The 54,863-nt window shown below is 67.4% G+C and carries 64 protein-coding genes and 1 pseudogene (1 of these 65 running past the window's edge); 33 read left to right on the top strand and 32 right to left on the bottom strand.

Going from position 1 to position 54,863, the window contains the following annotated elements; translation table 11 throughout:
• Positions 1-413, bottom strand: partial view of a hypothetical protein gene (locus ACW2Q0_RS21060; protein WP_457192598.1) — the 5' portion only. The gene continues 976 nt to the left of window position 1, outside the view; only the first 413 of its 1,389 coding nucleotides appear in the window; its start codon is at positions 411-413; its stop codon lies off the left edge, out of view.
• A gap of 157 nt (positions 414-570) precedes the next feature.
• Here ACW2Q0_RS21060 and ACW2Q0_RS21055 point away from each other — a divergent pair, with 157 nt between their 5' ends.
• On the top strand, positions 571-1,062 hold the full coding sequence (locus ACW2Q0_RS21055; RefSeq protein ID WP_457192597.1) for a hypothetical protein: 492 nt from the start codon (positions 571-573) through the stop codon (positions 1,060-1,062).
• Between the two features lie 2 nt (positions 1,063-1,064).
• On the top strand, positions 1,065-1,868 hold the full coding sequence (locus ACW2Q0_RS21050) for a CPBP family intramembrane glutamic endopeptidase (RefSeq protein ID WP_457192596.1): 804 nt from the start codon (positions 1,065-1,067) through the stop codon (positions 1,866-1,868).
• A gap of 152 nt (positions 1,869-2,020) precedes the next feature.
• Here the strand turns inward: ACW2Q0_RS21050 and ACW2Q0_RS21045 are convergent, their stop codons facing one another.
• The 5 genes from ACW2Q0_RS21045 to ACW2Q0_RS21025 form a co-directional block, all read right to left on the bottom strand.
• Positions 2,021-2,488, bottom strand: a complete 468-nt coding sequence (locus ACW2Q0_RS21045) for a hypothetical protein (RefSeq protein WP_457192595.1) — start codon at positions 2,486-2,488, stop codon at positions 2,021-2,023.
• Between the two features lie 177 nt (positions 2,489-2,665).
• A complete protein-coding gene (locus tag ACW2Q0_RS21040; RefSeq protein WP_457192594.1) occupies positions 2,666-3,169 on the bottom strand; it encodes a hypothetical protein in 504 nt (167 codons plus the stop codon).
• Between the two features lie 166 nt (positions 3,170-3,335).
• Positions 3,336-4,040: a hypothetical protein gene (locus ACW2Q0_RS21035; RefSeq protein ID WP_457192593.1), complete on the bottom strand. Its 705-nt coding sequence runs from the start codon at positions 4,038-4,040 to the stop codon at positions 3,336-3,338.
• Between the two features lie 42 nt (positions 4,041-4,082).
• The gene (locus ACW2Q0_RS21030) at positions 4,083-5,051 is read right to left on the bottom strand and encodes a hypothetical protein (RefSeq protein ID WP_457192592.1); all 969 of its coding nucleotides are present in this window, start codon (positions 5,049-5,051) and stop codon (positions 4,083-4,085) included.
• Between the two features lie 89 nt (positions 5,052-5,140).
• Positions 5,141-6,820 (bottom strand): DNA cytosine methyltransferase, encoded by a 1,680-nt coding sequence (locus ACW2Q0_RS21025; protein WP_457192591.1) that lies wholly within the window; start codon positions 6,818-6,820, stop codon positions 5,141-5,143.
• 451 nt (positions 6,821-7,271) lie between these two features.
• Between ACW2Q0_RS21025 and ACW2Q0_RS21020 the strand changes: the two genes are divergently transcribed.
• From ACW2Q0_RS21020 to ACW2Q0_RS20980, 9 genes are all read left to right on the top strand, one after another.
• Positions 7,272-7,727, top strand: a complete 456-nt coding sequence (locus ACW2Q0_RS21020) for a hypothetical protein (RefSeq protein WP_457192590.1) — start codon at positions 7,272-7,274, stop codon at positions 7,725-7,727.
• A complete protein-coding gene (locus tag ACW2Q0_RS21015) occupies positions 7,724-7,960 on the top strand; it encodes a hypothetical protein (RefSeq protein WP_457192589.1) in 237 nt (78 codons plus the stop codon). Before ACW2Q0_RS21020 ends, ACW2Q0_RS21015 begins: the two co-directional genes overlap by 4 nt.
• Positions 7,961-7,995: 35 nt before the next feature.
• Positions 7,996-8,523 (top strand): hypothetical protein, encoded by a 528-nt coding sequence (locus ACW2Q0_RS21010; protein ID WP_457192588.1) that lies wholly within the window; start codon positions 7,996-7,998, stop codon positions 8,521-8,523.
• Positions 8,520-8,768 carry a hypothetical protein gene (locus ACW2Q0_RS21005; RefSeq protein WP_457192587.1) on the top strand — a complete coding sequence of 83 codons (249 nt, stop codon included), beginning with the start codon at positions 8,520-8,522 and terminating at the stop codon, positions 8,766-8,768. Before ACW2Q0_RS21010 ends, ACW2Q0_RS21005 begins: the two co-directional genes overlap by 4 nt.
• A gap of 30 nt (positions 8,769-8,798) precedes the next feature.
• A complete protein-coding gene (locus tag ACW2Q0_RS21000) occupies positions 8,799-9,143 on the top strand; it encodes a hypothetical protein (protein WP_457192586.1) in 345 nt (114 codons plus the stop codon).
• Positions 9,140-9,580, top strand: a complete 441-nt coding sequence (locus tag ACW2Q0_RS20995; RefSeq protein ID WP_457192585.1) for a hypothetical protein — start codon at positions 9,140-9,142, stop codon at positions 9,578-9,580. Before ACW2Q0_RS21000 ends, ACW2Q0_RS20995 begins: the two co-directional genes overlap by 4 nt.
• Positions 9,577-9,855, top strand: a complete 279-nt coding sequence (locus ACW2Q0_RS20990; RefSeq protein ID WP_457192584.1) for a hypothetical protein — start codon at positions 9,577-9,579, stop codon at positions 9,853-9,855. The genes ACW2Q0_RS20995 and ACW2Q0_RS20990 overlap by 4 nt, the downstream gene beginning before the upstream one ends.
• Before the next feature lie 5 nt (positions 9,856-9,860).
• Positions 9,861-10,169, top strand: coding sequence for a hypothetical protein (locus ACW2Q0_RS20985; RefSeq protein ID WP_457192583.1), 309 nt, complete (start codon positions 9,861-9,863; stop codon positions 10,167-10,169).
• 269 nt (positions 10,170-10,438) lie between these two features.
• Positions 10,439-10,834, top strand: coding sequence for a helix-turn-helix domain-containing protein (locus ACW2Q0_RS20980; RefSeq protein ID WP_457192582.1), 396 nt, complete (start codon positions 10,439-10,441; stop codon positions 10,832-10,834).
• Between the two features lie 29 nt (positions 10,835-10,863).
• Here the strand turns inward: ACW2Q0_RS20980 and ACW2Q0_RS20975 are convergent, their stop codons facing one another.
• Positions 10,864-11,055: a DUF6011 domain-containing protein gene (locus ACW2Q0_RS20975; protein ID WP_457192581.1), complete on the bottom strand. Its 192-nt coding sequence runs from the start codon at positions 11,053-11,055 to the stop codon at positions 10,864-10,866.
• Between the two features lie 153 nt (positions 11,056-11,208).
• Here ACW2Q0_RS20975 and ACW2Q0_RS20970 point away from each other — a divergent pair, with 153 nt between their 5' ends.
• Both ACW2Q0_RS20970 and ACW2Q0_RS20965 read left to right on the top strand, forming a co-directional pair.
• Positions 11,209-11,394, top strand: coding sequence for a hypothetical protein (locus tag ACW2Q0_RS20970; RefSeq protein ID WP_457192580.1), 186 nt, complete (start codon positions 11,209-11,211; stop codon positions 11,392-11,394).
• Entirely contained in the window at positions 11,391-11,690 is a 300-nt protein-coding gene (locus ACW2Q0_RS20965; protein ID WP_457192579.1) for a hypothetical protein, read from the top strand. Before ACW2Q0_RS20970 ends, ACW2Q0_RS20965 begins: the two co-directional genes overlap by 4 nt.
• Before the next feature lie 31 nt (positions 11,691-11,721).
• Here ACW2Q0_RS20965 and ACW2Q0_RS20960 read toward each other — a convergent pair whose 3' ends face one another.
• Positions 11,722-12,213 (bottom strand): hypothetical protein, encoded by a 492-nt coding sequence (locus tag ACW2Q0_RS20960; RefSeq protein ID WP_457192578.1) that lies wholly within the window; start codon positions 12,211-12,213, stop codon positions 11,722-11,724.
• 176 nt (positions 12,214-12,389) lie between these two features.
• On the bottom strand, positions 12,390-12,677 hold the full coding sequence (locus tag ACW2Q0_RS20955; RefSeq protein ID WP_457192577.1) for a hypothetical protein: 288 nt from the start codon (positions 12,675-12,677) through the stop codon (positions 12,390-12,392).
• 281 nt (positions 12,678-12,958) lie between these two features.
• On the opposite strand from ACW2Q0_RS20955, the gene ACW2Q0_RS20950 reads away from it, so the two are divergent.
• Together ACW2Q0_RS20950 and ACW2Q0_RS20945 are read left to right on the top strand one after the other, a co-directional pair.
• Positions 12,959-13,315, top strand: a complete 357-nt coding sequence (locus ACW2Q0_RS20950) for a hypothetical protein (RefSeq protein WP_457192576.1) — start codon at positions 12,959-12,961, stop codon at positions 13,313-13,315.
• On the top strand, positions 13,312-13,668 hold the full coding sequence (locus ACW2Q0_RS20945) for a regulator (RefSeq protein ID WP_457192575.1): 357 nt from the start codon (positions 13,312-13,314) through the stop codon (positions 13,666-13,668). The genes ACW2Q0_RS20950 and ACW2Q0_RS20945 overlap by 4 nt, the downstream gene beginning before the upstream one ends.
• Before the next feature lie 47 nt (positions 13,669-13,715).
• On the opposite strand, the gene ACW2Q0_RS20940 is transcribed toward ACW2Q0_RS20945, so the two are convergent.
• Entirely contained in the window at positions 13,716-14,042 is a 327-nt protein-coding gene (locus ACW2Q0_RS20940) for a hypothetical protein (RefSeq protein WP_457192574.1), read from the bottom strand.
• 92 nt (positions 14,043-14,134) lie between these two features.
• On the opposite strand from ACW2Q0_RS20940, the gene ACW2Q0_RS20935 reads away from it, so the two are divergent.
• From ACW2Q0_RS20935 to ACW2Q0_RS20910, 6 genes and pseudogenes are all read left to right on the top strand, one after another.
• On the top strand, positions 14,135-15,343 hold the full coding sequence (locus tag ACW2Q0_RS20935) for a tyrosine-type recombinase/integrase (RefSeq protein WP_457192573.1): 1,209 nt from the start codon (positions 14,135-14,137) through the stop codon (positions 15,341-15,343).
• Positions 15,340-17,991 carry a tyrosine-type recombinase/integrase gene (locus ACW2Q0_RS20930; RefSeq protein ID WP_457192572.1) on the top strand — a complete coding sequence of 884 codons (2,652 nt, stop codon included), beginning with the start codon at positions 15,340-15,342 and terminating at the stop codon, positions 17,989-17,991. The genes ACW2Q0_RS20935 and ACW2Q0_RS20930 overlap by 4 nt, the downstream gene beginning before the upstream one ends.
• A gap of 14 nt (positions 17,992-18,005) precedes the next feature.
• Positions 18,006-18,575: a hypothetical protein gene (locus tag ACW2Q0_RS20925; protein ID WP_457192571.1), complete on the top strand. Its 570-nt coding sequence runs from the start codon at positions 18,006-18,008 to the stop codon at positions 18,573-18,575.
• A 632-nt stretch (positions 18,576-19,207) separates the two neighbouring features.
• Positions 19,208-19,528 (top strand): hypothetical protein, encoded by a 321-nt coding sequence (locus ACW2Q0_RS20920; RefSeq protein WP_457192680.1) that lies wholly within the window; start codon positions 19,208-19,210, stop codon positions 19,526-19,528.
• Between the two features lie 79 nt (positions 19,529-19,607).
• Entirely contained in the window at positions 19,608-19,778 is a 171-nt protein-coding gene (locus ACW2Q0_RS20915; protein ID WP_457192570.1) for a hypothetical protein, read from the top strand.
• A 27-nt stretch (positions 19,779-19,805) separates the two neighbouring features.
• A pseudogene (locus tag ACW2Q0_RS20910) lies at positions 19,806-19,970 on the top strand (IS1380 family transposase); the annotation flags it as partial.
• Positions 19,971-19,981: 11 nt separating this feature from the next.
• Here ACW2Q0_RS20910 and ACW2Q0_RS20905 read toward each other — a convergent pair.
• Entirely contained in the window at positions 19,982-20,371 is a 390-nt protein-coding gene (locus tag ACW2Q0_RS20905) for a RidA family protein (protein WP_457192569.1), read from the bottom strand.
• A 683-nt stretch (positions 20,372-21,054) separates the two neighbouring features.
• Here ACW2Q0_RS20905 and ACW2Q0_RS20900 point away from each other — a divergent pair.
• The 4 genes from ACW2Q0_RS20900 to ACW2Q0_RS20885 all read left to right on the top strand — a co-directional run bounded on the left by ACW2Q0_RS20900 (position 21,055) and on the right by ACW2Q0_RS20885 (position 25,614).
• Positions 21,055-21,786, top strand: coding sequence for an N-acetyltransferase family protein (locus tag ACW2Q0_RS20900; protein ID WP_457192568.1), 732 nt, complete (start codon positions 21,055-21,057; stop codon positions 21,784-21,786).
• 171 nt (positions 21,787-21,957) lie between these two features.
• Positions 21,958-22,776, top strand: a complete 819-nt coding sequence (locus ACW2Q0_RS20895; RefSeq protein ID WP_457192567.1) for a ThiF family adenylyltransferase — start codon at positions 21,958-21,960, stop codon at positions 22,774-22,776.
• 580 nt (positions 22,777-23,356) lie between these two features.
• Positions 23,357-24,142, top strand: coding sequence for an SDR family NAD(P)-dependent oxidoreductase (locus ACW2Q0_RS20890; RefSeq protein WP_457192566.1), 786 nt, complete (start codon positions 23,357-23,359; stop codon positions 24,140-24,142).
• Between the two features lie 389 nt (positions 24,143-24,531).
• Positions 24,532-25,614 carry a hypothetical protein gene (locus ACW2Q0_RS20885; RefSeq protein ID WP_457192565.1) on the top strand — a complete coding sequence of 361 codons (1,083 nt, stop codon included), beginning with the start codon at positions 24,532-24,534 and terminating at the stop codon, positions 25,612-25,614.
• Positions 25,615-25,621: 7 nt separating this feature from the next.
• Here ACW2Q0_RS20885 and ACW2Q0_RS20880 read toward each other — a convergent pair whose 3' ends face one another.
• A complete protein-coding gene (locus ACW2Q0_RS20880; protein WP_457192564.1) occupies positions 25,622-26,008 on the bottom strand; it encodes a hypothetical protein in 387 nt (128 codons plus the stop codon).
• A gap of 45 nt (positions 26,009-26,053) precedes the next feature.
• Here ACW2Q0_RS20880 and ACW2Q0_RS20875 point away from each other — a divergent pair, with 45 nt between their 5' ends.
• From ACW2Q0_RS20875 to ACW2Q0_RS20865, 3 genes are all read left to right on the top strand, one after another.
• Positions 26,054-26,971, top strand: a complete 918-nt coding sequence (locus ACW2Q0_RS20875) for a hypothetical protein (protein WP_457192563.1) — start codon at positions 26,054-26,056, stop codon at positions 26,969-26,971.
• A gap of 63 nt (positions 26,972-27,034) precedes the next feature.
• Positions 27,035-27,748, top strand: a complete 714-nt coding sequence (locus tag ACW2Q0_RS20870) for a nitrilase-related carbon-nitrogen hydrolase (RefSeq protein ID WP_457192562.1) — start codon at positions 27,035-27,037, stop codon at positions 27,746-27,748.
• 228 nt (positions 27,749-27,976) lie between these two features.
• Positions 27,977-28,504 (top strand): hypothetical protein, encoded by a 528-nt coding sequence (locus ACW2Q0_RS20865; RefSeq protein ID WP_457192561.1) that lies wholly within the window; start codon positions 27,977-27,979, stop codon positions 28,502-28,504.
• On the opposite strand, the gene ACW2Q0_RS20860 is transcribed toward ACW2Q0_RS20865, so the two are convergent.
• From ACW2Q0_RS20860 to ACW2Q0_RS20815, 10 genes are all read right to left on the bottom strand, one after another.
• Positions 28,494-29,141 (bottom strand): hypothetical protein, encoded by a 648-nt coding sequence (locus ACW2Q0_RS20860; RefSeq protein ID WP_457192560.1) that lies wholly within the window; start codon positions 29,139-29,141, stop codon positions 28,494-28,496. The two genes, ACW2Q0_RS20865 and ACW2Q0_RS20860, sit on opposite strands and share 11 nt — an antisense overlap.
• Positions 29,142-29,269: 128 nt before the next feature.
• Entirely contained in the window at positions 29,270-29,776 is a 507-nt protein-coding gene (locus ACW2Q0_RS20855) for a hypothetical protein (protein WP_457192559.1), read from the bottom strand.
• Complete coding sequence (locus ACW2Q0_RS20850; protein ID WP_457192558.1) at positions 29,776-30,543, bottom strand: hypothetical protein; 768 nt, start codon at positions 30,541-30,543, stop codon at positions 29,776-29,778. Before ACW2Q0_RS20850 ends, ACW2Q0_RS20855 begins: the two co-directional genes overlap by 1 nt.
• On the bottom strand, positions 30,540-30,851 hold the full coding sequence (locus ACW2Q0_RS20845) for a hypothetical protein (protein WP_457192557.1): 312 nt from the start codon (positions 30,849-30,851) through the stop codon (positions 30,540-30,542). The genes ACW2Q0_RS20850 and ACW2Q0_RS20845 overlap by 4 nt, the downstream gene beginning before the upstream one ends.
• 46 nt (positions 30,852-30,897) lie before the next feature.
• Positions 30,898-31,515: a hypothetical protein gene (locus ACW2Q0_RS20840; protein WP_457192556.1), complete on the bottom strand. Its 618-nt coding sequence runs from the start codon at positions 31,513-31,515 to the stop codon at positions 30,898-30,900.
• Positions 31,515-32,174, bottom strand: a complete 660-nt coding sequence (locus ACW2Q0_RS20835) for a hypothetical protein (RefSeq protein ID WP_457192555.1) — start codon at positions 32,172-32,174, stop codon at positions 31,515-31,517. The genes ACW2Q0_RS20840 and ACW2Q0_RS20835 overlap by 1 nt, the downstream gene beginning before the upstream one ends.
• 91 nt (positions 32,175-32,265) lie before the next feature.
• The gene (locus tag ACW2Q0_RS20830; protein WP_457192554.1) at positions 32,266-32,922 is read right to left on the bottom strand and encodes a hypothetical protein; all 657 of its coding nucleotides are present in this window, start codon (positions 32,920-32,922) and stop codon (positions 32,266-32,268) included.
• A 49-nt stretch (positions 32,923-32,971) separates the two neighbouring features.
• Entirely contained in the window at positions 32,972-33,355 is a 384-nt protein-coding gene (locus tag ACW2Q0_RS20825) for a hypothetical protein (RefSeq protein WP_457192553.1), read from the bottom strand.
• 157 nt (positions 33,356-33,512) lie between these two features.
• The gene (locus tag ACW2Q0_RS20820; RefSeq protein ID WP_457192552.1) at positions 33,513-33,980 is read right to left on the bottom strand and encodes a hypothetical protein; all 468 of its coding nucleotides are present in this window, start codon (positions 33,978-33,980) and stop codon (positions 33,513-33,515) included.
• A gap of 2 nt (positions 33,981-33,982) precedes the next feature.
• Complete coding sequence (locus ACW2Q0_RS20815; RefSeq protein WP_457192551.1) at positions 33,983-34,525, bottom strand: hypothetical protein; 543 nt, start codon at positions 34,523-34,525, stop codon at positions 33,983-33,985.
• A 616-nt stretch (positions 34,526-35,141) separates the two neighbouring features.
• Here ACW2Q0_RS20815 and ACW2Q0_RS20810 point away from each other — a divergent pair.
• From ACW2Q0_RS20810 to ACW2Q0_RS20800, 3 genes are read left to right on the top strand one after another with little or no spacing between them, the layout of a single operon-like run.
• On the top strand, positions 35,142-35,465 hold the full coding sequence (locus tag ACW2Q0_RS20810; RefSeq protein ID WP_457192550.1) for a hypothetical protein: 324 nt from the start codon (positions 35,142-35,144) through the stop codon (positions 35,463-35,465).
• The gene (locus tag ACW2Q0_RS20805) at positions 35,462-37,093 is read left to right on the top strand and encodes a relaxase/mobilization nuclease domain-containing protein (RefSeq protein ID WP_457192549.1); all 1,632 of its coding nucleotides are present in this window, start codon (positions 35,462-35,464) and stop codon (positions 37,091-37,093) included. The genes ACW2Q0_RS20810 and ACW2Q0_RS20805 overlap by 4 nt, the downstream gene beginning before the upstream one ends.
• Positions 37,090-38,793: a hypothetical protein gene (locus ACW2Q0_RS20800; RefSeq protein ID WP_457192548.1), complete on the top strand. Its 1,704-nt coding sequence runs from the start codon at positions 37,090-37,092 to the stop codon at positions 38,791-38,793. The genes ACW2Q0_RS20805 and ACW2Q0_RS20800 overlap by 4 nt, the downstream gene beginning before the upstream one ends.
• Before the next feature lie 251 nt (positions 38,794-39,044).
• Here ACW2Q0_RS20800 and ACW2Q0_RS20795 read toward each other — a convergent pair whose 3' ends face one another.
• The 9 genes from ACW2Q0_RS20795 to ACW2Q0_RS20755 form a co-directional block, all read right to left on the bottom strand.
• Complete coding sequence (locus ACW2Q0_RS20795) at positions 39,045-39,320, bottom strand: hypothetical protein (RefSeq protein ID WP_457192547.1); 276 nt, start codon at positions 39,318-39,320, stop codon at positions 39,045-39,047.
• Between the two features lie 71 nt (positions 39,321-39,391).
• Positions 39,392-40,093 (bottom strand): hypothetical protein, encoded by a 702-nt coding sequence (locus tag ACW2Q0_RS20790; RefSeq protein WP_457192546.1) that lies wholly within the window; start codon positions 40,091-40,093, stop codon positions 39,392-39,394.
• A gap of 14 nt (positions 40,094-40,107) precedes the next feature.
• Positions 40,108-41,982 (bottom strand): glutaredoxin domain-containing protein, encoded by a 1,875-nt coding sequence (locus tag ACW2Q0_RS20785; protein WP_457192545.1) that lies wholly within the window; start codon positions 41,980-41,982, stop codon positions 40,108-40,110.
• 92 nt (positions 41,983-42,074) lie between these two features.
• On the bottom strand, positions 42,075-42,278 hold the full coding sequence (locus ACW2Q0_RS20780) for a hypothetical protein (protein WP_457192544.1): 204 nt from the start codon (positions 42,276-42,278) through the stop codon (positions 42,075-42,077).
• Between the two features lie 94 nt (positions 42,279-42,372).
• Entirely contained in the window at positions 42,373-42,798 is a 426-nt protein-coding gene (locus tag ACW2Q0_RS20775; RefSeq protein ID WP_457192543.1) for a hypothetical protein, read from the bottom strand.
• Positions 42,795-43,541, bottom strand: a complete 747-nt coding sequence (locus ACW2Q0_RS20770; protein ID WP_457192542.1) for a hypothetical protein — start codon at positions 43,539-43,541, stop codon at positions 42,795-42,797. The genes ACW2Q0_RS20775 and ACW2Q0_RS20770 overlap by 4 nt, the downstream gene beginning before the upstream one ends.
• A gap of 39 nt (positions 43,542-43,580) precedes the next feature.
• Complete coding sequence (locus ACW2Q0_RS20765) at positions 43,581-44,579, bottom strand: hypothetical protein (protein WP_457192541.1); 999 nt, start codon at positions 44,577-44,579, stop codon at positions 43,581-43,583.
• Positions 44,580-44,728: 149 nt separating this feature from the next.
• A complete protein-coding gene (locus ACW2Q0_RS20760) occupies positions 44,729-45,916 on the bottom strand; it encodes a nucleotide-binding protein (RefSeq protein ID WP_457192540.1) in 1,188 nt (395 codons plus the stop codon).
• A 17-nt stretch (positions 45,917-45,933) separates the two neighbouring features.
• The gene (locus tag ACW2Q0_RS20755) at positions 45,934-46,389 is read right to left on the bottom strand and encodes a hypothetical protein (protein ID WP_457192539.1); all 456 of its coding nucleotides are present in this window, start codon (positions 46,387-46,389) and stop codon (positions 45,934-45,936) included.
• A 410-nt stretch (positions 46,390-46,799) separates the two neighbouring features.
• On the opposite strand from ACW2Q0_RS20755, the gene ACW2Q0_RS20750 reads away from it, so the two are divergent.
• Positions 46,800-47,318 (top strand): hypothetical protein, encoded by a 519-nt coding sequence (locus ACW2Q0_RS20750; RefSeq protein ID WP_457192538.1) that lies wholly within the window; start codon positions 46,800-46,802, stop codon positions 47,316-47,318.
• A 65-nt stretch (positions 47,319-47,383) separates the two neighbouring features.
• Positions 47,384-53,932, top strand: coding sequence for a helicase-related protein (locus ACW2Q0_RS20745; RefSeq protein WP_457192537.1), 6,549 nt, complete (start codon positions 47,384-47,386; stop codon positions 53,930-53,932).
• 174 nt (positions 53,933-54,106) lie between these two features.
• On the opposite strand, the gene ACW2Q0_RS20740 is transcribed toward ACW2Q0_RS20745, so the two are convergent.
• On the bottom strand, positions 54,107-54,863 hold a 757-nt coding region (locus tag ACW2Q0_RS20740; RefSeq protein ID WP_457192536.1), incomplete at its 5' end, for a S66 peptidase family protein.

Raw genomic sequence — 54,863 nt, 5'->3', positions numbered from 1 at the left:
CCGGCGACGGTGTCGAACACCTGTCGCGGGCGATACCAGGTTGTGCCGTCCCACCAGTAGCCGCCGGACCGGAACAGCAGTGGCGAGGGCCTGCCCGAGTCCCATGCGGCCCAGAGTTCGTGGAGTCCTGCAGCGTCTTCGTCGCGCACCAGCACGACCGTGCGACCGTGGTCGGGATGGTAGTGGATCGCCCATGCCAGCTCGGGACGACGCGGATCGGTGGTGAACGCCCACCAGCGCTGTCCGTCGCTGCTGTAGTCGAAGCGGCCCCACGTGTTTTCGTCGCGTCCCCGGCCTATCCCCTCGATGTCCTCCGGGTCGTCCACCGGGATGTGGAGGTCGTCCACGAACGGCAGCGACGGAATCGGGTGATCGGTGCTGAGCCCGTTCGCGAGCGGCGCGACTCCCAACATGCTGACCCTCTTTTCCTTGAGCGTTGTAATGAAGCAGCGTAGGCGCTGTGCCATTACAACGCAACGTCTCTTCAGTGTCGGTCCGCGAACGCCACTCGATTCAGATGTTTTCGATACACTCGAATCATTGGAACTGTCGACGTGGAGGTCAGAACCGATGGAACTCACCACCCACCCTCCGGTGCCGGGGCAGCTCCCTTTGTGGGACTCCGGCGGGGAGACGCCGCTCCCGCTGGCATCGCGGACCCGCCGACCGGCCGGACTGCACATCTGCCCCAACCCGGAGTGCGGTTACCGCGCGGCTGGGGAGAGCGCACGCGGTCGGCTTCGGGAGGACTTTAAAGTCGTCTGGCTCGTGCCCGACCCTGACCGGCCGGACGTCCCGGTCGAGCGCCGCTACTGCAACCGCTGCTGCCCGCGGCCGCCACAACGGATCGCCGATGTCGAGTGCGCGGCCTGCGACTACGGCGGGCCGCTCCTGGTCGGCGCGCTCGCGACGGCGCTGCGCTCCGAGGGGAAAGTCCCCGGTTCGGTCCGCGCATGGCTGCTGGGCCAGGGATGGCGCGAGCAGGAGGGCGGGATGCTCCTCTGTCCCGACCATCCGACGCCGGATAGCAAGGCATCGCATTATCCGGATATTGCGATCTGAGCATGAGTTGCCGCCGTGGCGGGATGCCGCGCCGGACGGGCGTGGCGGACGGCGCGCGTCGGCCGCCGTGGTCGCGGGTGTTCTTCCGGGGGCTGGCGGCGGTGACGCTGGCGTATCCGCTGCTCTATTGCAGTTACGCGGTGGCGCTGGGGAATTCGCCGCTGGCGGTCACCCTCGGATTCTTCTTCGGCCTCACCGCAGCCGTTTTCATCGGCATCAGCGCGTTCACGGCGCGGCCTCGGTCGTCGATACTGACCGAGGCCCTGTTCTTGTACGGGCTGTTCGGCTTCCGCCGCCCCACGCCCGCCCGGTGGCGCCGCCGGCCGCTGCTGGTGTGGTGCCTGATCGTTCCCGTCGTCCTGGCGGTGGTGCACTTCGGGCTCGACGCGCTGATCGGCGCGGTATGGCACCCGGTATCCGACGCCGAACAGCTGCGGGCGAGCGCCGAGCGGGAGGAGCTGCTCACCCGCAACGGCACGCTCGGCGCGGCGGTGCTGTACCCGTTCCTGGTCGCCGCACTTCCGGAGGAGATCCGTTACCGCGCACTGGTTTTGCTGGCACAGCGGGCCGTCGGCGTGGCCACCGCCTCCCGCCCGGTCAGGTTCGGTGTCGTGGCGGCCGCGGCCGGGGTGAGTATCGCGGTCTTCGCTGCCGCGCACGCGGGGTTCGGCCCGATGAACATGGTGACCTCGGCGATCGGCGGGGCGATCTACACGGGGCTGGTGCTCTACACCCGCTCGCTGTGGCCCGCGATCTTCTGCCATGGGTTCTACGACCTGACGGCGATCTCGCTGACGATCCTGTAGAACGATCGGGGCCCAGATATGGCCGTGCCCCGGGCGGCATGCTCAGCAGAGGCGGACCCGGGGCGTACATGATCACGATAGGCGGGGCGAGAACCGCCGGTCAACCCATTTTCCGGGATGTCGCGGGCGGAGCCGTACCCGCCCGCGACACGTCAGTGCAGCGCGGTGTGGGCGCGGACCCACACCGCGCGCTCGGACTCCATCATCTCCAACGCAGCCTCGCCATCCATGCGCTGGGCGGTGCCGGTGATCACGACCAGGCCCGCGCCAGTGTGGTGGTTCAGCTCGGCCTTCTGACGCCAGTCCACACTAGCGGCCAGCTCACCGGCGACCAGCTCCCCGAGGCCGGGCGGGCCCAGGATCTGCACGGCGGTCATGTCCTGGGCGAAGGTGACCAGCCAGCCCGACACCGGCCCGGCAGCGAACTCGATATCGAGCAGCGGCACAGCACCGTGTGCGCTGACCGCCGAGGTCCAGGCGTCCGCGGTCACCAGCTCACCGGACTCTGCAATGTGGAGGCTGCGGAACCTGGGCAGCACAATCACGACCGGCTCGGCGCCGATGACTGCCGTGAAGATAGTGGCCTGCTCGATCTCCGGCGGGAGAATCGGTTGAGACATGCTGACCGACAATACCTTTCACCGTTCGGGGCTGCCCGAAGAACAGCCTCCGGGCCCGGAGGCAGGTCCCACGCGAGAAACGCGGCCGCCGCGACGGATATGCCGGTGGACCATACGAGGGATGTCAAAACGTTCGTTTTGGTTGACGTCGCCGTGCGCGCATCCCGGCGGCTCCGCCTATTCGGCGGATTGGCGCAGGTGCGGGCGGGCCATGCCCATGCCGCGCCGCTCGTTGAGCACCTCGACGACCCCGCGCGTGCGGTAGACGGTGCGGGCACCGCGGTCCTCGTGTTCGACCTTCTCGTCGAAGAGTTCGCGGTACTGGGTCACGGTCTTGCCGTCGACGCCGAGCAGCTTGGCGATGGCGCCCAGGGCGCGGAACTCGTCGGGCCCGTCGGGCATGGGAAAGGGGGCCGGGCGGTTGGCGGCTTCCCACCGCTCGGCGAAGGCGTCGAGGTCGTCGGAGTCGTACTCCGGGGCGGGGGTGCCCTTACCAGTGCGCGGGCGCGGTTGCTTCGGGGCCGGGAAGTCCTCGCGGCCGGTCCAGTTGTTGCGGATCGAGCCGTAGCTACGGCCGCGCTGTTCGGCCCATTCCTTCAACGTGATCAGGGTTCCCACGCCCTCATTGTGGTCGGCGGCGGGCCCGGCGTGGTGAGCGGCCGTCGGCGCGGTGACGATCATCGGTACTTCTCTCTCGCTGGTGGGGTGTCGAACGGTCGAATCGGACCGATTCGCTTGCTAGGCTTGGCGATGCCCTTCTTTTGCGAGTGGGGCGCATTCGGGCGGCCTGGCGTGTCCGAGCTGCGGTCTTCATGACCGAGGCTTCGCCGGCCGCCCGAGCCATGTCCTAGAAGCCCTCCAGGAACGCCGTGAGCGCCGCTGCGGCGGCGATGCTGGGTTCGGGCTCCCCGGCGTGCGGCCAGTCCTCCACGTGCAAGCTCAGGTCGTCCCAGAGCTTGCGGGCCTCGGCGACCAGGACCGACCGGTCGATGCCGGTACGGCCGTTCACCCACTCGGCCAGGTTCGGGCAATAGTGCTCCCCGGCCCAGCCCTCGGCGATGATCCTGGCCTCGTACTCGGTGATCACGGTGTCGAAGCTGTCGTCGGTGTAGATGCGGTGGGCGACCGCCTCGTAGACGCTGGGCACGGTCTCGGTGGTGTGCCAGACGCGCACCTCGGTGGTGAGGGTCAGCACGTCACCGGGCACCTCCCCGTCACGACGGTCGAGCCAGAACGGGGCCGCCTCGGTGGCGGATCCGCCGGTCAGGCTGGCGCAGGCGATCAGCTTGTTGCCGTACATGCCGGAGGTGCCGGTGTAGTCGATGCTCCCGTCGGGATCGAGGACGAAGCCGTAATCGGGATCGTCCCCGCAGGCGAACAGCTCGCGGCTGTAGGCGGTGACCCACAAACGGGAGCGGCACCCGCCGGGGTGGACGAGGATATCGCCGGTCCACGGGCCGGTGGGCCCGGCCGCGCGGGCAGCGACGCCGCGGCGAGCGCGGTCCTCGTCGGTGGCGGTCCAGCGGGAGCGGTCGAACATCGTGAACGTCATCGGAGTAGTCCTTCCGGGAAAAGTGGTGGTGGCCAGGGGGTTTCAGGCGCGTTCGACGCGCACGATGAGGTAGTGGTCGGTGTCGAGGTGACCGGGGCCGACCATCCGCCAGCCGTGCCGGGCCAGGACCTCGGCGGGCTCGTCGGGGATGGGATCGAGGGGGTTGGAGGTCAGCGAGTACGTCGTGACCGGATCGTCGGCGGTGATCACGATGTCGGCGCGTTGGGCGGGCCCGTGCTCGGGTTCGACGGAATCGTCGGTGACGATGCGGGCGGTGAACACGACGCCGCTGCCCGGCAGCGGATGAAGCAGGGCGGCCACCCGTTGCGCGTAGGTCGGTAGCCGGGTCGCCTGGTCGGCGGTGATGGCGCCGACGATCATCGCAATGGCGGCTTCCTTCGCCGCCTTGTCGGTGCCGAATGCGGTGTCCTCGCACAGCGGCTCGGCACCGTCACGAAATACGTTCAGCCGCACGAGGTTCGGTGACTCCTCGGGTCGCTGGGCGAACGCACGGAACCCGGCCGTCTCGAAGGTCCATCGCTCGAGGACCGCCAGCGCCAGCAGCTCGTCCGGGTCGGATTCGGTGGCCCAGCCTTCCGCCGGCCGCCCGCCGAACAGCGCGTGCTCGCAGTTCCAATGCCCGAGCTCGGCGCGCCGCCGTTCGGGCAGCGCGTGGTCGGGGTCGTCGCTCACGTCGCTGGAGAACACCGTCCAGGTCGAGCAGCCCGCCGTGAATCGCTGTGCGTCGCAGCCGATCACGGTGTCGAGCGCGATGACGTCGCCGACCCAGCTGCGGCCGTGCAGGGCCTCGGTGATCGCATCGGCTTCCCAGTCGTAGCAGCCCAGGGCCTCGGCGGGAATCGTGACGAACCGCCACGCCTCGGTGTGCTCGCAGCCGACGCCGACGATCCCGGAGGTGACGGCGCGGACCGCGACCCTGGTCGTCGGCGCAGGAGGGCCGAGCGGGGCCGGTACGCCCCATTCGGGGTAGTTGGTGGTCAGGTCGTCCACGGGGGAGTCCTTTCCGAAAGTGGTTGCGGGAGTGGACGAGAGAGGAAGGGCCAGGGAGGGGGCCCGGTGTGCGGGCCCCCTCCGGCCGATCACGCCGCCGGGGCGTAGCGGTCGAGCTCTTCGCCGGTGATGGCCTCCACCAGCGCGGAGATCAGGATCTCGGCGGCGGGCGGAGTGACGGCGTTGCCGAGCTGGCGCACCTGCTGGCGCTTGTTGCCGAGCACGATGTAGTCCTTGCGGAACGCCATGGCGTCCTGGATCTCGTGCGGCTCCAACATCCGGAATCGGGTGTTCTCGATGTCGCGCTCGGTGATCATGTCGACCAGGGCGAACCGGTCGCGGGTGGAGACCGTCCCCATCGGGTCGGAGACCGGGCGGGCGGTGCTGTTGCCGTAGTAGGGCAGCAGCAGCGAGTTCCACAGCTCGGGCGACATCCCGGTGGGCGGGGTGACCAGGCCGTGGTGGTTGCCGCTGGCGGTGACGGTGGCCAGGGCCTCGGTCACCGGACGCGCGTCCGAGGAGCCGCCGCGCAGCTCGGCGACGAAGGGCAGGAACGCCACCGCCGTCTCGTTGCGGGTGGTCTGGGTGCGCAGCGGCATCGAGGCCAGCTGGGCCTCCTTGCCGTCGCGGCCCTCCATCGGGATCATCAGCGGCGGCGGGACGACCAGGCCGTGGTTGGAGCCGTCGGCAACGACCGTGGCGAGAGGTTCGTGCAGCCCGATCGTGCGGGGGCGGTCCGAGCGCAGCAGCGCCAGGAACGGCTGCGGGATCGCGAGGCCGTCGTTCTCGCGGGTGGTGCGGGCGGCCATGGGCCCGGTGACCTGGGTGGCGTCGTCGCGCCAGGTGCCCCCGGCGGGGACCATCATCGGCACCGTGGAGGCGTAGCGGCGCATGCCGACGCGAATGCGTTCCATGGTCTTGGGGGCCAAGGGCTTGTCCCGGTCGCCGATGCGGGTGCCCGGAAGGGTCCAGTCGATCGCGGCGGCCGCCGGGAGCGCGGGCGGTTCCACGATCGAGTTTCGGCAGCTGACGCGAGGGCAGCGGTACACGTACTGGGTGCGGTAGCGGCCCATGTCGGCACCGGCCTTCTTGAAGACCTGGAGGGCGTTGACCCACTCGTCGCAGGCGGTGCAGTAGGCCAGCGGGCGCAGCCACTTGTTCCAGTTGGGCTCGCGGCCGAGCTGGAGATCCCAGTAGGCGACGTAGAGCCGGTCCCGGCTCTGCGGGGCCGCCGGGGTGCGGACCGGCTGGGCGTGGCTGGAGTTCAGGGCGATGACCTTGACCCCGTAGCCCAGGGCGCGGATCTCACCGATCCAGCGGTTCCACTGGTCCCACTGGCGGACCTCGACGACGTTCTCCACGACCCCGGCGCGGACCCTCCCGCCCCGCTCGATCACCCCGCGCAGGTACATCGGGACCTCTTCCATCAGCGCCCGGCTGCGGTCGGCTTCCTCGTCGCGCTGGAGGTCGAGCAAATCGCCCTGGAGGGTGTTGTCGTAGTCGCGCTTCTTGCCGCGCGCCGAGGACCACTGCGGGCACTCCGGCGAGGCCCAGAAGATATCGGCCACAGGCCATTTCACGATCTGCGCCTTGGCCTCGTCGGTGCTCAGATCGCCGAGGAAGTGATCGGCCTCGGGGTAGTTGGTGGCATGGGTCTCGATGGCCTTCGACCAGTGGTTGGCCGCGCGGGTGACACGCACACCGGGCACCTTCGATGCGCCCTGGGTGGAGCCGCCAGCGCCGCAGAACCAATCCATCAGTTCGAGCATGGGAATCGTCCCTTCGTGATTTGCGAGTGGGGTAGAAGGGGCGGGGTGTCCGGTCCCGGTTCCTTCTGTGTCATATATTACCCGTTAAAGTTGATCGAGGTCAAGAACTTTCTTGACGTGTCTTTAGTCGAAATACGCTGTCTCGCAACTTCTTTGAACGATCCAGTGACCTGCTGAAATCTGCGGCGAGAACACTACCGATACAATGGATGTTTTAGATACACTGGATTGTGTGGAAGGGTGTCGCCCCGCGCTCGCCCCCGCCAACGAAGCCGGTAGGGCCGCCAACGACGTCGGCCCGGCGGCAAGCTTGGGGCCCCGTCCTCCCACCGCCGGCCGTCCCGCCCCGGTCATCCGCCTGCACCCGTCGGTGCCCGGTGGGAGACTCGTCGGGACGGCGTGGACGAACCACGCAGCGGCCCAACTACACAGGAACGGGAGCACCCCGCCCATGACCAAAGTCGATCGCGTACAGGTCGTGCAGGAGATGTGGCCGACGATCGGCCCACACGACGCCGACTCGCTCGGCGCGGCCGCCGTCGCCTCCCGCGAGATCTTCCGCATGCTCGCGCACGCCACCATCACCCGTGCCGACGCGCTCAAGGCCCTGCCGTACGTGGTCGACGGCTACACCGTGCTGGGCGGGCTCGCCGAGGCCGCCAGTTCCGAGCGCCAGGGCCTCGAACAGCTCGCCGTCTGGGCCGAGCACTTCGCCGACGATCCCACACTGCGCCACGCCGAACACCGCGATCAGCCGGGCGGCGGTGTCGCCCAAGCCCAGCAGGCGGCCCTGGAGACCGCCGAGGACCTGCGCGAGGCCGCCGGGCACGCCGAGGCCCTGATGCGGGCACTCCAGCGCGCCCAGGCGCACACCAGTCCGCTCTACCACGACGACGAGGAATCATGACCGGCACCCATACCGCCGTCGAGATCGCCGACCACTACGCGCCGGTGTTCGCGATCCTCGACCGGTGGGCCGCCTGCGGCGAGGTCGACCCCGATCCGGTGCCGGTGACCCTGGGCGACGGCAGCCCCGCGTCGATGACCCGCGACTGGCTCACCTTCCCCCGCGCGGAAGGCGCGATCTCCGGCAAGTCCCTGTCGCTGACCATGCTCAGGCAGTGGCGCAGCGCGCGATGACCCCCACCGAACCACCTCACCGACGAAGAGGACCGATGACCACCGCCCACACCGCCGACGAGCTGCGCACGATGCTCGAAACCGGCGCTGCCGCAGCCGATTCCCGCTACCAGCGGGCGGCGATCCACCTGCTGAACTTCACCGAGCTGCCCGGCCGCGCGGCCCTGGACGCCTATATCGAGACCGATACCGTCACCGTCGACGGCCGCGACGTGCGCGCCGCCTGGATTCGCGACTGGGACGCCATGGGCCGCCTGGAAAACCTCGGCTACCTCAGCGGCGGCGAGGAGCGCTTCGTCCGGCTCGCCGCGAGCATGGCCCACGGCTCTCCGGTCGACCTGTGCGCCGCGCTGAGCTCCCTCGGCCACGCGCACGCCCGTCGCGTCCTGGAAGCCGTCGCGATCTGCCTCGGCGCCGACGAGCACTACGAGATCACCCCGACCCCCGCTCTCCTCGAAAGCCAGCGCTTCGAGGAGCAGCTGCTCGCGGGCGAACTGAGCCGCCGCGGGCTCGGCCCCGACGGCCAGCCGTTGCAGAACCCTCAGACGGGAGAGACCGAGTGACCAGCCTGCCCACCCAGGAACAGATCTGGACCAACGCCGCCGACGCCGCCGACCGCGCGGCTCTGGCCCTGGCCGACGTGCGCGACTGGCTGAAATCCGACTGGTCCGATACGAAGCCGTTGACCGACGAAGCGGTCCAGGCACGCAGCGCGGCCTACGCCCGGCTCGAGACGCTCAAGGACGAGATCCGCGACCTCGAACACCAGTTGCGCGGCGGCGCGAAAAGCCTGCGCGACCGGCGATAACGAGACGACCGCTCAGCGAGGGGACTGGAAATGTTCGACGAGACACCGATCACCTGGGAAGACTTCAAGGCGAGGCGGCCCAGCGACGCCGAGAATGCCGCCCGGCTCGCCGACCTGGTGCGCCGGGCCCGCACGGTTCGGGCGCACGGCTGGGACGACTACCGGTACGTGTGGTCGTCCGGCGAGGTCGCGGGCGTGGCGTACCTGCTCGGCGACGAGGACGTACTCCGCGACGCCGACGAAACCGCCGATACGGTGCTGAGCCGCTACGCCTGCGACCTGTTCGGCGTCACCGGCGGCCACGACGATATCGCCGCCGGCCACCCCGGCACCCGCGCCTGGTTCGACCAGGCCCGGCAGGAGGCCGACCTGTGAGCACACCCGAGCAGCCGGCGGACCGCGAAACCGCCACCGCCGGAAAGGAACTCGTCAAGTACGAGCCCTACCCCGAGCTCGTCTCGCGGCTGTGGTTCGCGGCGGCCGCGAGACCGGACCGACTCCCCGCGAAGATCGACAGAATGATCCGGTTGAACCGCAGCTCGGTCATTTTCGTCGATGAACCGGTGACCTGGGAGACGCTGCTGCAGCGTCTCGCCGAGCGCCGTCGCGACTACGCCGAGTACTTCGCGTCCCTGCCTCCGGCAGAACCCGCCGCCTCCCGGCGGGGCTTGCTCCAGCGGCCCACGCCGGAGATAGCGGCCACCGTCGCCGAGGCCGCCGCACGGGTCTTCGCACCGAGGCAACAACCCGATCCGGCTCCAAATATCCAGCGCGACAACGACACCCACACACCCGAGGGGGAACACCGATGAAGGATCTCACCGCGACCGACCGACGCTTGGGCGAGGCCCTGGCCCGGCGTGACGAGGCGGCCCTGTCCAGGGTGGCCGACGAGTTCGCCGCCGCCGGGCTGCCCGCCATGGCGCAGCAGCTGCTGCGCGAGCGCGGGACCGCGGGCGCCTCCGAGCTGCTGGCGGGCATGTCCGCGCTGACCGGCGTCTCGGTCACCGGCACCCTGAGCCCGGCGTCCGCGCGCCTCGTGGCATCGATGCGGGCGCGCCGGGGCCTCGGAACCGAGACGGAGTGACGGTCATGTCCGGTATGACGGGCGCGGCGGTGGCCGTGCTGCTGCTGATCCAGGCCGCCTGCGTCGTCCAGTCGCTGCGCAGCGGCAGCAACCCGGCCGAGTCCCTGCCCTACGACATCGGAGCGGCCTCCGCCGTGGGCGGCCTCATGCTCCTGGCCGGGTTCTCCGGTGCCACTGATGACCCCGGCATGCGATGGGGGCTCGGCGCGGTCGCGGCGATCACGATGGCGACGATCGCGATGAAGTTCCTCCGCCTCCGCCGCCAGCCGCCCCGAGCCGTCACGGTGACGAAATCCGACGATGGTCGGGGCTAGGGTCCGACCATCAGCGAACGGCCGACGTGCCCGAAATCCGGTGGTTTTCCCGCCGATGCTCCCGGTCCCGGCCGGGGGCGGGCATTTCCCCGGCTCCGATGCGCTGACCTGCGAATTCGCTGTGCTGACTCCGGATAACTGCCATTATCCGGAGTGACACCAAAAAACACTACGGTGAGATACCCCCAGGCGGGGCACCTTTAGATACATTAGAATAACACCGGCGCGGCACCAGGAGTCCGCGCAGGTCAGAGGAGAGGGGAACGCTCATGACCACGGCGGCCGACGAGGATCCGGGCGCGGGACAACCCACCGATCGGCAGCGACTGGCGGACCTGATCCGCACCGCCCGCGAGCGCGCCGGACTGTCCAAGCGGGCGGCGGCGCGGCGCGCCCGCATCAGCGAAGGCCGGTGGCGGCAGCTGGAGAACGGCTACGAGGAGGCGCGCGGCCACCGTACCCCTGCCAACGCGACCCGCGCGACGCTGGTGCGGATCGCGGAGGCCGTGTCGGTTCCGGCCGGAGATCTGCTGCGGGCGGCGGGGTTCGCGCCCGATTCGAGCGCCGAGGCGGTGGACGTCACCGGCCTGCGGCCGGAGGAGGTGGCGAGGGTGCGCGAATTCGTCCGGTTCCTCCGGTACGAGCGGAATGCCGTGCAGAGCTGACCCTTTCGCGCAAGCGCCGGGGGATGGGGTCAGGCTGCGATGTCGAACAGCGTCAGCGGCCGCGCGGCGGCCGCGCGCTGCTCGGCGCGTTCCTTGACGGCGCAGGTCGGGCCGATGCCGGCACTTACCGAGGCCGCCGACAGCAGCCAGCTGTGGCAACGGCGATGACAGTGCACGACGAGGCGCACGACGGGCTGTTCATCGGTTTCGGTCGCGGCCATTATTCGATCTCTTCCTCCGGCCGTGTGGCGTCCGTTCCAGAGTGGCACAAGCGACCGACATCTTGTGTCCGATCGAAACCGACCCGAATCCCCCCTCCCGTGACGGGGTCGACGGTGATGTGCGGTGTCGGTGTGGAGGCGTACCTTGCTGAAATGACCTATGCCAGCGCCCTGTTCGCGGTGATCGTGTGTGCCCTGTTCGCCGGTGGCATGATTGCGCTGCACCGATCCGACGAGCGAGCCTTCCGGGAACGCGAACGCCAGCTCGGCCGGGAGATGACTCCCGGTGAGGTGTGGTGCTACTACCTGGGCGTGGAGCCCGACGAGCAGAGGCGGTGACCGATTCGGGGGAGGGGACACCGAAGGCGCGACGGCGGGCCGCTCGTGAGGTGGTCGCGGCCTACCACGAAGCGCGGCTGGGGGAGCTGATCGGGCACGTCGAACAGGCCCTGGGCGGGTTCCGGGCGGAGGAGCTGGATGCGTTCGAGGTCGATGCGGTGATTCACCGGTATCACCGTGCTGCACAGCGGCTTTGGACATTCTGCGAGCAGTCCGGCGCGCAGGTGGAATCCACCGCGGCGCTCATCGGGCGCATGACTGCCGAAGGGAAGACCCTCGACTGGTGGCAGGGGTAGGACTCTCCTTGGTGCGGGAGCCCAGTTGGCTTCACCAGTCGTTCGAGTCGAAGGACAGCGGATCGTGGCAGCTGGCGATGATGGCGGCCAGCACCTTGCCTTCCTCGCGTGCTCGCGGGATGGCGCCATTGAGCCAGTCGCGGGTGCGGTCGAAAGTGGCTTGGTCGCAGCGCACCTCGGCCAGCGCCGCGTCGTATTCCTCGCGGGTGAGCAGCAGGCCGTGCTTGCGGGCGGCGGAGCGGCTTCGCAGCTGGGACAGCCTGGGTGCCAGCGCCGTGCGGCGCAGTTCGGCGAGTTCGTCCAGCAGTTCGCGGCGCTGGGCGGCCAGCTCGGTGAGTTGGTCGCGCACCGCGTGCTGGTCGTCGACCAGCACGCGGGGAATCGGTTCGTCGGCCCGCTTGAGTTCCCCGTATCGGCGGTCGAGATCGCTGCGGCGGCGGCGCAGCTGCTCGTCACGGTTGGCGAGGTCGGGGGCGAGCTCGGCGATTTCGGCGACGCGCGCCGGAAGGCTGGCGGTGATCACGGGCAACGCTCCGATCGGGATGTCGGGAGAGTACGGGTCCGTTCAGTATGCGTCGCCGGCCGCGAGGGACTGGAGGTTCTTCGTCGCCGCGTGCCGGAGTGCCGATTGGTGCCGCCTCGGCACTCCGGCTGTTCCTGTCGACGAACCGATTGTGCCGCCGGACCGACCGCGGGTTTCTAGCTGTTGCCGGTGAGCCGTTCCATTTCGTCGACTCCGTCGTTGCAACACGGCCCGCAGTACAGGCGCAGCCGCTTCGGTGCGGCCGGGGCGGGGATGTTGAAGCGGGCCCGGTCGCCGTTGGCGCCGGGCCGTAGATCCCACCCACATTCGGCGCAGGTGAGAGTGGTACGGCCGGGTTCGAGCCAATCCGGTGGTGCGGTGAACTTCTTCACCGCCATCCCGCCAGCGACCGGCTCGAAATAGGCGAAGACCCGCCCACCTCCGGGCGAAGGTGCAGTGCTCATGCCGTCCTCCTTCGACGATGGTGAAAGGGCATGCTACACAGGGGGTTCGAGGCTCTAGAGTCGAGAAACTAGAGGTCACGGCGGTCGCCTGGCAGAGACTCGCTGCGAGATCGCGGGCGAATGCTCCCGGGAGATACAGAGAACGTCGTCCCGGCTGTCATGGTCGACCGCAGGGTCACCGAACGGACTGATGTAGGCCCCGGACGCTGATTCTGCGGCCGCGAGCCGGTGCCTGGGGAAGCGGTTTTTGCCTCCGGCGAACAGGGCCTTCGGGGTATCGAGTGACCGAGTACAGTGCCGTTGCGGCCGTGGTGACAGCTCTCCCGGCCTGGCGTATTCGCTTGTATGCTCTAGGGGTGGGTTATCACTTTCGCGACGACGTTGCCGAGTCCGTGTACCTTCACGACGTCACGAAAGCCGAGGTCATGCAGGCTCTGGCGTATCCAAGGCGATGGCCGCAGCGGATCGAATCGAAGGTCGACGCCAGGGTGCTCCAGATCTTCAGCCGCACGACCGAGGCCCGCGCCGTCGCGGTGGTGGTGATCCAGGTAGATCGCTGGGATTGGCTGATCTACGCAGCTCGGCCCCTCGAGGTGGACGAGAACGCCGAATACACCGTTTGGGAGGCACAGCAATGAACATCGAACGCCGAATCGAGGAACTGACCGCGCAGGCCGACGACGCCGACCTGATGGGCGACTTCCTGGCCGGTCGGCTGGTCCGCAGCAGCGAACCGGCCGAGGTGTCCGAGCTGCCCGTGCCGGATGCCGCCGAAGTGGCGGCGGCAGGGCTGATTCCGACGACGGTCCGGTTCTCCCCGGCCCAACGGGACAAGCTCAGCGCGCTGGCGAAGGCGCGCGGCACCGACGTGTCCAGCCTGCTGCGGGAATGGGTCGACCACCAGCTCGAGGTGACCGAGCACCCGGAGCGGCAGCTGATCACCGTCGACGAGGCGATCCAAGCGTTGCGCAACCTGCCGCACTCCGCCTGACCGGAGAACGGGCAACGGGCCCGGAAACGTCCTCGGGCCCGTTGCGGTCACAGCGGGAACAGCGACGGTTGGGCGGCGGCGTCGCCGGTCCAGGCCAGAACGTTGGGGAGGTTCGCGTCCGGGGCGAAGGTCAGGTAGGTCCCGTCGACGCTGTCGCAGCCGATCGCGGTTGCGTAGTCGTAGCGGCGGCGCGAGTTCACGCGGCCCATGTGGACCCACTTGCCGACGCTGGAGGCGACCGCGGCGAGGTTGGCCGCTTCCGAGCCGAGCTTCCAGGCGGTATCCCCGGCCAGGAACAGGGCGTCGATCTCGTCCCATGGATCCCAGGTGTCGTACTCCATGAAGTTCTGGGCATTAGCTCCCGGCCGATTCACCGTTCTCGACGTTCGTCTTGACCCATCCCAGTCTCTGTGGCGAACGAATGAGTAGTCATGCGTTCGCAACTGGGTAGATGGGGTGTGGGGCAGTGGATGTGGATCGATATACGGTCCGGCGGATTCGTCATCGCGACGGCCGCGAGTCGTGGTGGATCTTCGGCCCGGACGGGGAGTTGCATCGGCCGTCGCTGGCGGTGCTGGCTCGGTTCGGGACTTCGACGCAGCAGACCTACGCCTATAGCCTGGCCGACCATCTGAACTGGCTGCACGCGAACAATCGTGATCCGGCGGCGGTCACCTTCGATGATCTGCGGCGCTACATGAGCGCGGCCACTGGGCGGTCCGATGTCTACGGCGCGGTGTGGCGGCGGCCGGAGCAGAAACCGGCGCTCGGACCGTCGGCGGCGGGCAACGTGGCGACGATGGTGAAGGCGTTCTACCTGTCGCTGGGGGCGGCGGGCCAGGTTCGCCCCGAGGTGGTGGAGGCGCTGACCTCGGGCCAGAGTTTCGACGGACGCGCACGGTCGAAACGGGTCCGCGATTCGAATCCGCTCGCGCCGAAACAGGGGTCGCGGCGGCCGCGATTCCTGCCCGATGAGGTCGTGGCGGCCCTGTTCGAGCCGGGCGTGCTCACCACGGCCCGCGACGTGATGATCGTGTGCTGGCTGCACGACAGCGGAATCCGGGTCGGTGGCTTGTGCGGGTTGAGGCTGTGTGACCTGCACCTGATCCAGCACCACCCCTGCGGGCAGCGCGCCGATGCGCACATCCACATCGTCGGCCGCGACGACAACCCGAACCGTGCTCGCGCGAAGGCTTACGTCCCGGCGGCACCGAGCAAGGTCGGCTACACGGTGGACGGCGTGATCCGTGCCGTCAGCGACGACATGATCAGTACCTTCTACGCCTACTTGCTCGACGAGTACCGCCCGATTCAGCACCTGGTCGACCACGAACAAGTCCTCGTTCACACCAGCGGCCGCACCCCCGGCGCGGCCCTGCACACCGGAGGTGTGCGCAAGATGCTCGAAAGGGCCTGTCGCAGAGCGGGACTGAACGCCGTCGTTCGGCCCCACGCGTTCCGTCACAAGGCGGCGGCCGCGCTCTATGCCGAGTCGGATTTCAACGCCGAGCTGGTGGCGCAGGAGTTCGGCTGGTCGAGTCCGGCCATGGTCACCGACGTCTACGGCAAGTCGGCCAACCGACAGTCGATGAAGTTCCTCGAGCAAGCATGGGAAGCCACGGCTCGCCCGCCGGCCGAGCCCTACCTTGCCCCTGCGGAGGGGGCGCACTCATGAGCGCCGCGGCCTGGGTGCCGTCCCAGGTATTCGAACTCACCACAGCGCGCGATTACCTGGATCTGGAGCCGGAACAGCGTTATAGGGTTGTCAGCCAGCGGTTTCCGCAGTGGCTGCTGACCGACCCGATCGAATTTCCGCGCAACCACTCGACCTACGGCTGGGCCTGCCGCGTCAGCGGCTGCGACGCGGCGATGGCGACAACCGAAACGCGGCAATTATGTGTTCAACACGCCCGCGCCTGCACCCGCGCTCACATCGGGGCAGGTGACGCTCTGGGCATCGAGGAGTTCCTGGCGTCCGCCCAACCTTCCCGATCACACCGGATCGGCTGGGCGCGGACCCGTAGACAGCCCTGCCGCGTCGACGGATGCCCTCGCGAAATCGACGTCGACGGCTGCTGCAAAACACACGGCAGCTCGCTGCGACGCGCCCGCGTCCGCGCGGGATTCGACGAAATCCTCTGGGCCGCAAGCCAATCGCCGATGACGCCAGCGGTCGCCTGCTGGATCGAGGGCTGCGTGCACGATGGCATGCTCAGCCGAATCCTGGCTCGCGAACCCCGCAACCTCTGCGGCACCCACGCTCAGCAGTTCGACCGGTGGCTGCAATCGCCGACCGCGACACTGAGCTCTTGGACGGATTTCCTGGCCTTCGAGCCGCTTGTCGTCTCCGTGATGGACCCCGACAGCCGCGGGCTGCTGTCGCTGGCGAAACTGCCGGTCAGCTTGCAGCGGGAGATCCGCTATGCCCTTCACCGGCACGCTAACACCGCCCGGCGCACGCAGTGGCGCCCGGCCAACATTCAGGCGGTCATCGATGCCCTGGCAGACGCAGGAGTGCAATCACTGGCCGATCCGGTCGTCGCAGAACTGACAGCCGACCACTACAACATCCCAGCCGCGCGGCGGATCTGGCTGGATCTGCCCGCCGCAGCGCGCAGCCTCAGCTGCACCCCCGAATCCGCCAAGGCCGCAGGATGGTTCGACCCCGTCCTGATCGGCGCCGCGCCGTTCACCGGCTCGCAAGGCAACCGCGTCAAGCCCTGGGACCTGACTTCGGTCTCGCAGCGGTGGCTGCGGGATCTGCTCTGGGAGCACCTGTCCGACGAAGCGCAGCTGCCGTCCGGGAAACAGGTGTGCTACACCACGATTCTCTACCGGGTCGGCGCCATCGCGCTGCTGTCGCGGATGCTGGAGCAGAACCGACCCGACCATGGCAACAACCCCGAAGCCCTCAGCAAGTCCGACGCCGAAGCAGTCAAACGCACCTGGGATCTGTGGTTCCACGAGCAGATCCCGCTGCCGATCGTCTCGGTCCACACCAAACCACGAACCCTCACCGAGAACACCAGGACCGTGCTTGCCATGAGCATCCGGACAGTGCTCGGACAAGCTCGCCAGACCGGCCGCACCAGCGCCGCGATGGACATGTTCATCCTGAACCTGCCCGAATACGCGAGACCGCCGCGCAAGCCGAGGCCCCGGCCACTGAGTTACGGCGACTTCCAGTTGCTGATCAGCCCCGACAATCTGCTCGCGCTCGATGCTCTGGACTTCGAGAATGTCGGGTTCTCCGACATATGGATGACCCAGGCGTTCCAGGGCGGGCGGGTCAGCGAGACACTGCGGCTCCGGCTCGGCTGCATCGGCCTCCTCGGCGCCGCTCAACCCTATCTGTGGCGCGACATCGCCAAAGTCGGCGTTCTCGATTACGGGATGCCTTGCTACAGGCCGGTTTACGAGCGACTGCTGCTTCGCCGGGAGATCACCCTGGCGAAACTGCGTGTCCGCTACAGCGACACCCTCGATCAGCTAGACAAGCGCGGCCGCGCCAGGCTGGAGGCGTCATGGAATCGTGAGATGCCGCTGTTTCCTCGCGTAACAATGAATCCTGATCTGTCGCTGGAAGTTTCGCAGTGCTGGTTCCGGCAGGTCTGGACCGAATGGTTCCAGGGCCTCGGGCTCAGCGAACAGGTGACCTGCCATCAGACTCGTGCGACCTTGGCGACCTCGTTGCTGAACAACGGCGCGCCTCCGGCGCTGGTGCGCCAGCTACTCGGGCATTTCTCCGAGGAGGCTCTGGCCCATTATGCGAACTACAGCAACACGACTATGGCCCGTCACCTGCAACAGATCTGGGCCGCCGGCCCCGGTATGGACAAGCCTGGAACGATTCTGCTGCGCCCCGCGCAGGTGAAGGCCGACAATCCCGCCGCGGCGGCTGCCCGGATCGACCTGACCGTGGTTCCGGTCGAACATGGCCTCTGCCGCTACGGCCCGGTCGTCGGCGGCTCGCAATGCCCCTGGGGCAAGAACTGCACCGACGGACCGAAGGGACCGTGTGAGCACTTCGTGCTCACCGGCGCCGACCTGGCCTACTGGGAACGCAAACGCGATGCCGCCTACCACTTCGCCGAAGGCGCACCCACCGATGAGGCACGCGACTACATCCTGAGCCAGTGGCAGCCCTGGGAACCCGTCCTCACCGGCCTGCGCGAGGCCCTGGACGAACTCGGCGTGCTCGAGGAAGCCGAGAAACTGGACCTGCGCGCCCCCACGCACGACTACTTCGCCCCGGTGTTCTCCACCGGATGGCAACCGACACAACTGAAAACACCGGACAACACACCGAGCTCAGTGAAATAGGAGAACGAAACACGTTGGTCACCAACAACAAGCGACGCCGTCCGGTCGAGCTGATCGAACAGCGATCCCGCACCAGCGCCGAATGCGAAAAGCGCGTCCGCAAGGCCCTGATAAAGTTGACCAAAGCAAAGGTTCCGTTCACCGTCGAAAACGTCTGTGACCTGGCTGGAGTCGGTAGAACGTTCATCTACGACAAACGTCGCCCGGAACTCACCCGGGCCGTCCTCACCGCCCGCGACGCATCCCAGGCAGCGACCACCGTCCGCGCCGACCAAGCCCACGCTGCCGAAACCTCGTCCTGGCGCGAACGCGCCCTCAACGCCGAGGCGATGGTCAGCTCGCTCCGCGCGGCGGTCAAGGACCGCGACGCTCGCATCGGTGACCTTGTCGGGCAGCTCTACGACCCCGACGGCAACCACCTGACCGAGGAAAACGCCAAACTCCGCGCCCTCGTCACAGCCCTCAACGAAAACCTCACCACAGCCAGGACCGAAAACCGGACCCTGCGGCGCTCCCTCGACGGCGCACGCGCCAACGTCAAGCGCGAGCGCGAACGCAACGTCTCCCAAATGTTCTGCCAATAGGTGTCGCCCGCTAGCGTGAAAGACCGCCATCTTGCCAGTCGTGGGACTACCTCCAGTAGGCGATCTAATGAGAGAACGTGTTCCAGATTTGCGGGCACAAGTCGATCGTGGCGGCGGCAGAACGCGCCGTAATAGCCGATTACCGGATGGTCGGGCGAGCCTGTGCCGGCACCCGCAGGGCTCTGGCTCGATCGGCGAGCGGTGGCGAGTCATGGACCCGAGGTCCAGGCCGAGAGGTCTTCCGCCCTTGTCGCGCGCGGCCGGGGCGGGAATCCTTGAGGAGACGGACACTTCCGCCCCGCACCGGCTCCCAGAGGAATGCGAAAACGATGGGTACCGATCCCGAGCCCCGCCGTGGCTCTACCGGCGCCTGCAACCGTTGGGATGGGCCCTGGCCGCTGCCGGTGTGAGCCCGGAAACGCCGTCGTCCTGGAGGTTCCCGGACGGCATACCGAGGGCGGCATTACGGACGTTCCGCGGCGCGGCAGGCCCTCATCACGGGCGCGAGCAGGGGAATCGGCGCTGCCGGTCAACGGCGGACCAGCCATGGACTGACCCATCCTGGAAAGGAGCAGCAGGACACGAAGTTCGGAGTCCATACGCCCAACGCTCTGGCCAGGATGATATATCTGGTGCCGTTCGCGACCGCCAAGGACGTGGTCGACATCGCCATCGAGGCCGAACAGCTCGGGTACTGCAACGTCGCGGGGAACGACCACCTCAGCACCCGGCAGTACGTCCGGAACGCCTGGCCGACTCCCCCGGACTACTTCGAGCCGCTGGTCACCCTCTCCAATATCGCCGCGCGGGTGTCCTTCGACGCGCGGATGCGGTCCTCACAGCGAGCCCGCTGCCGATGGCGCAGTTCCAGATCCGGTAGCTCACCGCGTTTCATCCGTTGTGGGCATTCATCGACCACGGTGACATCGGCACCGGCGAGCCCACCGCGGTGATGCTGCGGCCCGGTACCGTCGGCAGCAACGCCGCCGCGGACAACGTGCACGTGCTGCACGAGCCCCTCGCGCAGCTGCCATGGGCGAGCGGCGAATCGGACGGAAAGTATTGGTACGCACCGATTCCGGTGGAGGCACCCACAATTTCGCCCGCTACTGCCACCGCCGCCGGGTGCAGTACTCGATCGGCTTCACGTTGACCGACGACATCGTCGAGGCCCTCGATACCCACCTGAGGTCTGTCGATTGAAACCCGGCCTGCAACGCCGGCGGACAGGTCCGCACCGGTGCCGGGGTTGTCGAAGCCACCGGCTTGATCGACCTGTCCGGGTGGCCACCCGGGATGCGGCTGATCGTGCGGAAAAAACGCACACATCCTGCCGCGCAGCTGCGGTTCACCGACCGCGACGGGCTGCGCCTGACCGCGTTCGTCACCAACACCACCCAGTGCAGCTATGGCAAGATGGCATCGGCCTCGATCTCGACTAGCAGGCTGGGTTCGATGAGCCGGCTGACTTCGACCATGGTCGCGGCCGGCCGGATCGAGCCGAACACCTCGCCATGCGCCTTGCCGACCTCGTCCCACCGACTGATGTCGGTGACGAAGATTCGCGTGCGGACAACATGATCGGTCCGCACTCCGATCTCGGCCAACGCGACGACGATCCGGCGCAACGCCTCTCTGGTCTGCTCACCGATATCATCGCCGCCGACAGCGCCGCCACCTTCGATCGCTGCAGTCGTCCCTGCGACCATCACCCACTGCCCAGCCCGAACGGCTCGCGAGTAGCCTACGATCGGTTCCCAGGGCGCTCCCGATGAGACATGCTGTCGATTCGTCACGGGCTCAATTCTGCACGACCAGCGAGTGGTACCAACAGCAGATTCGAACAGGCGTGTCGGCGGCGGCGCACCTACATCCGGGTCAGCTGTATGTCTGGAAGCCGCTGACTCCCGTGACGATAGCCGATCTGCTGCTAGCCTCAGGCTAGATAGCGGAATCCCATTCGGCATGTCGTCGGCTTGCACCGCCACCACCCTCTTCAACCACCGATTCCGGCTGCCTCGGCCAGAGGATCTTCGAAAGCTTCTGCGCAGCAATCTATTTCAAACCTACCGGTAGTGTGACCCCTCTCACATTTCCCCCTTCTGGTCACCCAACCGGTGTATCAATATTAACAAGCTTGAAATATCGCGAAGGGGGATCTAGTGGCAGTCACGCCAGCTTCAAATCTACCGACCATACTCCCGCCTCTCCGTGGGCGCGCGCGTGAAGCCCACTTGGCGCGGTAACCCGACGGTGGTCAATATCTGACGGCACATCGGATATTTGTTGGCAATGAAGAGCGTGCTAGAGATAGCGTCTCGCACTTGCTTTCAAGCTCCTGATTCTGCGCCAATTCGCTGACTGTCCACACGAAGCAGGAAAATCTACCTGCGAAAGTTACAACCGAAAGGCGAGAGTAGAAAAATTGTGCGCTTTCCAGGCAAATCTCTTTCAGTCCGAATGGCCAACAATGTCTTCGGTGGGGATTGATGACGGACGTTTCCTTACGCTGCCGTCCAATATCTCGACAGTACGGTTTCGTCACATCGCAAATCCCGGAGCGCACCTGTCCATCCCTCTCCAGGAGCGGATGTACGCGGCCCTGGTGCGTGTCACCACCGATAGTTTCGCAGCGGATATGTCCGGGTACTGGCTCGGCCAGTATATGCGAGGTTACTTTGAGCGGCTGACGCTTTTCTGCTTCATTGAGGATGAGGACGGCAGGATCGTTGGCTGGAGCAGCGCGCAGCGACTGGATTTCGGTAACTATTCGGCCGTGTATCTTGATTCGACCGGGACGGCCCAAGAATACCAGGGCAAGGGTATAATCACGGCATGGCTGCACTCGAATGAGTTCGAGCAATTATTCGCTAGTCCGAGCGCAGGTCAACAGCAATCTTATATCGTTGCACGGACCGAGAATCCTGTGATGCACCGCGTTTTGGAGCGCCTCTACAAGGTCGATGTCGTTCATCCGCGTCCGGTGGTCAACACGCCCGCAGACGTTAGCTTGGCTGCCTCGGGTGCAGCCGGCTGGCTCGGTCAGGGCGACCGGTTCGACCCAGGCTCACTCAAGATCACGAACGCATACGACACGGTCGACGAGCTCTACGGCGACTTCCCGTCCTCAGGCGATGCCGAACTCGATTCGTTCTACCGCCGCAATCTCGGTCCACTCGACGCGTATCTGATCTGCGGCAAGTGGAGCTAGTGATCCGTATCCGAAGTGGCCTGGTTGGTAAGAGATAGTGCGCAGACGCGGCGTTTGCCCCGACGGCAAAAGTGCGGAGATTCAGCCATCTCGCCATATCGACCGAATACTTCGGAGAACCCGCTAGGGCGGCTCACACACCTCGTAGGATTCGAAGAAGAAAGACTTGGAATGGAATTCGACTACAACATAGCGTTCCAAAGGATCGGCGGACTACTTGAGGACGGCGACCGCGACGCTATCCGGCGAACGAGTATAGGTATTGCGGGGCTCGGCGGGTGCGGGAGCAACCATCTTCTGGCATTGGTGCGCATGGGCTTCGAGAAGTTCTCTGTCGCCGATCCAGACCGGTTCGAGATGGCGAACTTCAATCGGCAGGCGGGCGCGACGATGCCGAATTTGGGTCGATCCAAGGTCGACGTCATGGTGGAGATGGCGCTCGATATAAACCCTCGATGTGTCATCACACGGTTCGACGATGGATTGTCCGATCAGAATGTGGAGTCGTTCGCCGCGTCGGTCGACATCGGGATTAATGCGATCGACTGGTTTCGCGTCGATCTCTACGAACAGTTCCACGACTGCCTGCGGGCGCAGGGTAAACCGTCGCTGGTCGGTGGTGTCCCACTCAGCTTCGGTGCGTCGATCTCGGTGATCAGCCCGGCCACGCCAAGCTTCTCCGAGGTCTTCGGCTTCGTCGACGGCGATACCCAGGCTGCCCGGCTGACGAAGTTCGTCAGCAAGATCGCTTCATGCGGCTTCGCCGCCGACTACCTCGCGCCAGGCGTGAACAGCATCGAGGACCCGGTGGAGAATACGCGTATCGCGTCCGTATCGCCCGGACTCTACCTGGCGACCGCGCTGACGTGCACTGAGGTGTTTGCGGTGGTGACGGGGCGGCGGTCTCCGACCTATGCTCCGGACGTACTGCAAGTCGACCTCGTGCGGCGGGCGCTGGACGTCAGCCGTGAGTCGACACCGGTGCGGTGAGGCCGGGCTGCTCCGCGGACCAGGGCGAACGTTCGGACACGGATTCGTCGATAAGCTAATGGCCTGATGACATCCTCCGATAGCTAAGTCTTAAGTCTGGCCAGCCCGCTGAACTGGCCGAATGTCACCTTAGATACCTATAGATCAGAGAGACGAGCCAATCGTGCTTCCCCGTCACAGTCGGCTCTCCAGACAGCAACGTGGAGCACGACTCTCGACCTCGACTGCTAAGCATTCGAACGTAAGGCACGCTGGCCGATCAGCCAGGGGCCGGTGCAGCAACCGAATGGTATCCGGCTGCTACTTACAAACACGTCGTCCAGACATAGGGCTCATCCAATAGGTGTCTCCGGTTGTGGTTCGGATACGTCAATGCCACTGGTATAAAACGATTCACGAGAGGCCCGCCAGGGACAACCTGCTCAGAACGAAACTTCCCGCATTCGATACAAGGCATGATTGTCAATAGATCACTATTATTCCTACTCCACGGGATGAGCCATGCGCGTCAGCAAGTCGTGGGGGCTTCGATCGCCGCACCCTCATCATCGAATAAACGAGCTACGGGACAACGGAAACCATGCACAAAGACATTATCGGCGGCCGGCGGACCGTCGTCATATCTGGCGCATCGTCAGGCATCGGACAAGCCACCGCCGCCCACTTCGCCGCCGCGGGAGACAAGGTTTACAACTTCGACCTGAAAAGACCGCTCACCGATACGGACAGCGAGTTCGTCGCCGTCGATATAACTGACTGGAATGCGGTACACGCCGCAATCGACAGTATCGCTAAGGAGCAGGCTTCGATAGATGTCGTCATTGCCAACGCTGGAATCAGTGTCCGCACCCCGTTTCTCGATATGAGTGAAAACCAGATTAGAAAGCTGTTGAGTGTCAACCTTATCGGTGTAATCGCGCTGTGGCAGGCAGCGCTCAAACATATGACTGTGCAGCGCCGCGGCGTGCTATTGGCAACAGCGTCTACCAACGCCCGCGTCGGCTACCCCTACTACGCAGACTACAATGCCTCCAAGGCTGCGGTACTGGCTCTGTGCCGAACCGTCGCGATGGAGTTCGCACCGCACATCCGTGCTGCGTGTGTGAGCCCCGGCTACGTGCTGACACCGATGCAGCGTGCCGAGTACAACGATGCGATGCTGTCTGCGGTTAACGAACGCATCCCCGCGCACCGCCACGCGGATCCATCGGAGATCGCGCAAGCATTCTTCTACCTCGCCTCCGACGCCGCTCGCTATCTAACAGGTCAGGACATCGTCATCGACGGCGGCGAACTCGCCGGTGGCACCGCCTCCACGCACGGAGTCCACTTCACGCCCGTGAGAGCAGATCTGCCTTCCAGCTGACGGGAACTGCAGGAGTGTAGTCGGTCATATGGTTCGGTGTATCGCGTCCTGCGACGATACGTGGACCCAATTCCACGCGAGCCCAGGCCACTAGATGTACATATGAGTCAACCGGAAACCATCATTAAGGAATATTGCGCACAAGTTCTATGCTGTGCCGGAGACGGCTGGGCGAGTCATTCATCGGCGACGATGGAGGACGCTCGAACCCACTCCGGTGCCGCACTTCATGAACTCTCCATGATCCATCTTCTCGAGTCGCCAATTTCGACCCTGTCAGCCAAGGTGACGCGATATATGGTGGAGGTACTGCGCATGGCGGTGAAAATTCAACCCAGATTCGTCCTATCTTATTTCAGCGCATTCGTGCCCCTACCGCGGAGATCATCGTGATCGTCAAATATCTTGTCGATGCCGCCTTGGTGACAGGGTTTGGTGTTCAACATTCAGTACTAGCCGCTTTGCGTGTGAAATCAATCGTCAACAAGCGGACAGGAATGAAGCCGCTGGCGTGGCGTTCGGTAGAATCGCTGTGCAATATCGTCTATGCCCTCGTGGCAACTGGTCTGTGGCAGCGAATTGATGTTACAGTATGGGATATCAGAGGCGGGGAGGCTATTGTCATCTACGCTGGCCTGGCATTGTCGTGGGGCTGGTACTGGTACCTGCACCTCGTCGAATACGACTGCGGCCTGGCGTTCGGGTCGACCACTCTGGTCGCACAGCGCGCCGGCGCCCATCAGCCCCAGCTTGAGAACTGGACCGTAGGCAGTCGACGATGGATCAGATTCCCGGTCCACACAGCATTTTTCGGGATGTTCTTCCTGCTGCCCCACATGACGGCAGATCTGCTGCTGCTCGCAGTGATCATCAATATCTACAACGTGGTCGGTTCGGTGCTCTACGATCGTCGGCTCGAAAAGACCATACCTGCTCTCTGGAATCCTTACGTCGCCCAAACGGGTTTGATCTGGCCGCCGATCTACCGTAATCCGTCTGGAGCGGCATCTATCACGTGGCCGTCTCCGGCGCATTGGCGTTCGCCGTGGATGCACCTGCCTGGTCTCATCGTTGGCGGCATGCTCGGGCTGGGCTATTTCCTGATCAATGGCTCCTCGCCGTGGGGGCTTCTTGCGATGAGTGTGGTCTTGGGCACTGGTCTGGCCGGAGCAGCTGCGTCCGGTGCTGTCTTGGGGATCGTGTGTCAACCGCGCCACCAGGATTGGGGGCAGCGCCAAACCGATTTGTCGACCACTGTCGCACTCAGCTCAGCAGTCGGTGTCGCCACCTGGATCGTGATCAGTTTCCTGGTCGACCGCCGCGTTCCCACTTTCGGGGTCTATCTGCCCTTGTGGTTCACAGTGCAATACCTCGGCCACGTGGTCGCGTTCAGTGTAGCCCCGAACAAGTGGCGCACACCCGCAGTCGCGCATCTATCCGCAAAAACTGGACCCAACGCCTCGCTCGCATAACCGGCTGTCAGGTCGAGCGCTTTCGTTTGTCATCAACTTTAGGAGGAATACCGTGCAATCCGCGACAGCCGCGCTGGAAGATTTCGGGATCGGCGAACGTCATTTTTCCTCGACGTTCCCCTATTGGCACACGGAAAAGCCGATCACACACGCGATTCGGTTGGATCCTGAGCACCGCCGGCTTCGAGCCCGATTCGGCCGAGGATTCGACGATCTGATCGACGCAAAGGCCTATATAGATGCAGTCGCGGCGCTGTCGCATTCCGAACGCCTGCACAGCAGCACCAACGACGAGCGCCCTCGACTGGTCGCGGCCGCCGCGCAATCGCTGTTCCGAGCCGCTTCCCTCATCGAGCAACCGGACCTGGCCACCGAATTGCACGATAGTGCGCAAGCGCTGGAAACCTACTCTCGCAGCGGACGCTGGGGACAGCGCAGCATGCGCGAGCCGGATATGCGTCGGCCCTTCTTCTACTGCGGCCCCCTCGCGACGTGGGCGATGAGGAATCGGCCGAACTCCATCTCCTTGCTTATCGCCGAGCCGAACCCGCTCGCCCAGACCAGCATCGATGCCGTATCCGCAGCATGTCGTGACTTCCCGGGAATTGTCGGTGACATGACCGGTGCGTCCGTCGACTACGACAGGCCAATCGCCGAACTGCCTGTCCTCTATTCGTACGACCTCATCTACTGTGCGGGGGAATCGGCTGTCGGTCACAAGAACTTCGCCCACTTCTTCCCGCTGGAGGCCGGGGAGGTCGATATTGAGGGCCGGAATTTCACCGTAGTGTTCGCAAATGTGGTGCGCGAACGCCTGGCCAACGTGACCCGTCGTATCGATGCACTGCGCCCACGATTCTGCCCAGGAACGCAAGCTCTGGAAACAAACCACCTCCTGTCCTGGTTCCGTGCTCACGATCTGGGGCATTTTCTCCGGATCCCGGGCACCGAACCAGAGACCACACGAGCCGTCCTAACGCCGTTCGCCCGAGCATGCCTGGACGAAGCTATTGCGGACGCGACCGGCCTTCTGACCAGTGGCACGCTCATCGATCCTGAACTTCCGACCCTGATGATGCCGGAGATCTGGCGATACGCTGCCCGAGACAATAGACACTTCGCTGACAGCGCCGCCGCGACCATCCTGCTCGGCTACATGTGCGACGCAGGTGTCGAACACATCGAGAGCGGTCCACTCGCTGATTACCTTGGCCATCTCCTGCAAGCGATGTATCGGCCGGACCCAACATCATCTGCGCTGCTGCGCAACTGGCATCATGCGGGGGTGATGGAAGTCCACAGAATACGGACCTGGATCGACAATCAGCCCACCGATCACACCTACGTGATCGGCTGATCCCGGCGACTCGTATGCACGCCATCCCCCATCCGCAGGGGCTCACCACCAAAGGCGGCAACCATGCTTGTTCGGCTAGCTCAACTCGCATTACCCGAGGGCCTATCGTGGCAAGGCCAGACAGACCGAGTAGTCCGTCATCTGCTCTGTCTGCCACCGTGCGACGTGTTGGTCCTGCCCGAACTGTGGCAGATCGGCTACTTCGACTATGGTCAGTACCTCCTCGCCGCACTTGCCGGATCCGGTGACAGTCTGTGCAGGGTCGCTCGAACCTTGATGACGTCTGCTCGGTTCGTGCACGCCGGTTCCACCGTGGCCGCACTGCCTCACGGCCGCTTCGTCAACAGGGCGATAATGGCCGCAAGCGGAGAAATACTCGACCACTACGACAAACGGCATCTCTTCGACCGCGAAGGCGAGGAATCGCAAATCCTCAGCGCGGGCGAGGTTATGACCACGATCGCCATCGGCCCACACCACGCCGTCGTCATCACCTGCTATGACCTGCGATTCCTCCATGAGTGGACTGATCTGCTCGCAACGGCGGATCTCCTCGTAATCACTGCTGCGTGGCCGCAGCAACGTCGCATCGACTGGATCGACCTGTTGTACGCGGCAGCCCGCACTTATCGCGTCACCGTCATCGCGGTAAACGGAGCTGGTCCGAGCGGTCCATCCAGGTTGGCGCTTGCCGGCACGAGCATGTGCATCACCAGCGACGGCACCGCCGTGATCATGGCGGGAGCAGACGAAGAAGTACTCGATATCTGCTTGTGACATCGCCGCAACGATATCGGCGGCACCGTGCCGGTCCCGCCAACGACATAAATTTGCACACAAAGGATGAAATACCAATATCACGAACGGCAGATTCGGTGTTGCCGCCGCTGGTCCCACGACTGGCAACACGGTGGCCGCCCGCCCGGTGGCAAACGATAAATAGGCCCACGTCACGAACACGTTCGCCACGTTCCCACCAGCGGAAAGGATCCAGAATTTGCGAAATTGGGCGCAAAGCTGGGCCGCGAAGGCGACGGGAAAGCCGAGATCGCGGATGCGCCGCAGCATCGGTCGGGAGCGGGCGAGGGTGGCGAAGTGGTTGCCGACGACATCGGGGGCGACCACGAACAGGCAGCGGTCGGCGTGCGGGCGCAGCCGGCCGAGCCATTTCAGGTAGGCGTCGTCGCCGGGGTAGGACCCACCGAAGACGCCGTTGTCGGCGCACCACAGCGGGTAGTCCTGGGCGAGGCGATTGCCCTGGGCGGGGGTCATGATGGCGCCCAGCTCTCCGGCGCGAATCCGGTCGCGGATCGCGGGCGTGCTGGGCGGGGTGAGGTAGAGGGGGACGCGGGCAGCGTGATCGTGCCAGCGCTCAACTGCCCAGCTCTCGCTAAAACGCTCGTTTTGGATAGCGGCGGGCATGGGTGCCTTCCCTTCCGAGTGCGATGGGGTGCGTTCGGAGACGGGAGAGAAGGGGCGGCGGACGCGGGATTCCGGTCCGCCGCCCTGCTCCCGGTGGAGGCTAGAAGGTGAGGGTGAAGCGCAGCGCGGCGTGGTACTCCTCGAACTCGACGTCGAAGATCTTGCCGGTGGACTTCTCCCAGTCGCCGATCACGACGAAGTGCCGCTCGGCCAGCTGGCGCGTGGCTTCCTCGGTGGAGTCGACCGGCGTGGCGGGCGGGTCGAGCGGGATGTACTCGCCCATCGGGTGGTCCTCGTAGTCGAAGACCTCGACCCGCCCGCCGGGGGACCAGGTAGCGCGCACCGTGATCACGCCCCGGAATTCGGCCTCCATGGCCCTGACGATTTCGGTCAGCTGATCGACCGCCGTGTACAGGGCGGTCGCGCGCTCGTGCAGATCCGGGCGGCTGGGGGTGAACAGGGGGTCCAGGTACGCGCGGGCGGTATCGGTGTAGGTGTTGACGGTGTCGCCCAGGACGGTGAGCACGCCGTCGACCTCGGTGCCGCCGTGGAAGCGGCCGACAGCGGCCGCCGCCGCGAGCGCGCGGACGGTCAGGTCGGCGGCGCAGTCGACGAACCCGTCGGCGTCCTGGACGGCCAGTTCCTGGGCGGCCTCGGTCAGGAACTGCACGACCTTGCTGGCTTCGGGCGCGGGCCGGGCGTCGTCGGTGGTGGGGCGCAGCGGGAACGGGTTGCTGATGATCTGCATGATCGGGAGTCCCTTCGGGGTGTGCGAGTGGGGGTGAAGAAGGCGGGGTGTCCGGTCCCGCTTCCTTCTGTGTCATATATTACCCGTTTTCTGGAATGGGTCAAGTCTTCCCCGGCGTGTGTCGCCGGTCAGGCCGATATCGGGAACAGCGCCAGGTCGGTGCCGGTGGCCTGCGCCCACCAGTCGGAGAACCCGGGACGTTCCTTGTCGGCGACGACGGCGGGGGCGACGACGAAGAAGTGCTCCAGCTCGTGCGGGCCGGTGCCGTCCCGGCCGGGGACGACTGCGCGGGCGATACCGTCGTCCCCGAGCTCGCGGCGGGTGTCGACGAGCGCCGTGGAGCCGTCGAGCCCGCCGATGTCGACCCGCAGCGGAGCGCCGTCGAGCCAGGCGGCCATCTCATCGCGAGAGCCGACGTCGACCGCGCGCACCGACCGCGCGACCATCTTGGCACCGCCGGTCCGGGTGCGCCGTGCGAGGCGGCGGACCTCGTAGAGGGCGTGCGGTTGCTCGGCGAGCGCGCTCTCGAAGGCGGCCAGGACGCCGGTGAGTCCGGCCGCGCGCACGTAGTCGATGGCGCGCTTGCCGCCGACCAGGCCCTGTTTGGCGTTGAGCGTGAGCGCGGTGTGTTCCATCAGCAGCATCCGCGCCCCGGCGTCCGGGAACACCGCGCGTAGCGCGCCAGGGTGGCGGCTCTATTGGCGGCGGTGACCAGCGCGAAAGGACAGAACACGCACGCCGATTTCTGCCAGGCCCGGCCGGTCTTCTCGTCGATGTAGGCGAGCACCCGCTCCCGATCCCAGCCCCACGAGATCAGCGGATACTCACCGCGCCGCAGCGTGGTGTCGTACTCGGCGTCGCGGCGGGCCCGCGACAACTCACCGGCCTCGAACCCCACGACATGGCGGTACGGCCGCCCGTGCGTGATCGCTGCGATCACCGGGTCGAGCGCTTCGCCCTTGGCCGACATGCTGCACCGACGACTTCCACCGACCTGCGGCTGAGTGCCGGCCGTGAGCATCTCGGTGCCGAGGGTGTAAGCGCCCTCGATGTAGAGGCGCTGCGGGGAACGGGAGTCGGCGAACACGACGACGCCGGTGCCGTTGTCGCGCACCCGGCGGTCGGCCCGCCCGATCTGAATGAACCGAATCCGATGCCGGGCCAGCAGCGGGAGCACGACCTCGGTCACGTCCCGCGCGGTGTCCTCCCACTCGTCGCCCACCATGGCGGTGACCACGCACAGCTCCGCCAGGTCGAAGTCCCGGCTCTCGGGATCGAAGATCCAGCGCAGCAACAGCGCCGTGCTGTCGGCCCCGAGCCCATAGGACAGCACGACCCGCGGCGCGGGTTCGTGCGCGGCCAGCTGCTCCCGCAGCGCCGCGCACACGGCGGGCCCGGTCACCGGCCTGCCCGATCACGGGCCCGCAGGACCACCCCGCCCAACCCCGGCGGGCAGGTGCAGCCCGCCACGTGCAGCTCGGCGGTAACACGCCGCCAGGCGCGGTAGTGCCGGAATCCGCCCTCGGCGGTCACCGCCCCGGCCAAGAACATCAGGCTGGAGATGATCGCGGGGAACTCCGAGGAGACCGCGCCGAGGGCGATCACCGAGCCACCGGCCAGCCAGCCACCGGACACCACGGCGTGTGCCTGGGTGAGCCAGCTCTGGTCGTGCTGTTCGTCGTGACGGCGGGCGTGCTGGAAGTTGTTCACGGGAAAGTCCTCCGGGATTACGCGAGTGGGGATGTGCGGTGGGCGGTCAGCGCGCCGTGTCTGGTTCGGCATCGGTGCCGCCTGCTACGAGAGAGCGCGTGCGGAAGTCGCGCGTGAACCGGTCGGTGAGCTGTGCCAGCAGCGCGAGCAGTTGGTCGCGGGGAACGTCCACCGACTGGAAGGACCCGCCGAAGCGCACCGCTTCGGAGTCCGGGGCGATGGTGAGTCGTTCTCGGCCGTCGCCGAGGTCGGTGACCTCGAGCCGGTCCCCGTCGGCGTCCTCGAAGACGGTGTGCGGCATGACGCGGATGCCCTCGGGCAGACCCGCCGGGCGGACGCCGTGGCGCAGCAGGGCGACGGTCTCGGGCGTCAGCGCGCTCGCGATGCGCAGCCGCTGTTCGAGCTCGCCGTCGTCGCTGTAGGCGATCAGCCGCCCGTCGAGGTCGTAGAAGTCGAGCCAGAGCCCGAACTGGTCGACGCGGTCGGTGGCCGCGCCGACGGCCAGCCCGTTGGCCAGCAGCCCGCGAATGATCCAGCCGGTCGGCCCGAGCGGGGTCACCTGTGCGGAGTCGACGCTGTAGCGGTCGATGAGGTCGAGCTCGTCACGGAACGGGGTATCCAGCACCGAAGACCACGCCCGCGCGTCCCGGTTCTTGCGCGACATCACGCCCGCCCCCCGTCGGACAGCGAGGCCCACCAGGCGCCGACGCGGCCGTGCTCTGTCCAGTCCGCGAGCTGGTCGTGCGCGCAATCGCGGTGTGCGACCACCGCTGCGGCGCGCTCGATCGGGTAGCAGTGCGAATGTGTCGAGCAGCCCTGAGCCCAGCCGGGTACGTCCTCGTCGAGCACGACGACGTTCGTCGGCACCAGGCCGTCGGAGGTGAGCGGGTCGAGCAGGGTGGCTTCCCGGTCCGAGTCGCCGAGCGCGTCGGCGGGCAGCATCGCGAAATGCCAGTGCCGGGACGGGGACAGGACCGCGACGCGGACCGGATCGTGAAGCAGCACGGCGGCGGCCTGCACAGCGGCCACGGCGGTGTAGCCGTAGCAGAAGATCTCGAGCGGGGTGCGGTCGAGACGGGAGTAGACCGAGGCGCACCACTCGGTGCTCGCGGCGATCTCGTCCGCGTCGAGCGCCAGGCCGTCACCGTTGCACACGAGCATCTCCAGTGGGACGCCCCGGACTTCGCCGACGGGAATGTAGATGTTCACGTGGCCGACGACGCGGACTTGCGCGTCGTAACCGAGCTCGGTCAGCGCGGTCAACTCGAGTGCGTAGCGCACCCGTGCCTCGGCGACGAGAGCGTCGAACTTGGTGGAGGGCATAGCCCTGCTCCCTTCGAGGGATGTGCGAGTGGGGGATCGATAGGGGGCGGGGTGTCCGGTCCCGCCCGGCTTCGGTGTTGCTCAGGTGGTGTCAGCGGCGGTCGCGCGGTTCTGCGATGGCGAGCAGTTCGAGCAGAGCGTCGATGTCGCTGGAGCCCGCAAGGCGGGCGGCGGGTGGTGTCCGCAGGCGGCGGACCACGGTGCGCAGCGTGCCGCGCTCACCGCCGGCCACGGGGTGTCGGTCGCCGGTGCGCGGGTCCACGAGTTCACCGGCGACGTGGATGTCGATGCACGGGTTCCGGCGGAACACCAGGAAGCAGCGTGTGGTGACATAGTCGAATTCGATGTCGGTCCCGGACGCGAGAGACGGTTCGGGGGCGTCGACGACGACAACCTCGAAGTAGCGGCGCCCGGAGAAGATCGCGGTGAGCGGTGTGGCGCACACGGTGACACCGAGCCATTGCCGGGTGCCCGCATGCCAGGCGGTGTAGGGGCCGGTGCGCGTGAGATCGGTCAGGGTCACCAGGAACGCCGCGTGGCGCGCCTGGTACTCCGCTGTCCGCCACCACGCGTGGCGGGCGCGCAACCAGGACCGGGTGAGGAAGAACAACACGGTCGCGGTGACGAGGCAGCCCGCGACGTCGAGCCAGGCCCGCCGTTGCACCGCCGTGTACAGGCCGGAGCCGGTCGCGGCGGCCGCCACGAACACGGCCAGGGGGAACAGCTTGTCGAGAACCTTGCGGATCACGATCGGAACCTTTCGTCGACAGAAGAGGAAGGGGAGAGCCGAGCGCGGCTCAGCCGTTGACCCACTCGATCGGCACGTCCACGCCCCAGAAGCGACGCTGGAGCAGCCGCCGGGCATTCTCGGCATCGGTCAGCCGTCCATCTCGGCGGCGGAAGTGGACGATCGGGCAGCCCTCGATCGAGGGCCAGAAGGTGCCGTCGGCGTGCCCGATTCCGGACTGGATCAGTGCGTACGCCTCCCGGCCGAAGCCGCCCGAGTTACACGCGGTCACCCGGACGACGGGCACCCCGGCAGCAATCCGCGCGTCGCGCTCGGCGACCGCCTCAGCGGTGTCGAAGTACTCGGGATCGTTGTTGGAGACGTAGAGCGCGGCGCGGATCTGCTCGGCGGTGCACTGCACATTCAGCTGTCCGGACGCGATGGTGGGAGGCATGAGATGCTCCTTCGGCGAAGGCGAGTGGGATAGAAGGGGCGGGGTGTCCGGTCCCGGTTCCTTCTATGTCATATATTACCCGATATATCGGCAAAGGGACAGCGTTTTCGATGGGTGAGTTGAATTGGTTCCCGCCCGATCGGCCTCGGGCGGGAAGTCAGTCGGTGCCGTGCGGGTGCCGGTGACGCGCCTCGGCGCACTGTCTGCGGTGCAGCAGGGCGAGCTGGCGCGTGCGCGAGCCCGAGCCGCGTGTCGAGGTGTGCGCGAACAAGCGCCCCTCCAGTTCGCCGACCGATGCGTCCGTGGACGGAACCGCGAGGGCCGACACCCGGCGGAAGGTCCGGTTCGCGACCCACAGCTTCACCGCCAGGGCCGTCAGCAGCGCGACGCCGACGCCGAGGGCGGGCAGCGTGAACGGTGCCGGAATCGGTGCGGCGGCCACCGCCCACACGTACGACAGCGCCGCAAGGCACCCGTACGCGGCGGCCGCCAGAGCCGAGCCGGAGCGTTCCCCGGCCGTGGTGAGCTGACGCATCTCCCAGCGGTAGGACAGTGCCAGCGCGGCGAAGACGCCACCCGGCCCGGCGAGGAGCAGGACCGGGGCGGCGGGCGCGATCGGCATCATCGTCAGCTCCGGACCCGCGCGGCGGAGGGTGCGCTCGCGCCGGTGGCCGCCGCGGCGACCCGGATCGGGTCGGCGGAAGCGGACGGACCGCCGGAACCGGTAGGAGCCGGATCCGGCTGCGCCGCAGCGGGCGGTGCCGCCGCCGGTGTACTCGGCGCGGCGGGCTCGGTCTCGGATGCCTCCGCCGGCGGTGGGGTCAGCGGTGCCTCGGCGGCGGCGGTCGAGGCGCGCGAGGGGCGCGGCCGGGGCTTTGCTTTCGCCCGCTTCGCTGCGGCGCGGATCGCGTCGGTGGGCTTGAGTCCGATCCGTTCCAGTGCATCGGACTCGGCCCCCGCGCTCGTCGCTGCTTCGTAGGCGGCGACCACGGCATCCTCGGCGGCCTCCTCGTCGGCGATCAGCCGGGCCGTCTCGGTCGCGCGGGTCTCGGATGCCTGCCGCCATTCCCCGACCTTCACCGCGAGTTCGCCGATGCGCGTTTCCATGTCGTCGTCGATGACCGCACGCCGGTAGGCGGACAGGGCATCGGTTGCCATCTTCTTTGCCATGAGGGGTACCTTTCCTCGCTCAGCGCTCCCCAATGGAGCGATCGAACCTATTGTATCTAATGTATCTACAGATGGGAGGTGGTCGACCATGCGAACAGGAAGCCGGGAGCGCAGCGCGCCCCGCCCGCCAGCTGTACCGCCCGTTCCGTCGGCGGACCGGAGCGGGCTGGGACCGGTCAGCGAAGCCCGGCCCCGCCGCAGCGCCCACGGCGGCGGCCTCGTCGCGCACCACACCCGCATCGCGGACGGAAGCGTTTTCGGCGTGGAGCTCACCGCGAGCCGCAGGGTGCCTGACCAGGCTTTTCCGGTGAGCAAGATATCCCAAAAGTGGCCACTTTTGGGTTGCGCCCGGGGACGGGCGCGGGCCACACTCGAAGTGGTTCGAGTGTTTCTAAAGCCTCCAGAGGATCTGGAGGCACCGATGTATCCAGCCCTGCGGTCCGGCTCCATCGGTTGGTCCGGCAGGCGGCTGCCGGCCCTGCGAGCGCACCAGTGCGCTCGGTAGGCGAAAGGACGCGAAGTGCCTCCGAAAAGCAGGCAGGGCCACCGGCCCCACGCAGCGAAGCCCCGGTCCATCAGTCGACGGTCGACGTACGCGCAGACCGAATGGGCGTTGGTGACCGCGGCCGCGGCCACGGTCGGACTGCGGCCCGGCGCATTCATCGCGAAGGCTGCCGTCGGTGCTGCGCGTGCATTCGCCGCGCAACGCAACGGGACAACTGTTCGCACCAGCGGCCAGGTGGAGATCCTCATCGCCGAGGTTCGCGAGTTGCGGCGGCTGCTGGGCAATGTGGCGGGCAACGTGAACGACGTTGCCAAGCACGCGAACTCCACCGGCGAACTCGGCCACAACGCGGACGCGGTGCTGGCGTACACCCGCAAGATCAACACCCAGATCGACACCTGGTTGGTCGAGCAGCTTCGGAACGGTGCGTTGTGATCGGCAAGGCGATCCGGGGATGGGACGGGCAGCGGCTCGTCCGGTATCTGTTCTCGAACGGCAAGTACAACGAGCACACCAAGCCCACCGTGGTCGCGGCATGGCAATCCGATCCCGAAGCGCTCCAGCCGGTGTGGGTCGGACCCGACGACTGCGACTTCGCGCCCGGCGAGATCGGCAAGCTCGCCAATCAGGTCACCGCGTTGTCGGATGCGATCGGGCTGCCCACCGAGCAGCCCGATCCGGGCCAGCCGGGCTACACCAAGCACGGCTACATCTGGCATCTGCCGGTGGCCATCGGCGCCGAGGACGGCGAGCTCGATCAGGAGACCTGGCGGCGCATCGCCGAGGACATGCTGCACGAGACCGGCATTGCGAAGGCGGGAGACGCCGGGGCGTGCCGGTGGATCGCGGTGCACCACGGCAAATCCGTCGACGGCAACGACCACATCCACATCGCGGCCGTGCTGGTGCGCGCCGACACCGGCAAACGGTTCTATCCCGACAACGATTGGAAGGCCGTGCGCCGGGTGGCGCGGCGCTGGGAGCAGGCGCTCGGGCTGCGGCTGACCGCCATCAACGATCCGCTGGCGGTGCCCACGCCCACGCGCGGGGAGCAGGAGAAGGCCGAGCGCCGTCGCGCCGCCGGCGACGAGGGCATGCTGCGGACGACTCCCGGTGCCGCGGCGCGGATTCAGCTGCGGCAGATGATCACCGAGACCGCCGCCATCGCGACCAGCAGCGAGGAATTCGTGGCCCGGCTCCGCGACGCGGGCATGCTCGTCGACCTCAAGTACGACGCCGCCGGGCAGATCAAGGGATGGGCGGTCGCCGCCCCCGGCGACGTGTCGGCCAAGACCGGCGAGCCCATCTACTTCGCGCCCAGCCGACACCTGGGCGCTGACATGTCGTGGCCACGGGTCACCGCCCGCTGGTCGGCGACCCCGCCCGGCCGCCCCGGCGCCGCACGCGCAGCGGCGGCCACCGAGACGGCCCGCGAGCCGCACACGGTGCTGGCCGACAGCGCCGCGCGGGTCCGATCGGTCACCACCGCTGTGCGCGGTGGGCGATCCGATGTCGCGATCGTGGCCCGCGAACTGCAAGACGTCATCAGCAGCTGGGCGTCCATCGCCGACGGTGCCGCCCGTCAGGGCCCGCTCTCGCGGGCGGCGTGGGCCTACGACCGTGCCTCGCGCACCCGGCGCGGGCTGACCGCGGTTCCTGCGGGGCAGCTCGCCGCCGAACTGCGCGAGGTGTCGCGCGGACTCGCCGCGGTCCGAATGCTGACCGGGCGCGGTCTGCAACGCGACCCGAGCTTGCAGCTCGGCCTCGCCATCGCCGAACTGCTGCTCGAGATCGCCGCATGGCACCAGCAGAACCAGCGCATCGCCGCCGCCCGCAGTGCCCGCGAGGCCGCCGGCCTCGTCCGCGCGCACGGCGAAGCCACCGGTGCCGTTCCGGGCCAGCTCCCGCCGCGGCGCGCCCCGGCGGGTACCGGGCACACGCCCACCGTCGCACCACATCCCGGTCCGGCCGTGCTGCCGGGCGAAGGCCGCCGCGAACTGCCTGCGGTACGTGGTGTCCGTGAATTGCCGTCCGGCCCAACAAGGAAGGAACACCGACGATGAACCAGCCGGTCATTGAAACGCCCGTGATGGGCATCCCGCGCGAGGACACCATGCGCATGGCGTTGGCAGCGCGCACGCTGGCGGGAGTGCTGCGGCAGCTGCGCGAGCGGCGGGGCCGCTCCGCGTGGGACGACGCCGAGAACGCCGCCCGCAAGAACGCGGTCGTCGACCGCCACGCGGTCAACAAGTTCAGTCGCGCCGACGCCGACGAATGGAACGCCGCGGAGAAGGACGGGCGCATCCGCGCCGAACGCCACCCCGATACCGGCATGACGATCCGGGTGGCCCCGCTCTCGCGTGGCCGCTTCGGGGTCCAGGCCGGATGGGAGGACAACCACGCCGAGGCCGTGTTCGGCTCCGAGGATCTCGCCGACCGCGTCGCGGAGTGGCTGCGCAACAACGGCTCTGCCGAAGCGGTCGATGATCTGCGGCGCAACGCCGACGATCTGCACGCCACCTCCCGTCCGCGTCGGTACCGGACGCTGCGCGATGTCGAGCTGGCCGAGGCCCGCAAGTGGGCCAAGGACAGCGAACCCGATTGGTACCGGTGGTGGGAGCTGAGCTACACCAACGCCGACACCATCGACGGGCGACGCCTCGATGAGAACGAGATCATCCGCAAATGGGTCGAAGCCACCGGCGGCAAAACCGGCACGGCCGTCGGCGTAGCACGACGATGGCTTGGTCAGCACGATCCGGAATGGGCCGACAAATGGGAGACCGAATACAGCAACTGCGACACCCAGATGGGCCGCCGCAGCCTCGAAGACGAGATCGTACGGCGCTGGCGCTCGCAATCTCGTGCGGGCCGCGGGCGCGGAACCGACAGCGGCGAACAGAGCGCAGAATCCGGTGAGCAGGACAACGATCCGCAGAACCAGCGCACCCCGACGCCGCTGGCGGACCGGCTGCGCGGGCGCGTGCCCGATCGGATTCTCGACGATCCACGCTGGCACGTCGCCGAGGATCAGTTCGCGGTACTCACTGCGCAGGGAGCCGACCCGGAGACGCTGATCGAGTCGGTCGCGGCCATCGACTTCAACAACGGCCAGATCCGCGCGCCCAGCGGATACGCCGCATGGGCGATGCGCGAGGCCGCGAAGAACGGCAAGGTCACCAACGCGCACACCCGCAGCGAGGAGGACGCCCGCCGCTCGGTCGCCGAGGAATGGCTCGCCACCGCCGATCCCGAGTCCCCGTTCGATCGGGCCCGCGCCGCCCAACTGGTCGGCGAGATCGACGACGACTTCGATGCCCTGCTGGCCCGCAAGTATCCGGGCATTCTCGACGGTGATGCCGACCAGGCACGGGAACAGGCCGCTTCGCACGAAGGAGCCGCCGACGCCGCCGACGATCAGGCCCGCAAGGACGCGACCGCCGCGCAGGCGGCCGACGCGGAGGAGAACACGGTGTTCGTCGTCGACAGTGACGGCACCGTCTTCACCGTCTCGTTCGCCGAGGCACCGGAGCCGGAGCCGCAGCCCGAGGCCGAAGCGGCCGACCACAGCGCAGACGCCGCGCGGGAGCACGGTGCGGCCGAGGACGATCAGCACCAGGCGGCGCGCACCGCGTCCGCGGCGGCCCAGGCTCCGCTGACACCGCCCAAGCAGGCCAAGACGAACACCAAAACCCATCGGCGCACCCCGCCGCCGGCCAAACCCGCTGCGGCGCACACCCGTAACCGGGGCCGGACACACTGAGGGCATCGGCATCGGACGATCGCGCGTGGTCCGCCGGTCGTCCGATCCGGGTGCGGTCGTCGCCGAGACCCGATCGGGGCGCGGTGCCTATGCTGACCGTCGAGCCCCTTTTCTCGGATCGTTAGCTGTACCCGGGACATGACCCTCCCCTTCGGTCATGAGCCCACAAAGATGCCCCACCGGATTCGAGGCGAATCCGGTGGGGCATCTTTGTGCTCGGCGAGCCGGGGCTGGCCCGGCGCCGGGCGCGGTCACAGGATCGCGCGGAATTCGATGGTCACCACGACGCTGACCAGATACTCGACCGGTGCGGCGAGCAGCGGCACGATCGTGTGGTCGATGCCGACGACAGTGGGAGCGTAGGTGTTCCCGGTCAGCGTGGTCTCTTCGGCCGCGGCGGTGCGGGCACGATCCTGGCATCCCTCGACGAGGGCTTCGACGGTGTCGGAGACCTTCTCGGGGGAGTCGATGGTGCGGGTGGCGGCGTAGGCGATCACATCGTCGTGCAGGGAAGTCGGGCTGGTCATGATCTCAGTGTCCTTATCTGCGGAGGGAGGGGGTTCTCGGGCGCGGGCCTCCGCGGCTGCGCCGAAGTCGTTCAGCCGTCGGCGTTGCTGACGGTGTCGATGAACGTGCGGCCGTCGCGATCGACGGTGGTGACGTTCTGCCGGTAGGTCTTCGTCTCGCCGGAGGGCCTGCGCTCGAACACTTCCACCAGGAAGTGGGTGGGTTGGTGCTCGGTGATCGTCAGGCAGTAGGCCGTCGACGCGGGGATGGTGTTGATGCCCTGCTGGATCGTTTCCGCCGAGGACACCGGGGATTCCGGGAGCACCAGCGCCCGTACCTGCTCGCCCGAGCGCGCGCCGTAGTACGCGCGCTGGAAGGCAAAGATCACCGGCACTGCACCGACCGTGCCGCCGGGCCCGTTACCGCGATACACCTTGCCGACCACGGTGTTCGGGCATGGCCCACCCGCCAGGAAGCTCGCCGTCGTGGTCACCACCACCGGCGGGGCGGCGCTCTGCAGGGGAGGCGGCGCGGGCTGCGTCGACCCCAGACTGCTGAGCCCCAGCGCGAGCGCGCCCAGGCTGACCGCGCCCACAGCCGCCGAGATTCCTAGCACCAGGTGCCGGGGACGGCGAGGAGCAGGATTGGCATCGGTGATGCCCTCGTCCACCGGGGTCTCTGGGCCGGGCTGCTCGGGTTCGGGGTCCGGCTCCAGGGCGGGGATGTTCAAGGGCGAGAGCACTGGAGCCCAGCGCCCGGAGGCCGGGACAGGCCGATCGGTGTTGGCGTTCATCCTGATTCCCCTTGTCAACGTCCGCGACCGGGGGACCGGCGCGGTGCGGTGTTGGTATTTGCTCCAGCGACCCGGGTCAGCGGAGCGCCGGCCGCGGCCGCCGCTGCCGCGGTGGTCGGGGTCAACGGTCCGCTGGCCGCCCGCAGCGCCTGCTCACCGCGGCGGGCCTCTTGCAGTTCGGCGAAGGTCGGCCGTCCACTGTTGCTTCGGGCCGCCGTCGCGGTCGCGTTCTGGACGCGCGGAGCCGGGGCGGCCGATTCGGTCGCGCTGGCCTGGCTCACGTAGCGCAGGGCCGCCTCCACCACCGCCCCGGTCTTGCGCGGGTCACCGTTGGGAAGCGAAGCCCATTGCGGCGAGCCCAATTCCGGGATCTCGCCGCGTCGCTGCGTGTTCCTCAAGTACGGGGCGGCCCACCTCTGTACGGCCTCGACGCTCAGGCGATCCGCCGCGGCGGGGTCGCGAAACCCCGGCTGCGCAGCAGCCGCCTCCTGTTCTGCCACCACATCGGCGCGCAACGCGCCAGGCAGCATCTTGAGCTTGTCGGGGCGAAAGCCCGAGAAGCGGATGTCTCCGGCTTCGACCACGGGCGCGCCCTGGAATCCCATATCCACCAGACGCTGGCGCGCGGCGGGGTCCTGCGTGACATCCACGACCTGATAGGCGAACCCGAGGTTGTCGAGGGTGCGTTTGGTGGCGTCGCACTGCGGGCATTGGGGTTTGATGTAGACGGTGATCTCGACACCCTCGCGTGGGGCCGCTGCGGTCTGTGACAAGGTCGTCTCCGGATTCTGCTGGTTCTGCACTGATTTCGCGGACGCGCTCTCGATCGAGGGTTCCGCGTCGATTTCCGCAGCCCACTGCCAGCGCCAGCCGGTCTCGGGATCGAACGACCGCCGGAATACGCCTTCCATGACCTTCTCGGCCTGGGCGAGGGTTTCCTCGGAGGAGGGGACGCCCTGTTCGAGCTGGGCATCGGTGAGCGGCACGAGCTCGTCGATGTCGTGACCGAGGTCGAAATGGTCGCTGAGGTCTTTGCCGGTGGCGGCCTCGACGACGAGCACTACCCGCACCCGGCCGGTCAGCAGCCGCTTGACCTCCGCGGCGTGGTGGTAGCCGGGTTCGTCGCGGTCGGCCACGATCACCACCCGCGCCGCGCCGGTGAGCTGGCGGGCGTGCTCGCGCCGGAAGGAACCCGCACCCATCGCGTTGCAAGTGGCGACCAAGCCCGCGCTGCGCGCCCGGTCCGCGTCCTTTTCGCCCTCGACGAGGAAGATCTCCTCGCCGTCGGCGACGGCCTGCGCTACTTCGGGAAGGTGGTAGAGCACCGGCTCGAAGCCGCCCTTGTGCCAGCGTCCGCCCGCGTCCATCTTGCGCTGGAAGAACATCTTGTCGGTGCCCCGCTCATGCGGGACTTGCATCCGCACGACCTCCCCGAGCGGATTCCCCCGCTCGTCGGTGTAGCGGTAGATCGCGGCCTGGTAGCGAGGGCCGACGACCTTGCCCAGACGTTCCTTCTTCGACGGCTTCGCCGGATCGCGTGCCGGTCGCTGATCCTGCGGCGGCTCCGGGCGCGGCGGCCGAAGCCGGGCCGGAGTGCCCGGCTCCCGGACCCACTGCCTGTCCCAGATCGCGTTGCCGGGCAACCCGATGACCGCCAGAACCTTCGTGTCCGGGCAGCCGGTGAAGCACTTGACGACCGTCTTGGCCTTGTCCTTGTTGTGGATCAGCCCCAGGCTCGGGTCTTTGTCCTCGTGCGCGGGGCAGTGGTACATCGTCCACTGCCCGCGCTTGGACGAGGGCCCGGTGGGGCGGTCGTGCTCGAATGCCCATTCGTCGAGGGCCTGCGTGATGCGGGCGAACGACGGACCCGGGCCGGTTTTATCAGTCACGGAGCACCACCTCCATGGGTGCTGATGAGTCTGATGGATCTAATGTATCTAAAGTCGGGTATACGGCGACGCGCTCAGCCCAGCAGGGAAGCTCAGCGGCGCTTGGCCCCGCCGAGCAGACCGGCCACGGTCATGCCCGCAGCCGCGCCGAGCGCACCGCCCACAACTCCCCGGGCCACTCGCCCCGTCCGCTTGCGGCCCCGCGCGGGAGCCGGGTTCGGGCGCGCCAGCTTCACCGCGATCACGACGACCGCGATCAGCACGGCAACGACCGGGTACACCAGCAGGATCGACATTTCTGATGACCTCCTCTTTCGTCGTCGATGGCTCGTCGGCGCGTGGTGCGAATGTATCTAAAAGCAGTGTCGCAGGTTCGCCGACCAGCCGCAATCACGCGGCCTTGCGCTGCTCGGCGGTGCAGACCACCTCGGCCCATTCCCGGCAGTAGGCCAACGCCGTGTCCGGAGAGAATCCCGGAGCCGATTCTTCCCAGCTCAGCGAGGGATTCACCGACCGGTCGAGGCTGGGCCCGCAGATGTACCACGCCCAGCGCGCCCGTTCGGGCACCCGGTCGAGAGTCCGGGGATCCTCCGGGCCGATCAGGAACCAGTGCCCGCCGATGCACACCGTGCTGACGTCGTAGGTGCAGACCAGCGTTCGCAGCACCCGCCACCATCCCCCGCCCTGGGCCCTGGCCAGCAGCGCCAGCCGGAGCGCGCGGCAATATCGTGCTTCCGCGCGGGCGGTGCGGGCTCCGCAGCGAGTGGTGAAGACCAGATCACCGAGGCGGGCGCGGGCCACCGTCCGCGCGTTCACCGGGTCCGCCTTGCGACGACGGCCGGTGCCACGGCCGCGGCAGCCGGGACCGCGCCGAAGGCGAACGGCTCGGCGGCGGGCCTTGCAGCGTCGGGCCGGATCAGCGGGGTGTCGGCGGCGACTGCTCGCACCTCGGCCGCCGGCACACTCGACGCTGCGGCGTCGGCGCGGTCGATGTCCTCGTAGTCGTTGCGCCAGTAGGGCGCATCACCGAGAAGATGGCGATTCTCGCGGAGGTGCTTGTCCAGCTCCTCCTCGTACCCTGCCACCCACATCTCCTTGTACGCCTCGTCCAGATCTCCAGGACCGGGTGCCTCGTCATTCAGATCGGCGATCTTGGTTTCGAGGTCCCGGGCATGCATATGGGCGGCCAGGCGGCGGGCGTTCCGATCGGGAGATTCGTTGTTGGGCAGCGGATTCGGCTGGGTGTCCGGCTCCGTCTGCTTGCGGGTGCGGGCGTCGGCCCGATCGAACTCGTTGTAGTACGCCCGCCAATGCTGATCGTCGCTCAGGACGGTGCGGTGCTCCCGCAGATACTGGGTCAGCAGCTCGTCGGCGCGGGTCACCGCTTCGGCGGTGGTGTCGTCTTCGACCCGCACGAGTGCGCCGTTCTCGTCGACGTCGATGTAGGACGCCGCGTTCGCGACGCTGTGGGCCTGATCGAGCACCGACTCGAGATAGCGGGCAGTGACCTTGATCGTTTCCGGAGGCTTCCGGTCGGGGGAGATGAACGGCTCGGACATCGAATTCTCCTTCTCATGCTCGGAGGGTGAAAGCTCGGATCACCGGGTCCGGCGAGCGGCAGCGGCCAATGACGCGCCCTGGGCAGCAGGCGCGGCACCGAAGGCGAACGGCTGAGCACCCGCCGCTGCCGCGGTCGGCGGTGTCAGCGGCGCGCGGGCGGCGGCCTGAATCTTGGCCCACATGCCCTGCGGGCGTTGACCATCAGCCTCCAGCTCGGCGTGCGCGGTCCGCAGCTGCTGATTGATGCGATCGGAGGACACGCCCATTTGCTGGGCACGGGTGAACGCCTCGTGGAACTCACTGAGCATCGTGGCCAGATCTGTCTGCGCATCTTTGGCCGCCCGCGCCTGCTGCGATGCCGTCTCGAAACTCTTTGCCGCTGTGGTCAACTCGACCAGCGACGCGGCCTGCCCCGGCGTCAGCCAGTCCTGCGGTCCACGCGCGACGCGGTCCTTGATCTGCTCGGCCTGGCGCTGCGCGATCCAGAACGCCCCGAAACGGCGCACCTGGCCGACGGCCGTGGTCACGCCCATGCGAATCGCGGAAACCTTCTCGGCCACACGGGCCCTGAGCGACTCCAGCCCGCTGGCGGCCGCCCACTTCACCTGGACTTCGGAGGACGGCACCGTGTGCGCACGCTCCAGCGCCCGCAGGGCCTGCCCCCGTTCGGTGGCACTCAGGTGGGGCAGTTCGTGGATCCGGCGTTCGAGCGCGAGGGCGGCATCGGAGAGCACGGCGTGCTTGCGGGCCCACGCGGTGTAGGCGCTGTTGTCCTCGCCGGGGGTGCTGTCGGGCTTGGCTCCCAGGGACACAAGGGCTTTCTGGTGATGCAGGATCTCCAGCTCCACCTGTGCACGAGCGATCGAGGCATCGAGCTGGTGCGCGCGGGTGTCGGTGCGTACCGCTCGCGAGATCTCCCGGCGCACCGAGCGGGGGACATCCTTGGCGGTCGGGTTCTCCGTCCGCCACGCGGCGATGGTCGCCGCCACCGCGGCGGCGAGGGTGTCGGGCTGCTGCCCGGCGAGTGTGTCGGCCATTGTCGACTGCTTCCTCTCGAAGACTGGTCGCTGGCGGCGGGTGCCGGATCTCTCTCAACTCCGGCACCCAGAGCTGCCAGTGATGTTAATGGTTCGAGTGTATCTAAAACATCGGCTGTGTCATCGGGTTGATCGAGATCTGCCAGGGGTTATCCGGCAGGCCGCAGCAGGCCGGTGCCGGGGGAGTACTTCATAGGGAATAGGCCCGCCAGGGCCGCCGCCAGCTCTCGATAGGCCAGCAGCGTGCGCGGGTGCAGCAGCTGCGGGTCGATCACGCCGCCCTCGTCGAGGTGGCGGTCGTAAGGAATCTCGTGCACGGCGTGAACCCACTGGCGGAACCAGTTGGTCGCGGCGTTGGCGTCGAAAATCCGCCGTCCCGGCTGTTGAGGGGAGATCACCACGACGGTGCGCGAGAGGAGGCTCCGGTAGAGCCACTGCCGTTCGTCGCGTTGGTCCAGCAGCGGAGCCCCGGTCACGGGGTCCTTGGCATAGGCGTTGTGCAGGTATTCCACCGCGGCCACCGCCTCGTCAGCGGAGTCCTTCTTGGCATCGAGCGGGATCACCAGCGCGTCGGCTTCCTCAAGCACGGCTTGGGTCGCAGGATGAGTGATTCCGGTCCCGCAGTCGGCGAGCATCAGAGGGAAGTAATCGCCGGCCAGCTCGACCAGCTGTCGGTAGTCGTGGGCGGAGAAGCTGTCCGCCGTCGCCGGATCGGCCGCCGAAGCGAGAATGTCCAGGCCCGCAGGGGTCAGCTGGGTATGGGCCCGGATGTCCTGCACCCGTCGCGGTCGAGGTCCGGCCAGCAGGGTCAGCGCCGAGGACTCGGTCCGTGCCGCGGTGCGCCGCGCCAGGTTGCCCCTGTCGGGGTTGACGTCGAAGGCGACCACGCCGTCGGTGCGGCCCGCCGCGAAGGCATTGCCCACTCCCATGGCGGTCGTCGTCTTGCCAGAGCCGCCCTTGAGTTGGACGAACCCGATCCGGAAGTCGGACTCGATCGCGGTGCGGATGCGCCGGTCGAGTTCGCGGGCATGGGCCTCGGCCGGGCTCTCACCCAGATTCAGCGTCTTGCCCGACATCAGATACAGCGTGCGCCGCCAGCCCGAGCCCGGTGCCGGGCGCGCGGTGTCGCGCCGCCAGTCCCGCGCGGTCGGATTCACCGCCGCCGTCAGATCGGCCGCCGGGTGTCGCCACCCGCCGGCCGGTGTCCGGTCGCGGGATCCGCCACCGGGCGCGGCCGCGCCCGTCGTCCATGACCCGTCGCCGACGCGGAGCGCGTAGGGCACGGTCTCCGCACTCCACGGTGCCACGACCGGCGGGGTCGATTCCTGTTTGGCCATCTCCTATTCCCTTCTCCTCATGAGGTTTTCGAGGCAACCCTGTCCTTGTTCGTGGACCCGGTCGGGACGGCAGGCTCGTCACTGTCGACCTTCTCCTGCACGGCCTCCTCAGCCCAGTCCGACCACGCCGGGTAGAGCTCAGCCTCGGCCCACCAGGTGTCCCGTGCGTGGTCCCACACCTGCACGTCGCAGCTGAACGAGCGGCGGGGACGGGTGCCCGCCTGCTCCGGCGGAATGCGCCGGCCCGGTGGCAGGCGGTCGGGGGCGGGCTCGAACTCGGTCATCCCCAACTCCGCGCGCTTGCGTGCGGTCTTCTCAGCGAAGGCTGCTTCGAGCCACCGCGTCCACGTGGGGTACTGGCGAATCTGCTTCTGCCACTTCTTCTTCGCGGCAGACCAGACCTCATCACTGCATGAAAAGTTCACCCGGCTCCATCGACGTCCCCCCGCCGCGTCGGACTGTGTGTCGGCCACAGGCTCTTCCTTCCTTCTCGACGGCGTCGCGGGCCCGCGGTCATGTCCGACCGCACCCGCAGGGTTCTACTGTATCTAAAGGTCCGTCCGCATCTAATGGCCCGAGCGCCCCCATATACGCCCAACGCGCTTTCGAACTTTTCGCATCATTAGATACATTAGAGTCATACCGAGTTTACCTGCGACAACGGCTCGGGTGAAGGTCACGAAAACGGATGTTTTAGATACATCAGCAACAACGGAACCATTGGGGCTGGTGAGGTTCGCCGCCCCGCCGCCGGACAAGGAGGCGACCATGGCGCGGCGAATGCGAAGAATGCAGAGCGAAGGCCAACTCAGCCTGGAGGCTCTATGGGGCGATCCAGACCCGGCGCCCTCGACCGTCGACAACCGAAAGGACAACGAGCGCGATGATCATCGACCAGGTCAGGACGTACTACTCGACGTACCTGCCACAGACGACCGCAGCGCTGGAGGACCCGGAGACGCACTTCCAGCAGCTGGCCGAGCAGATCAGCGAGCGAGTGGAGCAGATCGCGACCCAGCTCGAGGCGAGCGCGACCACGCCGGGGCAGGACTACCTGGAACGGGTGGGGACGCTGAACACGGTGCGCGCCCAGGCGCTGGAAATGGCACTGGCCGAGCTGCTGTACTCGACGCCGCCGGAGAACGAGGACGATCCGGAGCCGAGCCCGACCGAGCGCGACCTGCTGGTGATGCGGCAGGAGGAACGAGCGGTGGAGCAGCGGCTGGAGATGGAGTCGGGCAGCCCGGAGGCGACCGAGTGGGACCGCCGGTACCCGCATCTGGTCGAGGAGGTGAACTGGATGCTGACCGACCACGAGGAGCTGACCGACCAGCAGAAACGCGAGCAACTGGCGCAGATCCTGGAGCGGCAGGACGCCGCGAGGTCCCAGCTCCAGCAGTAGAGTCCGGCCCCACCACACAGGACGCCATCGTCGCCGCCGGCGGGCGGCACTACCTGATCGACGGGTTGCAGACCTGGGAAGCCAGCCGCGGTGAGTCCACCGACGGTGGCACCCAGTGGATTCGCACCCGCAACGTCGGCACGGCGACCAGCGCCGACGAAGCTGAGCGGCTGGCGCGCGCCGACGCGATGTTCACGTCGGTCGAACTGGCGACGCTGCGCTGCACGCTCGAGGACGAGGCGTACGCCTACGGCGGATACAACCGCCCGCAGGAGATCTTCAACCCCGGCACCGCGCCCCGATACCTGACCGAGGGACCGCTCAAGCCGCTGTCCGCGGGAGATCGGTTCGGGCCGACCTGGCTGTGGGTGGAGTGCTATCTGCGTGCCCACCCGGATCTATACGACGAGACACCCGCCTCGGTCCAGGCCCGCCAGCAGGAGCGCACCGACACCACCGCACCGATGGTCAGCGCGGCCGCCGAGCACTTCCGCGCGGGACGTTTCGATCAAGCCCGCGCTCATCTCGACCAAGCCCAGCTCATCAACCCCTTCGACGGCAGCACCTACGCCGGTATGCACTCGCGCATCGACCGGCTGGCGGGCATCGTCGACGAGCTCGGACTGACCGGACCGCAGGAGCGATTCGAGGGAGTCACCGGCCGCCGGGCACGGATCACCCTCGGTGAGCGCACCTTCTTCCTCGAGCCCAAGCGCGGTCAGTGGGTCGTCCATCCCGCCGCCGACGGGGATGCGGAACCGATCACGGAAACGCTTCCCACGCGCGAGGTCATGCCCCGCATTCGCGCCTATCTGGCCGAGCACCCCGCCCCACAAAGCCAGGCCGTGGCTGAAGAACTCGGTGCCGCCGCGAATCCCGTTGCATCACAGAGCGATCAGCGGGAACCCGCTGCCCAAGCCAAAGACCCTGCGGCTCCGCTGCCCATCCTCATCGAGCACACCGCCGAAGGCACGCTGGTCCGCAACACCGACAAGGAGAACCTCCAGCTCCGCCAGGCGCTGCACGATGCGAAATTCCAATGGTCACGCCCGCAGAAGTTCTGGTACCAGCGGCGGGCGACCGACTTCGCCGTGCGGACCCGCCGCGTGGGGTACCTGCGAGCCTCGCTGACCCGGCTCGGCCTGCCCTTTACCGAGACCGGCGCGGCCACCACCTCCGACAGCGCAGCCCCAACCCTTGATCTCGTCGAGACGACACCGCAGACCGAACAGCCGGTGCCCATCGAATCCCCAGAGGTTCAACAGCATTCGACGCCTACGGCGTCCACGACAGAAGCCCTGTCGCACGGCCCGGACACCGGTTCGACGCCGGCCACGGCCCAGCTGGAGGCTCCGACGGTCGGGCCACTTGCCCCAGAGCAGCCAGCGACCACGCCACCCCGCACCGAGGCGGCTACCGCACCGGTCACCGCCGTGCGGGACAGCGCCCCCATATCCGCGAACGCGGGATTCCGCCGCGCCGAACGGCTTCCGGCGCCCCAGGTGGAGGTGCCGCGATCGGCTCAGCGGCGCATCGAGGCGAACCTCGCCGCGATCCAGACCATGCAGCTACTCGAACGCGACAACCGCGCCCCCACGCCCGCCGAGCGGGAAACGCTGGCGAAATGGACATCGTGGGGCGCGGCCGCGCAGATCTTCGACGCCGAGCGAGAAGAGTTCCGCGCCGACGCTGAGTCGCTGCGGAACATGATCGGCAAGGACGGCTGGAAGCAGGCCAACCGCACCGTCCTCAACGCCCACTACACCGATCCGATGATCGTGCAGGCGATGTGGGCGCACCTTCAGGCCCTCGGGTTCACCGACGGGCGTGTCCTCGAACCGGGTTGCGGCGCAGGCGCATTCATCGGCCACGCCCCGGAATCGGCGCGCGTGACCGGTGTGGAATTGGACTCCACCACCGCCCGGATCGCGCAGGCGCTCTACCCGCACGCCGATATCCGGGTCGAGTCCTTCGCCGACACCCGCCTGCCCGAAGGACATTTCGACGCCGCGATCGGCAACGTGCCGTTCTCCTCGGCACGCCTGCACGATCCGGTGCACAACACCGGCGAGCACACCATGCACAACCACTTCATCCTCAAATCGCTCGCGCTGACCAAGCCCGGCGGGGTGGTGGCGGTGGTGACCAGCTCGTTCACGATGGACAACAAGAACCCCGCCGCGCGCCGCGAAATCGCTGCCCACGCAGATTTCCTCGGCGCGATCCGGCTGCCCAACGGCACCCACCGCAGGGTCGCGGGCACCGACGTGCTGACCGACATCCTGATCCTGCGCCGCCGCGACGGCGAGCCCCGCCAACTCGGCGGCCCGTTCGAGCTGGCCACCCGCACCGAACTGCCCCTGGCCCGAGAATCCGGTGAGGAAGCGGTCCTGGTCAACGAGTACTTCCTCAACAACCCGGCGATGGTGCTCGGCGAACTACGGGCCGGGACCAGCATCTACGGCGGTCTGGCGGTCGAGGTGCTCGGCCGCGGCGATCTGGAACAGCAGCTGCGCGGCGCGCTGGACCGCATCGCCGAGCAGGCGCTGGCGGAAGGCATCGCCCACCGGCCCCGCGCACTGGCCGCCGGGGAACGCCGCGCGGCCGCCGGAGCACCCGGCGATGCGAACGAATTCCCCGGACACCTGCGTGCCACGGCGAACGGGTTCGAGGCGCTGCACAATGACGGCACCTACAGCGAGTTGACCGTCCCGGCCACCCAGGCCGAGGAGCTGCGCGCGCTGCTGGGGCTGCGGGACACGGCGGTATCGCTGCTGGAGAACGAGGCCGCCAACGCCGAGGACTCCGACGAGATCGAGGCCCTGCGCGCCCAGCTCAACCAGCGCTACGACCGCTACACCGCGCGGTTCGGGGCGATCAACCGGTGCTCGTGGCATCCGACCGGACGTGTCGATGACGCGGGCGAGCCGGTGATGTCGGTGCGCCGGCCTCCGGTGATGCGGCTGTTCCGCGACGACCCGCACGCCCCGGTCGTGCTGGCGCTCGAGGATTACGACGCGACCACCGACAGCGCGGTGAAGATGGCGATCATGCGCCAGCGCGTTGTCGCGCCGCGCAGCCCGCGCGTGGGCGCGGATACCGCCGAGGACGCGGTGGCGATCTGCCTGGATACCCACGGTCGCATCGATCTGCCGGTCATCGCTGGCCTGCTCGGCGTCGACGATGACGAGGCCCGCATCCAATGCCGCGGTCTCATCTACCCCGACCCCGCCGAAAACGGCCGTTTCGTCCCGGCGCCGGAATACCTGTCCGGAAACGTCCGGATCAAGCTCGACAAGGCTCGCGAGGCGGCCACCGCGAACCCGGAGACCTACAGCGACAACGTCACCGCGCTGACCGGGGTAATCCCGCCCGATCTCGGACCGGCCGAGATCGACGCCCGCCTCGGCGCGGTGTGGATCGAAGCGCCCGACGTGCAGGCGTTCCTCAACGAGATCCTCAACGACGACACCATCACCGTCGAGCACACCAAGGCAGGGGAGTGGAAGGTCACCGGCGGCCGTCGCGGCATTCTGTCGACCCAGGAATTCGGCACCTCCCGCGTCCCGGCGCCCAAACTCGCCCAGGCCCTGCTGCGCCAAGCCCCGATCCGGGTCTACGACCCGGACGAGAACGGTGAGGCACGCATCCCCAACCCCACCGAAACCGAAGCCGCCAACGAGAAGGCCGAACAGCTTAACGAGCGGTTCTCCGAATGGGTGTGGGAGAACCCGGTCCGCGCCGCACGGCTGAGCGAGGAATACAACCGGCGCTTCAACAACCTGGTGCTACGCAACTACGAGGCCGACGGCAAGATGCTCAGCCTGCCCGGCCTGTCGCGGGTCTACACCCCGCGACCGCACCAGCGCGCCGCGGTCGCCCGCATGATCGCCGAACCCAATGTCGGCCTGTTCCACGCTGTCGGCGCGGGCAAGACGCTTGAGATGGCGATGGGCGTCATGGAGCTCAAACGCCTTGGGCTGGTGAACAAACCGGCGATTATGGTGCCGAACTCCATGCTCGACCAATTCGCCCGCGAATTCCTCCAGGCATACCCGCAGGCGCGCATCCTCGCCGCCGGCACCGAGGATCTGGCCGGGGAGAAGCGACGACAGTTCGTCGCCCGCGCGGCCACCGGCGACTGGGACGCGATCATCTTGACCCGCGGGTCATTCCAGCGCCTCGAGGTCTCCCGCGACACCGCGCACTGGTACTTCGACCGCGAGATCGAACCCCGGCGCGAATATCTGGCCGAACTGATGTCCGGCAGCGCCAAACGCAGCGTCGTCAAACGCATCGAGGACGCGATCCTCAAGTCCGAGGAGAAGCTGAAAAAGAAGCTCGGCGGGCCCACCGATCCCGGCATCACCTTCGAGCAGACCGGCATCGACTACCTCGTGGTCGACGAGCTGCACGACTTCAAGAATCTGGCCACCGACACCCAGATCGAGTCCGCCGCCATCGCCGGAAGCCAGCGGGCCCAGAAGCTGCACATGGTGGTGGAGTACCTGCGCGACAAGCACAACGGGCGCGCCATCACCGGCGCCACCGCCACCCCGCTGGCGAACTCGATCACCGAGGCGTACGTCGTGCAGCGCTACCTGCGTCCGGACCTGCTCGAAGACGCCGGAATCAGGAATTTCGACGAGTGGGCGGCCACCTTCGGCAAGACCAAGACCGAGCTGGAGATGTCGGTCGACGGCAACTCCTGGAACCTCAAGACCCGGCTCGTGGGCTTCCGCAATGTGCCTGAGCTGCAACGCATGTTCCACGTCGCGGCTGATGTGAAACTCCCCGAGGACCTGAACCTTCCGGTGCCCAAGCTCGCCCGTCGTGCCGACGGGCAGCGGGCACCGGAGGTCATCTCGGTGCCGGCGACCGACACCCAGCTCGAATATGTCCGCGATCTGGGGCACCGCGCCATGCTGGTGCGCTCGCGTGCGGTCGACCCGACCCGCGACAACATGCTCAAGATATCCTCCGACGGGCGTGCCGCTGCCTTGGATCTGAGGCTGGTCAAAGCACTCGGACTCGGTTCGGCCGCAACTGATTACGAGGCCGATCCGCACCGGCGCGACAACCCCGTGCTCGATGGCATGGAAGGGGTCGCGGTCGCCTCCCTCGAAGTCGGGCCGGACCAGATCGGGGAGGATCAGTTCGGCCTCAAGCTCGAGGCGGCGGCGGACTGGATGTTCCAGAAGTGGCACGCCGCCAAGGATCAGGTCTACCTCGGCAAGGACGGGCAACCCCATCCCCGCCGCGGCGGGCTGGTCCTGGCGTTCTGCGACCTGGGCACCCCCGGAGAGGACTGGAATGCCTACGACGAGCTCAAAACCAAGCTCATCGCGCGCGGCGCCCCGGCGGACATGTTCGCCTACATCCACGACGCGAAGAACGACAAGGGCAAGGCGGCACTGTTCAACAAGGCCCGCAACGGCACCGTCCAGTTCCTGTTCGGCTCCACCTCGAAAATGGGTGTGGGCGTAAACATCCAGGACCGCATGGTCGCCATGCTGCACGTCGACTGCCCGTGGCGGCCCGCCGATATCGAGCAGCGCGACGGCCGCGGCATCCGCCAAGGCAACCAGAACGAAGAGATCGCGGTAGGCCGCGTCGTCACCGAAGGCACCTTCGACGCCCGGATGTGGGCGGCCCAGGCGCGCAAGGCGGCCATGGTCAACCAGTTCATGAAGGGCTCGCTGACCGCCCGAGAGATCGACGACATCGGCGACGCGGCCCTCAACGCCAACGAGGCCCTCGCTATCGCCAGCGGCAACCCGCTGGTGCTGGAGAAGGCCGAGATCGACATCGAGGTCACCAAACTCGAACGGCTGCGCCGGGCGCACCAGCGCAGCCAGTCCATGCTGCAAATCCGGATCCGCGACGCCAACGACGCAATCCCGAAGCTGGAGACCGAGATCGACGCCTACACCCGAGCGATCGAGCACCGCAAGCCGACCAAGGGCGACGCCTTCGCCGCCAAGGTCAGCGGGCGCTACTTCGACAACCGCGGCGACGCCGGCGATGTCCTGGCCGCCCGGCTGCTCAAACTGATCGCAGATCCCCGCGCGGTGTGGAAGGAGTTCGAGGATCACCGGGTCGCCGAGATCGCGGGCTTCTCCCTCGATGCCCGCAACGTCCCGACCGGCCGCGAAGCCCTCGTCTCGGTCGTGTTCTCCGACATCAGCGCCGATCTCTACGTCACCTTTGACCGCAAGACCCTCGAAAAGGGCGGCATGGGGGTGATGCTCAGGCTAGAGAACGCCGTCAATGGCCTGGACAAGCGGCTCGAAATCGCGACCGGGCGACTCGACACCGAGCGCACCGAACGCGAGCGCTCCGAACACCGTCTGGGCAAGCCGTTCGAGCACACCGAACGGCTTGAGGTGCTGCGGGCAAGGCAGAAGGAAATCAACCAGGAACTGCTCGGCAGCAAGGAAACTCCGCCGGAGAACGCGCCCGCAGGACCGGAGACACCCGCAGACGAGGCCGAGTTCATCCGGTCGGCCGCGATGCACGACGCCGTGGCCATGGTCCACCAGATGGGTGGAGCGGCAATCGTGAACGGCTCCAATGGAATCTCGATCGTCAGCGATCGGGGACGCACTCGGTGATCTCCTCGCTCACTGATCCGGCAGCGGGTGCGGCGACCATTACAACGTCGCACCCGCATGCGCCTGAAACGCCGCGCAGTCGTCGGTACGATCGTCAGTCAGCAGAACATCGGCGGGCGACATTGAGCCGCACGTCGACCGGCACCCCAGCGGGGCGAGTCGTCGTCTTGAGGCTTAGGGCGTCACCAGGTTCTCGAGGTAGCGCAGCAACGGGTGCGCTCCGGTCAGGTCTAACTGGACATCAACGCCCAGAGGGAGAGCGAATTTCGCTGGCGAATGCCCGAATTCGGCCCCAGTCACGACCGGAAAGCTGCCGCCGACGCAGCGCAGGATCAGCTCGTCGTAGGACTCGTCCGGAGCGTCCTGGCGCGGGCTGTCGACCGGGACCGCGACCAGCAGGCCCGCGATCCGGTCGAACACACCGGCCAGGCGCAGATGGGTCAGGGCCACGTCGACCTGGACCCAGGGCACGAACACCTCCTCCAGGATCAGCACCGCCCCAGTCATATCCGGCATCCACGGTGTCCCGATCAGCGCGCGGATCGTGCCCAGGTGCCCGCCGACCACCGGTCCGGAGAACGATGCCCCCGCGCCACGTGGGACACGCCACGCCGCGCCGGGCACCTCGATATCCTTGACCGGGCCGGACACGATCTGCCAGAACGACTCCGCCGCGGCCTCGTTCACGGCGGGACGGGAGAAGTCATACCCGGTCGGGCCATGCAGCGTTGCCAGGCTGGACCGTGCGGTGATGGCGTTGGCCAGCACCACCGGGTCCGAGAGCGCCGTGAGCACCGTCGGGTTCGCGGCGATGACGGTGTAGTCGAGTAGATCCAGCAACTGTGCCGCGCCCTTGCCGCCGGTCGCGGGCACGATTAAGTCGATGTCGGGATCGGCGAACGCCGCCATCAGGTCTGCGGCACGGTCGGCC

The organism is Nocardia citri (assembly GCF_054065835.1).
Note: the sequence above shows the minus strand (reverse complement) of the source record. Positions and strands in the feature narration are given on the sequence as shown.

Excerpts from the sequence above, each read along its gene's own strand:
- ACW2Q0_RS21055 (WP_457192597.1), top strand. The coding sequence starts at position 571 with ATGGAACTCACCACCCACCCTCCGGTGCCGGGGCAGCTCCCTTTGTGG.
- ACW2Q0_RS21050 (WP_457192596.1), top strand. The coding sequence starts at position 1,065 with ATGAGTTGCCGCCGTGGCGGGATGCCGCGCCGGACGGGCGTGGCGGAC.
- ACW2Q0_RS21045 (WP_457192595.1), bottom strand. The coding sequence starts at position 2,488 with ATGTCTCAACCGATTCTCCCGCCGGAGATCGAGCAGGCCACTATCTTC.
- ACW2Q0_RS21040 (WP_457192594.1), bottom strand. The coding sequence starts at position 3,169 with ATGATCGTCACCGCGCCGACGGCCGCTCACCACGCCGGGCCCGCCGCC.
- ACW2Q0_RS21035 (WP_457192593.1), bottom strand. The coding sequence starts at position 4,040 with ATGACGTTCACGATGTTCGACCGCTCCCGCTGGACCGCCACCGACGAG.
- ACW2Q0_RS21025 (WP_457192591.1), bottom strand. The coding sequence starts at position 6,820 with ATGCTCGAACTGATGGATTGGTTCTGCGGCGCTGGCGGCTCCACCCAG.
- ACW2Q0_RS21020 (WP_457192590.1), top strand. The coding sequence starts at position 7,272 with ATGACCAAAGTCGATCGCGTACAGGTCGTGCAGGAGATGTGGCCGACG.
- ACW2Q0_RS21015 (WP_457192589.1), top strand. The coding sequence starts at position 7,724 with ATGACCGGCACCCATACCGCCGTCGAGATCGCCGACCACTACGCGCCG.
- ACW2Q0_RS21010 (WP_457192588.1), top strand. The coding sequence starts at position 7,996 with ATGACCACCGCCCACACCGCCGACGAGCTGCGCACGATGCTCGAAACC.
- ACW2Q0_RS21000 (WP_457192586.1), top strand. The coding sequence starts at position 8,799 with ATGTTCGACGAGACACCGATCACCTGGGAAGACTTCAAGGCGAGGCGG.
- ACW2Q0_RS20990 (WP_457192584.1), top strand. The coding sequence starts at position 9,577 with ATGAAGGATCTCACCGCGACCGACCGACGCTTGGGCGAGGCCCTGGCC.
- ACW2Q0_RS20985 (WP_457192583.1), top strand. The coding sequence starts at position 9,861 with ATGTCCGGTATGACGGGCGCGGCGGTGGCCGTGCTGCTGCTGATCCAG.
- ACW2Q0_RS20980 (WP_457192582.1), top strand. The coding sequence starts at position 10,439 with ATGACCACGGCGGCCGACGAGGATCCGGGCGCGGGACAACCCACCGAT.
- ACW2Q0_RS20975 (WP_457192581.1), bottom strand. The coding sequence starts at position 11,055 with ATGGCCGCGACCGAAACCGATGAACAGCCCGTCGTGCGCCTCGTCGTG.
- ACW2Q0_RS20970 (WP_457192580.1), top strand. The coding sequence starts at position 11,209 with ATGACCTATGCCAGCGCCCTGTTCGCGGTGATCGTGTGTGCCCTGTTC.
- ACW2Q0_RS20955 (WP_457192577.1), bottom strand. The coding sequence starts at position 12,677 with ATGAGCACTGCACCTTCGCCCGGAGGTGGGCGGGTCTTCGCCTATTTC.
- ACW2Q0_RS20945 (WP_457192575.1), top strand. The coding sequence starts at position 13,312 with ATGAACATCGAACGCCGAATCGAGGAACTGACCGCGCAGGCCGACGAC.
- ACW2Q0_RS20930 (WP_457192572.1), top strand. The coding sequence starts at position 15,340 with ATGAGCGCCGCGGCCTGGGTGCCGTCCCAGGTATTCGAACTCACCACA.
- ACW2Q0_RS20915 (WP_457192570.1), top strand. The coding sequence starts at position 19,608 with ATGGGCGAGCGGCGAATCGGACGGAAAGTATTGGTACGCACCGATTCC.
- ACW2Q0_RS20895 (WP_457192567.1), top strand. The coding sequence starts at position 21,958 with ATGGAATTCGACTACAACATAGCGTTCCAAAGGATCGGCGGACTACTT.
- ACW2Q0_RS20890 (WP_457192566.1), top strand. The coding sequence starts at position 23,357 with ATGCACAAAGACATTATCGGCGGCCGGCGGACCGTCGTCATATCTGGC.
- ACW2Q0_RS20875 (WP_457192563.1), top strand. The coding sequence starts at position 26,054 with ATGCGCGAGCCGGATATGCGTCGGCCCTTCTTCTACTGCGGCCCCCTC.
- ACW2Q0_RS20870 (WP_457192562.1), top strand. The coding sequence starts at position 27,035 with ATGCTTGTTCGGCTAGCTCAACTCGCATTACCCGAGGGCCTATCGTGG.
- ACW2Q0_RS20860 (WP_457192560.1), bottom strand. The coding sequence starts at position 29,141 with ATGCAGATCATCAGCAACCCGTTCCCGCTGCGCCCCACCACCGACGAC.
- ACW2Q0_RS20855 (WP_457192559.1), bottom strand. The coding sequence starts at position 29,776 with ATGGAACACACCGCGCTCACGCTCAACGCCAAACAGGGCCTGGTCGGC.
- ACW2Q0_RS20840 (WP_457192556.1), bottom strand. The coding sequence starts at position 31,515 with ATGTCGCGCAAGAACCGGGACGCGCGGGCGTGGTCTTCGGTGCTGGAT.
- ACW2Q0_RS20835 (WP_457192555.1), bottom strand. The coding sequence starts at position 32,174 with ATGCCCTCCACCAAGTTCGACGCTCTCGTCGCCGAGGCACGGGTGCGC.
- ACW2Q0_RS20825 (WP_457192553.1), bottom strand. The coding sequence starts at position 33,355 with ATGCCTCCCACCATCGCGTCCGGACAGCTGAATGTGCAGTGCACCGCC.
- ACW2Q0_RS20820 (WP_457192552.1), bottom strand. The coding sequence starts at position 33,980 with ATGATGCCGATCGCGCCCGCCGCCCCGGTCCTGCTCCTCGCCGGGCCG.
- ACW2Q0_RS20815 (WP_457192551.1), bottom strand. The coding sequence starts at position 34,525 with ATGGCAAAGAAGATGGCAACCGATGCCCTGTCCGCCTACCGGCGTGCG.
- ACW2Q0_RS20800 (WP_457192548.1), top strand. The coding sequence starts at position 37,090 with ATGAACCAGCCGGTCATTGAAACGCCCGTGATGGGCATCCCGCGCGAG.
- ACW2Q0_RS20795 (WP_457192547.1), bottom strand. The coding sequence starts at position 39,320 with ATGACCAGCCCGACTTCCCTGCACGACGATGTGATCGCCTACGCCGCC.
- ACW2Q0_RS20790 (WP_457192546.1), bottom strand. The coding sequence starts at position 40,093 with ATGAACGCCAACACCGATCGGCCTGTCCCGGCCTCCGGGCGCTGGGCT.
- ACW2Q0_RS20780 (WP_457192544.1), bottom strand. The coding sequence starts at position 42,278 with ATGTCGATCCTGCTGGTGTACCCGGTCGTTGCCGTGCTGATCGCGGTC.
- ACW2Q0_RS20770 (WP_457192542.1), bottom strand. The coding sequence starts at position 43,541 with ATGTCCGAGCCGTTCATCTCCCCCGACCGGAAGCCTCCGGAAACGATC.
- ACW2Q0_RS20765 (WP_457192541.1), bottom strand. The coding sequence starts at position 44,579 with ATGGCCGACACACTCGCCGGGCAGCAGCCCGACACCCTCGCCGCCGCG.
- ACW2Q0_RS20760 (WP_457192540.1), bottom strand. The coding sequence starts at position 45,916 with ATGGCCAAACAGGAATCGACCCCGCCGGTCGTGGCACCGTGGAGTGCG.
- ACW2Q0_RS20750 (WP_457192538.1), top strand. The coding sequence starts at position 46,800 with ATGATCATCGACCAGGTCAGGACGTACTACTCGACGTACCTGCCACAG.